This is a genomic window from Nocardia cyriacigeorgica (assembly GCF_010858045.1).
GTDB classification, from domain to species: Bacteria; Actinomycetota; Actinomycetes; order Mycobacteriales; family Mycobacteriaceae; genus Nocardia; species Nocardia cyriacigeorgica_E.
The window spans coordinates 1-57671 of sequence record NZ_JAAGVC010000002.1 but is presented as its reverse complement, the minus strand read 5'-3'; the positions used below and the strand labels follow the sequence as shown (position 1 = coordinate 57671).

General features: G+C 69.2%; 41 protein-coding genes and 3 pseudogenes (1 of these 44 running past the window's edge). 26 read left to right on the top strand and 18 right to left on the bottom strand.

From position 1 onward, the window contains the following. Window positions 1–73 carry the end of an ArsR/SmtB family transcription factor gene (locus GV790_RS02515; protein WP_163810066.1) on the top strand. 281 nt of this gene lie to the left of the window's left edge, so 73 of the gene's 354 nt are visible here — the last part of the coding sequence; the start codon falls outside the window, past its left edge; it ends in the stop codon at window positions 71–73. Further along, entirely contained in the window at window positions 70–549 is a 480-nt protein-coding gene (locus GV790_RS02510; RefSeq protein ID WP_163810064.1) for an SRPBCC family protein, read from the top strand. The genes GV790_RS02515 and GV790_RS02510 overlap by 4 nt, the downstream gene beginning before the upstream one ends. Before the next feature lie 54 nt (window positions 550–603). Here the strand turns inward: GV790_RS02510 and GV790_RS02505 are convergent, their stop codons facing one another. The 6 genes from GV790_RS02505 to GV790_RS02480 form a co-directional block, all read right to left on the bottom strand. Further along, entirely contained in the window at window positions 604–1587 is a 984-nt protein-coding gene (locus GV790_RS02505) for a pirin family protein (RefSeq protein ID WP_163810062.1), read from the bottom strand. After that, window positions 1584–1895: a GNAT family N-acetyltransferase gene (locus GV790_RS02500; protein ID WP_163810060.1), complete on the bottom strand. Its 312-nt coding sequence runs from the start codon at window positions 1893–1895 to the stop codon at window positions 1584–1586. The genes GV790_RS02505 and GV790_RS02500 overlap by 4 nt, the downstream gene beginning before the upstream one ends. Further along, window positions 1892–2374 carry a carboxymuconolactone decarboxylase family protein gene (locus GV790_RS02495; RefSeq protein WP_163810058.1) on the bottom strand — a complete coding sequence of 161 codons (483 nt, stop codon included), beginning with the start codon at window positions 2372–2374 and terminating at the stop codon, window positions 1892–1894. Before GV790_RS02495 ends, GV790_RS02500 begins: the two co-directional genes overlap by 4 nt. 77 nt (window positions 2375–2451) lie before the next feature. Continuing rightward, on the bottom strand, window positions 2452–3525 hold the full coding sequence (locus GV790_RS02490) for an aldo/keto reductase (protein WP_163810055.1): 1074 nt from the start codon (window positions 3523–3525) through the stop codon (window positions 2452–2454). Further along, on the bottom strand, window positions 3518–3973 hold the full coding sequence (locus tag GV790_RS02485) for a MerR family transcriptional regulator (protein ID WP_163810054.1): 456 nt from the start codon (window positions 3971–3973) through the stop codon (window positions 3518–3520). Before GV790_RS02485 ends, GV790_RS02490 begins: the two co-directional genes overlap by 8 nt. A 93-nt stretch (window positions 3974–4066) precedes the next feature. Then, window positions 4067–4450: a VOC family protein gene (locus GV790_RS02480; protein WP_163810052.1), complete on the bottom strand. Its 384-nt coding sequence runs from the start codon at window positions 4448–4450 to the stop codon at window positions 4067–4069. Between the two features lie 58 nt (window positions 4451–4508). Here GV790_RS02480 and GV790_RS02475 point away from each other — a divergent pair, with 58 nt between their 5' ends. Beyond that, entirely contained in the window at window positions 4509–4712 is a 204-nt protein-coding gene (locus GV790_RS02475) for a hypothetical protein (RefSeq protein ID WP_036540424.1), read from the top strand. 31 nt (window positions 4713–4743) lie between these two features. On the opposite strand, the gene GV790_RS02470 is transcribed toward GV790_RS02475, so the two are convergent. Continuing rightward, a complete protein-coding gene (locus GV790_RS02470; protein ID WP_163810051.1) occupies window positions 4744–5235 on the bottom strand; it encodes a SixA phosphatase family protein in 492 nt (163 codons plus the stop codon). A 174-nt stretch (window positions 5236–5409) separates the two neighbouring features. Here GV790_RS02470 and GV790_RS02465 point away from each other — a divergent pair, with 174 nt between their 5' ends. Next, a complete protein-coding gene (locus tag GV790_RS02465; RefSeq protein ID WP_163810048.1) occupies window positions 5410–7080 on the top strand; it encodes an FAD-dependent oxidoreductase in 1671 nt (556 codons plus the stop codon). A 59-nt stretch (window positions 7081–7139) separates the two neighbouring features. Here the strand turns inward: GV790_RS02465 and GV790_RS02460 are convergent, their stop codons facing one another. The 3 genes from GV790_RS02460 to GV790_RS02450 all read right to left on the bottom strand — a co-directional run bounded on the left by GV790_RS02460 (window position 7140) and on the right by GV790_RS02450 (window position 9566). Continuing rightward, a complete protein-coding gene (locus GV790_RS02460) occupies window positions 7140–7913 on the bottom strand; it encodes an acyl-[acyl-carrier-protein] thioesterase (protein ID WP_194989247.1) in 774 nt (257 codons plus the stop codon). Window positions 7914–8091: 178 nt separating this feature from the next. Continuing rightward, complete coding sequence (locus tag GV790_RS02455) at window positions 8092–9243, bottom strand: transglycosylase SLT domain-containing protein (protein ID WP_309138972.1); 1152 nt, start codon at window positions 9241–9243, stop codon at window positions 8092–8094. Beyond that, the gene (locus GV790_RS02450; protein ID WP_163810046.1) at window positions 9240–9566 is read right to left on the bottom strand and encodes a type VII secretion target; all 327 of its coding nucleotides are present in this window, start codon (window positions 9564–9566) and stop codon (window positions 9240–9242) included. The genes GV790_RS02455 and GV790_RS02450 overlap by 4 nt, the downstream gene beginning before the upstream one ends. Window positions 9567–9785: 219 nt before the next feature. Between GV790_RS02450 and GV790_RS02445 the strand changes: the two genes are divergently transcribed. Together GV790_RS02445 and GV790_RS02440 are read left to right on the top strand one after the other, a co-directional pair. Continuing rightward, entirely contained in the window at window positions 9786–10760 is a 975-nt protein-coding gene (locus GV790_RS02445; RefSeq protein WP_163810044.1) for an NADPH:quinone oxidoreductase family protein, read from the top strand. 56 nt (window positions 10761–10816) lie between these two features. Next, a complete protein-coding gene (locus tag GV790_RS02440) occupies window positions 10817–11920 on the top strand; it encodes a winged helix DNA-binding domain-containing protein (protein WP_163810042.1) in 1104 nt (367 codons plus the stop codon). A gap of 156 nt (window positions 11921–12076) precedes the next feature. Here the strand turns inward: GV790_RS02440 and GV790_RS02435 are convergent, their stop codons facing one another. Continuing rightward, on the bottom strand, window positions 12077–12595 hold the full coding sequence (locus GV790_RS02435; protein WP_163810040.1) for an Lrp/AsnC family transcriptional regulator: 519 nt from the start codon (window positions 12593–12595) through the stop codon (window positions 12077–12079). Window positions 12596–12742: 147 nt separating this feature from the next. Between GV790_RS02435 and hppD the strand changes: the two genes are divergently transcribed. The 7 genes and pseudogenes from hppD to tuf form a co-directional block, all read left to right on the top strand. Next, window positions 12743–13945, top strand: coding sequence for a 4-hydroxyphenylpyruvate dioxygenase (gene hppD / locus GV790_RS02430; protein WP_163810038.1), 1203 nt, complete (start codon window positions 12743–12745; stop codon window positions 13943–13945). Between the two features lie 38 nt (window positions 13946–13983). Continuing rightward, window positions 13984–14514 (top strand): DUF3558 domain-containing protein, encoded by a 531-nt coding sequence (locus tag GV790_RS02425; protein ID WP_163810036.1) that lies wholly within the window; start codon window positions 13984–13986, stop codon window positions 14512–14514. A gap of 11 nt (window positions 14515–14525) precedes the next feature. Continuing rightward, window positions 14526–15089 (top strand): DUF3558 domain-containing protein, encoded by a 564-nt coding sequence (locus GV790_RS02420; protein ID WP_256672973.1) that lies wholly within the window; start codon window positions 14526–14528, stop codon window positions 15087–15089. Window positions 15090–15364: 275 nt separating this feature from the next. Beyond that, window positions 15365–15739 (top strand): 30S ribosomal protein S12, encoded by a 375-nt coding sequence (gene rpsL, locus GV790_RS02415; protein ID WP_014353064.1) that lies wholly within the window; start codon window positions 15365–15367, stop codon window positions 15737–15739. 1 nt (window position 15740) lies between these two features. Then, the gene (gene rpsG / locus GV790_RS02410; RefSeq protein WP_014353063.1) at window positions 15741–16211 is read left to right on the top strand and encodes a 30S ribosomal protein S7; all 471 of its coding nucleotides are present in this window, start codon (window positions 15741–15743) and stop codon (window positions 16209–16211) included. Window positions 16212–16368: 157 nt separating this feature from the next. Then, entirely contained in the window at window positions 16369–18471 is a 2103-nt protein-coding gene (gene fusA / locus GV790_RS02405; protein WP_036540397.1) for an elongation factor G, read from the top strand. Window positions 18472–18586: 115 nt separating this feature from the next. Next, window positions 18587–19750, top strand: a pseudogene (tuf, locus tag GV790_RS02400) (elongation factor Tu); the annotation flags it as partial. Between the two features lie 913 nt (window positions 19751–20663). Here the strand turns inward: tuf and GV790_RS02395 are convergent. Next, entirely contained in the window at window positions 20664–21473 is an 810-nt protein-coding gene (locus tag GV790_RS02395) for an SDR family NAD(P)-dependent oxidoreductase (protein WP_163810032.1), read from the bottom strand. Window positions 21474–21556: 83 nt separating this feature from the next. Between GV790_RS02395 and GV790_RS02390 the strand changes: the two genes are divergently transcribed. After that, a complete protein-coding gene (locus GV790_RS02390) occupies window positions 21557–22117 on the top strand; it encodes a TetR/AcrR family transcriptional regulator (RefSeq protein WP_163810030.1) in 561 nt (186 codons plus the stop codon). Window positions 22118–22123: 6 nt separating this feature from the next. Here the strand turns inward: GV790_RS02390 and GV790_RS02385 are convergent, their stop codons facing one another. After that, window positions 22124–23332 carry a lipase family protein gene (locus tag GV790_RS02385; RefSeq protein ID WP_163810028.1) on the bottom strand — a complete coding sequence of 403 codons (1209 nt, stop codon included), beginning with the start codon at window positions 23330–23332 and terminating at the stop codon, window positions 22124–22126. A gap of 86 nt (window positions 23333–23418) precedes the next feature. Here GV790_RS02385 and GV790_RS02380 point away from each other — a divergent pair, with 86 nt between their 5' ends. Further along, a complete protein-coding gene (locus GV790_RS02380; RefSeq protein WP_218586368.1) occupies window positions 23419–23649 on the top strand; it encodes a DUF433 domain-containing protein in 231 nt (76 codons plus the stop codon). After that, entirely contained in the window at window positions 23646–23981 is a 336-nt protein-coding gene (locus GV790_RS02375) for a DUF5615 family PIN-like protein (RefSeq protein ID WP_163810026.1), read from the top strand. The genes GV790_RS02380 and GV790_RS02375 overlap by 4 nt, the downstream gene beginning before the upstream one ends. A 46-nt stretch (window positions 23982–24027) precedes the next feature. On the opposite strand, the gene GV790_RS02370 is transcribed toward GV790_RS02375, so the two are convergent. Both GV790_RS02370 and GV790_RS02365 read right to left on the bottom strand, forming a co-directional pair. Further along, window positions 24028–24651 (bottom strand): TetR/AcrR family transcriptional regulator, encoded by a 624-nt coding sequence (locus GV790_RS02370; RefSeq protein WP_163810024.1) that lies wholly within the window; start codon window positions 24649–24651, stop codon window positions 24028–24030. 7 nt (window positions 24652–24658) lie between these two features. Then, the gene (locus GV790_RS02365) at window positions 24659–25015 is read right to left on the bottom strand and encodes an SPW repeat domain-containing protein (protein WP_163810022.1); all 357 of its coding nucleotides are present in this window, start codon (window positions 25013–25015) and stop codon (window positions 24659–24661) included. A 226-nt stretch (window positions 25016–25241) separates the two neighbouring features. Between GV790_RS02365 and GV790_RS02360 the strand changes: the two genes are divergently transcribed. Genes GV790_RS02360 through GV790_RS02350 form a run of 3 tightly spaced genes read left to right on the top strand, consistent with a single transcriptional unit; the run spans window position 25242 to window position 27989 of the window. Next, entirely contained in the window at window positions 25242–26441 is a 1200-nt protein-coding gene (locus tag GV790_RS02360) for an NAD(P)/FAD-dependent oxidoreductase (RefSeq protein ID WP_163810019.1), read from the top strand. A gap of 13 nt (window positions 26442–26454) precedes the next feature. Continuing rightward, entirely contained in the window at window positions 26455–27216 is a 762-nt protein-coding gene (locus tag GV790_RS02355; protein ID WP_163810017.1) for a glutamate racemase, read from the top strand. Window positions 27217–27248: 32 nt separating this feature from the next. Further along, the gene (locus GV790_RS02350; protein WP_163810015.1) at window positions 27249–27989 is read left to right on the top strand and encodes a DNA alkylation repair protein; all 741 of its coding nucleotides are present in this window, start codon (window positions 27249–27251) and stop codon (window positions 27987–27989) included. A gap of 72 nt (window positions 27990–28061) precedes the next feature. On the opposite strand, the gene GV790_RS02345 is transcribed toward GV790_RS02350, so the two are convergent. Together GV790_RS02345 and mftR2 are read right to left on the bottom strand one after the other, a co-directional pair. Beyond that, on the bottom strand, window positions 28062–29117 hold the full coding sequence (locus GV790_RS02345) for a ferredoxin--NADP reductase (RefSeq protein WP_163810013.1): 1056 nt from the start codon (window positions 29115–29117) through the stop codon (window positions 28062–28064). Window positions 29118–29184: 67 nt separating this feature from the next. Beyond that, complete coding sequence (mftR2, locus tag GV790_RS02340) at window positions 29185–29823, bottom strand: mycofactocin system transcriptional regulator MftR2 (protein WP_138450426.1); 639 nt, start codon at window positions 29821–29823, stop codon at window positions 29185–29187. Window positions 29824–30074: 251 nt separating this feature from the next. Here mftR2 and mftA point away from each other — a divergent pair, with 251 nt between their 5' ends. The 7 genes and pseudogenes from mftA to GV790_RS02300 form a co-directional block, all read left to right on the top strand. Beyond that, the gene (gene mftA / locus GV790_RS31720; RefSeq protein WP_197731646.1) at window positions 30075–30173 is read left to right on the top strand and encodes a mycofactocin precursor MftA; all 99 of its coding nucleotides are present in this window, start codon (window positions 30075–30077) and stop codon (window positions 30171–30173) included. Window positions 30174–30192: 19 nt separating this feature from the next. Next, on the top strand, window positions 30193–31707 hold the full coding sequence (gene mftC, locus GV790_RS02330) for a mycofactocin radical SAM maturase (protein ID WP_163810009.1): 1515 nt from the start codon (window positions 30193–30195) through the stop codon (window positions 31705–31707). Between the two features lie 229 nt (window positions 31708–31936). Next, entirely contained in the window at window positions 31937–33337 is a 1401-nt protein-coding gene (gene mftF, locus GV790_RS02325; protein WP_163810000.1) for a mycofactocin biosynthesis glycosyltransferase MftF, read from the top strand. 16 nt (window positions 33338–33353) lie between these two features. Then, window positions 33354–34805: a mycofactocin dehydrogenase MftG gene (mftG, locus tag GV790_RS02320; protein WP_163809998.1), complete on the top strand. Its 1452-nt coding sequence runs from the start codon at window positions 33354–33356 to the stop codon at window positions 34803–34805. A gap of 132 nt (window positions 34806–34937) precedes the next feature. Then, complete coding sequence (locus GV790_RS02315) at window positions 34938–36305, top strand: GAF domain-containing protein (protein WP_175585783.1); 1368 nt, start codon at window positions 34938–34940, stop codon at window positions 36303–36305. A gap of 508 nt (window positions 36306–36813) precedes the next feature. Then, window positions 36814–55257 carry a non-ribosomal peptide synthase/polyketide synthase gene (locus GV790_RS02310; protein WP_309138971.1) on the top strand — a complete coding sequence of 6148 codons (18444 nt, stop codon included), beginning with the start codon at window positions 36814–36816 and terminating at the stop codon, window positions 55255–55257. Continuing rightward, window positions 55257–57296 (top strand): annotated as a pseudogene (locus tag GV790_RS02300) (amino acid adenylation domain-containing protein); the annotation flags it as partial. The gene GV790_RS02310 and the pseudogene GV790_RS02300, both read left to right, overlap by 1 nt. A gap of 93 nt (window positions 57297–57389) precedes the next feature. On the opposite strand, the pseudogene GV790_RS30910 reads toward GV790_RS02300, so the two are convergent. After that, window positions 57390–57581, bottom strand: a pseudogene (locus GV790_RS30910) (hypothetical protein); the annotation flags it as partial. Window positions 57582–57671 lie beyond the last annotated feature (90 nt).

Below are 57671 nucleotides of genomic sequence, written 5' to 3'. Positions count from 1 at the left end.
CCGGATGGACCGTCTCGGTGAATTCCTCGAAACAACCGGAATCGAAACTACGGAAACGGAGCACAACCGATGAACACGACCACGAACGACGCCGTCATCTCCACGACCTCGGACACCGAGATCCATGTCGAGCGGGTGTTCAACGCCCCGGTGGATCGCGTCTGGGACGCCTACAGCCGGATTGAGCAGCTGTCGCGCTGGTGGGGTCGCGGCAATCAGCTCGATGTCGAACGCTGGGAGTTCCGCAAGGGCGGGCACTGGCGCTTCGTCGAACACGCCGATGGTGAATCGCACGGCTTCGAGGGGCGTTTCCGGGAGATCACCCCGAAGGAGAGCATCGTGCAGTCCTTCGAATGGGACGGCATGCCCGCGCACGTCGCCATCGACGCCACGACGTTCGTCGATCTCGGCGACGGCCGCACCAAGGTGGTCACCGACAGCCAGTTCCACACCAAGGCCGAGCGGGACGGCATGCTCCAGTCGGGCATGGAGTCCGGACTCAACGACAGCTACCGTGCTCTCGATGCCCTGCTGGCCGAATCGGCCTGAACACCAGCAGTACCGGCGACCCGGCCCGCGACGGCGGTGCCGGGTCGTCTGCTGTCAATGGCCGCCGAAGCGCCGCTTGCGTGGTCTGAGCCGGAGGCCGGGCAGCGGCGGAGCCGGAATCCGTTGCTGCGGTGGATGTCCCGCGATATCGCCGAACCGCTCGACGTTGTGGTTCTCCCAATCCTCGCGGGCGGCGATGATCTCCTCATGGCTGCGGCCGACGAAGTTCCACCACATCACCAGATCTTCGCCGAAGGGTTCACCGCCGATCAGCGCGAAATGTGCGCCGCCGTTGCTGGTCAAGGTGAGTTCTTCGCGCTCGGTACCCAGGTACAGCAGTGGGCCGGGGCCGATTTCGGTGCCCGCGACGGTCAACTCGCCCTCGAGCACCAGCACGGCGTACTCGAAACTCGGCTCGACCGGCAGCGTGACCCGTGCCCCCGCATCGAGGCGGGCATCGGCACCGACCAGCGGTGTGTAGATGATCGCGGGCGACGTAACTCCGGCCAGTGTGCCGAGCAGGACCGTCGCGCGCAGGCCCGCGACCTCGTAGACCGGCAGCTCACGGTGCTGCTCGAAATGCGGTTCGATCCCGGCGGCCGCGCTGGGCAGCGCGATCCACAATTGCAGGCCGTGTCCGGCGGGCGCGCCCGCGACGCCGTACTCCGAATGCGCGATGCCGCGGCCGGAGGTCATCAGATTCAGCTGTCCCGGCTCGATCCGCACATCCGAGCCGACCGAATCGCGATGGCGGATCTCGCCTTCGAACGGCCACGTCACCGTCTGCAACCCGATATGCGGATGCGGATCGATATCCGGCGGCGCCCCGGTCTTGGTGACGGTGGGCGAGCCGAAATGATCCAGGAAGCACCAGGCGCCGACGGTGGGCAGATCACGCTGCGGCAGCACCCGCTTGACGAACACCCCACGCACACCACCGAGCGGCACCTCACGCGCGGGATACTCCTCGACCACCGGACCCGGCCCGGGCGAGGGCTCGCACAGCGCCTCGTCCGGATGCGGGTCCAGGTCGCTCATCGGCTGATGCCCTTGCCGATCACGTGCGCGTCGTACTCGGAATGTTTATCGAGGTAGGCCTTGATGAACGGGCACACCGGGCGGATCACGCGTCCGCGCACGATCACGTCCTCGACCGCCTCATGCGCGAGCACCGTGCCGAGGCCCTTGCCACCGAACGCCTCGTCGATCTCGGTGTGGATGAACACGATCTGATCGCCGCGTTCCTCGTACTCGGTGAAGCCTGCGAGTTCGCCGCCGTACCAGATCTCGTAGCGGTTCTTGTCCTTGTTGTGGACGACCTCGGTCGCCACCGTCGAATCGGTCATGCTCCGTATCTCCTCTCGCGCACCGGGTGTTTGCTCAGGATCGACACGCGGTTGAACGCGCTGATCGTGGTTGCGGCCCAGATGATGACCGCGAGCTGGTCTTCCGAGAATTGCCGACGAGCGCCAGCGTACTCACGATCGATGCTCGACTCATCGGCAAGCGTCGCCGTGGCTTCGGCCAGTCCGAGGGCCGCGCGTTCGGCGGGGCCGAAGAAGTCGCCGCGCCGCCAGGACGGCAGCATGGCCAGTTCCTGCGCGGTCGCGCCGGCGGAGAGCGCGGCCCGATGATGCAGATCCAGGCAGCTCGCACAGCCGTTGATCTGGGATATCCGCACGTTCACCAGTTCGAGCAGGCGGCGGTCGAGTCCGGCGTCGGCGCCCGCGGCGCGCACTGTTGTCGCGAGCTGGACCAGCGCGCGGTACGCGCTGGGCGTCTGCCGGTCGATCCACACGCGTTCCGGGGCGGCGTCGGGCTCCATGGTCGGATGCTAGCCTTCGCCGCCGCGGTGCGCGCGTGGACCCGAGGACAAACGGACCACGGTCCGAGCGGAGACGGCTACTCGCGACCGGCGGAGGTGAACGACATGTCCGCGTACCTGTCACCGGCCACCTGGCCGGCGATCGGTTCCAGGGCCGCCAGCTCGTCGGCGGACAACACCAGCCCGGCGGCCGCGACGTTCTCTTCCAGCCGGGAGCGCTTGCGGGTGCCCGGAATCGGCACCACCGCGAGCCCGTGGGCTCGGGCCCTGGAATGCACCCAGGCCAGCGCCACCTGGGCGGCGCTCACCCCGCGAGCCTCGGCGATGGCACGCACCGGTGCCAGCAGTGCCGCGTTGCGCGCGGCGTTGTCGCCGGTGAAGCGGGGCATCCTGGTGCGGAAATCGCCGGCGCCGAGTTCGTTCGCGGTGCTGAACGATCCGGTCAGGAAACCGCGGCCGAGCGGGGAGTACGGCACGAACGCGACCCCGAGTTCGGCGGCGGCGGGCACGGCGGTCTTCTCCACGTCACGGGAGAACAGCGACCACTCCGATTGCACGGCGGCGATCGGATGCACCGCGGTGGCGGCCTTCAATTCCGCCCCGGTGACCTCCGAGAGCCCCAGCGCCCGCACCTTGCCCGCCCGGACCAATTCGGCCATGGCGCCCACTGTGTCGTCGATCGGGACCTCGGGATCGCGCCGGTGCATGTAGTACAGGTCGATCACCTCGATGCCGAGCCGGCGCAGGCTGGCATCGACCGAGGCGCGAATGTATTCGGGGGAGTTGTCGAAACCTCGGTAGGCGGGGTCGTCGGCCTTGCGGACAATGCCGAATTTGGTGGCGAGCACCACCTGCTCGCGGTTGGCCCGGAGGAAATCGCTCAGGAACTCCTCGTTGTGGCCGGCGCCGTAGACGTCGGCGGTGTCGAACAGGGTAACGCCCAGTTCCAGCGCGCGGTCCAGCGTCGCGCGGGCCTCGGCGAGATCGGTGGCGCCATAGAACTCGCTCATCCCCATGCAGCCGAGGCCCTGGACGCCGACCTCGATGCCACTGGTACCGAGAGCCGTCGTCGCCATCGTGCCGGTGCCGCTCGGCTCGCCCGCCGCCTCGCCGCCGACCCGCACGGACTCGCTGCGCGATGCGTCATTCATCGGTTGTCCCTTCGCAATGGATTGACCTGATCGGGCGGACCGTCGTCGACTTTCCCTCGTAGAGCTCGATCTTGTAGTCGAGTACGGCGACGGTCCGTTGCAGTTCGGCGATCTTGACCAAGGTGTCCGCGCGGGTGGCCCGGAACATCTCCAGGCGCTGGGGCAGCGTGGCATCGCCGGCACGCACGAGTTCCGCGTACCGGACCATGTCCGCCACCGACATGCCGGTGGTGCGCAGACGGCCGATCAGCTCCAGCCAGTCCAGGTCACGGTCGCTGAAACGACGCTTGCCGGTGTGATCGCGGCCGATGTAATCCATCAGCCCGATGCGCTCGTACCAGCGCAGCGTGTCCCGGCTCAAGCCGCATCGCTCGGCCACTTCGCCGATCGAATAGCGCGGCCGCTCCCTCTCGCTGCTGTCGACACCCTGACGTGCGGTTTCGCTCACCTGACTGCCCCTCTCGCCGAACGCCGACGACGTTAGTCACCTGGAGTGCACTCCAAGCAAACACGAAATGCGAGGGACCCGGCGGCTATCCGCTCAGCTGGGCGAACCGGCCGCGTAATCCGGCAGTTCCTGCACGGCCCACTTGTTGCCGTCCGGGTCGGCGAAGAAGGTGAACAGGCCCCAGCCGAGATCCTGCACCGGCGTGGCCTCCACACCGGCCGCGCGCAGCTGCTGATACGCCTTCTCGGCGCTGTCCACCACCATCTGCATGCCCTCGACACTGCCGGGCGCCGCCTCGGTGATGCCGCGTCCGATGCAGATCGAACAGCCGGAACCGGGCGGGGTGAGCTGCACGAAACGGATGTCGTCGCTGGGCGAGTGATCGTGATCGGCGTTGAAACCGATCTTGGTGTAGAAATCCTTGGCGCGGTCGACGTCGGTCACCGGGATGGCCACGAGTTCGATTTTCCAATCCATGTGACGAGCATCGCATCGAGCACCGACAGGTTTGCCGGTTCCGGCCTACCCTGGAGCCATGCCAGGTAAGGAAATCGACCGCGTCCGGGCTCGTTCGGCCTGGGCCACGGTCAAGGAAAGCCCGGTGATCACCGCCATCGCCGTCGCGCCGTTCGCGCTCGCGCTCGGTGTGGTGTGGTGGTTGTTCGGCGGGTTCGCGGCCTTCGTGCTGCTGGTGCTGCTCGGGGCCGGTGTGGTCTTCGGCGGCAAGCTACTGCGCTGACGGCCGGGTTCGGCAAGGGGCCTCTACGTATTCAGCGCGCCACGTGGAAGCTCACCAGTTCACCGGTCCCCGGATCCACCTGTGACCACGGCCGGTCGAACTGGAGTACAGCCAGTGCCGAGGTGGGGAACTTGCGGCTGAGTTCGATCGCCGGCTCGCTGTCGCGGTTGCCCGCCAGCTCCCACGCCGTCCACGGCATGCCGGGTGCGTGGCCGATCACCAGCAGGGTGGCGACGTCGTCATCGCTGAGCTGGACCAGCTCGATCAGGGTCTGCGGCGAGGCCTCGTAGATGCCGCGCTCGTAGACCACCGGCGCCGTGACGCCGGTCGCGGCGAGTGTTTCGCGGGTGCGGGTGGCGGTCGAACAGCGCACGGCGTCGATGGGCGGCTGGGTCTCACGCAGCCACTGCCCGGCCAGTCCCGCCTCCCGCTGCCCACGGGGTGCGAGCGGGCGTTCGTGGTCCTCGACGCCGTCCGGATAAGCCGATTTACCGTGCCGCATGAGGATCAGAGTCCGCACCATGGCACTACCGTAAGCCCTCCGGTGCGGAGACCCCTGCCACACTCGAGGCAAACTGAAAGCGGCGTCACAGCACGACGGCCCTCCGGTCACCCCGTGATCCGCACACCGTGACGCTGCGCCACCCACACCCGGGGTGGTCATAGCCCACGCCCAGTTTTCGAGGATCTGCACAATATGGCCTACGTAATCACGCAGCGTTGTTGCAATGACGCCAGCTGCGTTTCCGAGTGCCCGGTCGACTGCATCCGACCCACCCCGGACCAGCCGGAGTTCGCGACGACCGAGATGCTCTACATCGACCCCGACACCTGCATCGACTGCGGAGCCTGTGTCGACGCGTGCCCGGTGGAGGCCATCTTCTCCGAAGACGACCTGACCGCATCGCTGGCCCGATTCCGCGATATCAATGCCGCCTACTTCCAACGGCATCCGCTGGAGACGAACTTCGATCCGATCGCCGCACCCATCAGACCACCGAAGGAACTCGGCACGCTACGGGTCGCCGTCGTCGGTGCCGGCCCCGCCGCCTGCTACGCCGCCGACGAACTCCTGCGCCGCTCCGACGTCGAGGTGGAGATGTTCGACCGGCTGCCCACACCGTGGGGCCTGGTGCGCGCGGGCGTTGCGCCGGACCACCCGGGCACCAAGGGCGTGTCGAATATGTTCCAGTCCGCGTTCCGCCGCGACACGCTGCAGTTCTATCTGAACGTCGAGGTCGGCGAGCACATCACCCACGAGGAGCTGCTCGAACATCACCATGCCGTGGTGTACGCCGTCGGCGCGTCCTCGGACCGGCACATGGACGTCCCCGGTGAGGACCTGCCCGGCAGCCACTCCGCGACCGAGTTCGTGGCCTGGTACAACGGCCATCCCGACTATGCCGACCGGGAGTTCGATCTGTCCGGCGAGCGGGCGATCATCGTCGGCAACGGCAATGTCGCCCTCGATGTGGCCAGAGTGCTCACCGTCGACCCGGACGAGCTCGCCAAGACCGATATCGCCGATCACGCCCTCGACGCGCTGCGCCGCAGCAATATCCGTGAGGTCGTCGTGCTCGGCAGGCGCGGCCCGCTGCAGGCCGCCTACTCCTCGCCGGAGTTCATGGCGCTGGCGCACCTGAAGGGCGTCGACGTCGTCATCGATCCGGCCGAGCTGGAGCTGGATCCGGCCAGCCAGGCCATCCTCGACGATCCCGACGTAGAGCCGTCGCTGGCGCTGAAATACACCCTTGCCAAGGAGTACGCAGCCGCTTCCAGCGATCCGGCCAACAAACGGATCGTCTTCCGCTACCTGGCCTCGCCCACCGGGCTGACCGGCACCGACCGGGTGGAATCGCTGGAGTACGTGCACAACGAATTGCTCAGTGAGGGTGAGCAGTTGGTGGCCCGACCGACCGAGCGCACCGGCAGCCTGCCTGCCTCGCTGGTGCTGCGGTCCATCGGATACCGCGGCGAACCCGTCGCCGGCCTGCCGTTCGACGAGCGGCGCGCGGTGGTGCCCAATGAGCACGGCCGGGTCATCGGCGAGGACGGCACACCGGTGCCTGGGGTGTACGTCAGCGGCTGGATCAAGCGCGGGCCGCGCGGTGTGATCGGCTCCAACCGGGTCGACGCCGAGGAGACCGTCGAGGGCCTGATCGCCGATTTCATCGCGGGCAAGCTCGCCACCCCGCGCGCCGACCGGGCCGCGCTGCGGGCCCTGGTCCAGCAGCGTCAGCCGGATCTGGTCGACCGCGACGGCTGGCGGGCCATCGACCAGGCCGAGCGCACCGCGGGCAAATCCGCCGGGCGTCCGCGGGTCAAATTCACCAGCCGCCCCGACCTGCTCAAGGCCGCCAACAGCTGAGCGAATCCGGGCCCGGCCGCGGTGAACGCCGAGCGGCGCCCGCGGCCGGTGCCGTTCGATCAGCCGGGCAGCGGCATGACACGCACGATCGTCGTCGTGGTGCCGCCGACGACGAACCACAGTCGCAGCGTGGGCGCCCCCGCGCCGTCACCGGGCTCGTAGCGGCTGCGGACGGTGATGTGCTCGCGCGCGAGCACCGGCGCGACGTATTCGATGACGGCGCGGTGCGGGCCCGCCACCAGCTTCGGATAGTCGACCAGGAACTGCTCGACCGCCTGCCAGTAGCAGGCGTTGTTGACGTGGTTGTACTGGTCGATATCGGTGGCGCGGACCGGGAACGGCTGGTCGGTGTCCGATTCGGGAGGGGTGGCGTCGGTGAGCCAGGGCCGCCAGCGCAGCCGGTGTTCCTGCGCGGTCTGCGCCAGGTAGGCCAGGCCCTCATCGCTGATCCGGGCCGGGCGGTTGTTGGACTCGCTGATATTGATCCAGAATCCCTCGGTCTCGATGAGACCGCCGTTATCGCTGGTGATCCGGACCCGCATATTCGTCCAGCGGGTCGACATGGCCGAGCACCAGCGCTCCAGCCGGACCTGATCCGGCCACATGATCGGCCGGACGACGTCGATGACGGTGCGCCGGACGATCCAGTTCGGATCGGTTCGCTCCAGCAGCGTCTGCTGCAGCTGCTCCCAGGCGATGTCCTGGAGATAGCGGGCGACGCCGTCGAATCGCAGACGGTTGTAGGGATCCACATCGCCGGCTCGGACGGGCCACGCCGAGGCAAAGCCCATGCCCTCCTGGGGAAGCGGGGCGAGTGGCTGATCGAGTGACACTTGTGCTCCTCGCGCTGCACGGTGTGCCGCGTTCTCATGCGGTGCTTCTTGTGAGAAGACTTTACGGGGCGTGCGTCACACCCTCGCGTCGAGCCGCCGGGTCGGGGCGCACCGCCTGCCCGCGAACCGGGGTTCCAGCAACCTTGCCGCTTCCTCCTGCACGATCGGCGCCGGGCTTCTAGTAGCCGACGTAACTCTGGTTCTGCCCCATGGCCACGATGCCCGGCACATTGCTCAGTGAGCCGTAGCGTTCGATGGCATACCTGGATCCGGCGATGATGTTGTCGACCGGGTTCCAGATGTCGTCGTGCCCGGCCAGCTTGTAGGAGTTGAAGGTGGGGTCGATGGTCTGCATCAGGCCCTTCGACGGAATGCCCGCGGCGGCATTGCTGTCCCAGAGGTTGATCGCGTTCGGGTCGCCGCCGGATTCCTTCTCGATGATGGCGGCGATGATCGCGGCATCGGAATCGGAGACGTCGTAACCGTTTTCGCGCAGCACCCGGATGGCTTCCTGGATCCATTGGGCCTGCTCGCCGGTGGGCATCTTGCTCGGCGGGCCGCCGGAGGCAAGGGCGCTCTCCGACCAGCTGCCGCCGCCCGAGGACGAACCGCCGCCGCTGCCCGCTCCGCTGCCGCCACCGGATCCGGAGCCCGACCCCGACATCAGCGGGCTGCTGTTGCTCGGCTTATCGCTCTGCGGCGCCGAGGTCGACGCCGGCGCGGTACTCGCCGGAACCGCGGGCGGGGCGACGTTGAGCTTCGGATCGCCCAGCGTCTCGAAGGCCTGATCCAGCTTCACGGCCGCGTTCTCGACCGCGACCCGTGCCCGCTCGGCGGCATCGGAGGCGGCCTTGAGGGCATTGGCGATATGCCACTGATGCACCGCGGCCAGATACATCTCGGCCAGGCATTCACCCTCCACATTCGCCTTGCCGTCGGCGTGTTTGCGCAGGTAGTCCATGCGCGCCTGGGCGCTGACGGTGCCGTCGGCGGCGACCTGGAAGCCGGGCATCTCGCCATTGGGTGTCTGCGCGGTATCCCGCAGTTGCAGCACCTTGTTCTTGGTTTCGGTGAGGTTGCCGACCTCGACGTTCAACGCTGTCTGCAGCTCCAGCAGCGCCGCGCTCACCGCACCGGTCCTGGTTTTCTCGGTATCCATCCTGGTCTTGGCGGCGGTGCCGGCCGGACCGCTCCACGGCAAGGTCTCGGCGCTGGTGCGCCCGGAGGTGGCCAGGCCGTCGAGGCGGGTGGCGAGGTTGGCGGCGTTGGTGGCGGCGGTGCCGAGCTGATCGGGCTTCCACTGCTCGACGTCGGGGATGGTGAGCGTCACTGCGACAGTCCGATCGTGCGCAGCTTCTGCTCGAAATCGGCTTCGGTGAGTTCGTAGGCGCCCGCGGTATTGCGCAGACTGTCGGCCACGGTGGTGAGCCGCTCGCTGATGCGCTGTAGGCATTTGCCGCTGGCGTCGACGGCGTGCTGGGCGGCGGCACCGAACGCGGTGCCCGGTAGCGCCGCGACCGCCCCGCTGATGTTCGCGTCCTCGGCCGTGCCGAGCCCGGTGACGTTGCCTGCTTCATCGCCGAGTTGCCCGGCGAAACTGCGCAGCACCTCCGGATCGACGCGGATGGTCGTGCTGCCCTCGTTCTCGCTCACGGACGTCCCCCTTCCCTCCCGATGCACTGTGGGTGAGCTTAACAAAGGTCCCGGCGCTGAACAGGGGCTCGGCACAAGCGGATCGGGCCTGCCGAGGTGCCGGCGGGGCGGGCCGGGCACCGCGGTGTCCGGGTTGGGCACGCGCGGTGCGGCCGCGCCGATTATGTTGGGATCCGGCGTCGCCGATGACGACGGCGCGGAGACGAAAGAGGTCGGCACATGCGCGCAGCCCAGGTCAGCACACTGGAAGGACCCGAGTCCATCGAGGTCGTCGACATCGCCGAGCCCACGCCGTATCCGGGCAGTGTGGTGATCGATGTGCACGCCGCGGGGGTCGCGTTCCCCGATGTGCTGATGACGCGCGGGCTGTACCAGATGAAGCCGCAGCTGCCGTTCGTCGTCGGTGGCGAGATCGCCGGTGTGGTGCGTGAGGCGCCCGAGGGCGCGCATGTGCGCGCGGGCGACCGCGTGATCGCGTTGACGCTGCTCGGCAACGCCATGGCCGAGGTGGCCGTGGTGCCTGCCGAGATGGTGTTCCGGCTGCCCGACAACGTATCGCTGGAAGCCGGTGCCGGCATCCTGTTCAACGATCTGACCGTGCACTTCTGCCTGCGCAACCGGGGCAGGCTGGCACCGGGGGAGACGGTGCTGGTGCACGGCGCGGCCGGCGGCATCGGCACCTCGACGCTGCGGATGGCGGCCGCGCTCGGCGCAGGCCGGACCATCGCGGTGGTGAGCACCGAGGAGAAGGCCGAGGTCGCGCGGGCCAACGGGGCCACCGATGTGGTGCTCACCGACGGCTGGCTGGATGCGGTGAAGGAGCTGACCGGCGGGCGCGGGGTGGATATCGTGCTCGACCCGGTGGGCGGCGACCGCTTCACCGACAGCATCCGTTCGCTGGCCTCCGCGGGCCGGCTGCTGGTGGTCGGTTTCACCGCCGGCGAGATTCCCACTGTGAAGGTGAACCGGCTGCTGCTCAAGAACGTCGAGGTGGTCGGCGCCGCATGGGGCGAATGGGTGATGACGCATCCTGGCTACCTGGCCGAGCAGTGGGCCGAGGTGGAGCCGCTGCTGGCCTCGGGCGCGATCACCGCGCCGCAGCCGGTGCTGTTCCCGCTGGAGCGAGCCGCCGATGCGGTCGCCTCGCTGGACAACCGCACGGCCACCGGCAAGGTCGTCGTCACCGTCCGCTGAGAGGCCGGGTGGTTCGCTTGGCGCCTGTCGGTGGCTCGCTCTACCGTGAGCGGACCATGGAACTGACCGCCCGGACCCTGAACCGGACCCTGCTCGCCCGCCAGCATCTGCTCGAACGCACCGAGCTGTCGGTGCCCGACATGTGCGACCACCTGGTGGGTTTGCAGGCCCAGGACACCATGCCGCCGTTCATCGGATTGTGGAGCCGGATTGCCGATTTCGATCCGGCGGCGGTATCGGCCGGGCTGCTTGATCGTTCCTTGGTCCGGATCACCTTGATGCGCGGCACGATTCACCTGGTCACCCCGCCCGACGCCCTGCGGATCGCCCCGTTGATCCAGCCGGAACTGGAGAAGATTCCGTTCCGCAAAGGGTTCAATTACGGCGCCATGGTCGGATTGGACCCGGACGAGGTGCGCGAGCGCGGGGAAGAGGTGCTCGGCGAGGAGCCCATGTCCACCGCCGAGCTGCGCAGCAGAGCCGCCGAACTGTTCCCGGATCGCGATCCGGGCGCGGTGGTGCAGACCTGGCTGTATCAGCTGCCGGTATTGCAGACACCGCCGCGAGGCATGTGGCGTGACAACAGCAGACCGGTGTGGTCGCGCGTTCAGCCCTGGCTCGGCGCACCACTGGATCCGGCCTATCCGGTCGCGGAATTGGTGCTGCGCTACCTGCGCGCCTTCGGCCCGGCCAGCACCATGGATATGCAGACCTGGTCGAAACTGACCGGAATGAAATCGGCCGTCGCGCACTTGGGCGACCGGCTACGCACCTATACCGACGAACGTGGCCGCACCCTCTACGACCTGGCCGAAGCCGAACTCGCCGACCCCGATCTGCCTGCCCCGGTCCGACTGCTCGGCTGGTACGACAACGCCTTGCTCTCCCACCAGGATCGCTCCCGCATCGCACCGGACGGCCTGCCGAACACCGCGCGGATCCAGGCCTCGCCGATCCTGGTCGATGGCTTCCTGGCCGGTATGTACAAGGTGTTCCCGGACAAGAGCACCGCCCGGATGCGGATCAGCCCCAACCGCGCCTGGACAGCGCGAGAGAAGGCCGAGGTGGAGGCCGAGGCGTCGGCCCTGCTGGCCTTCCTCGAACCGGATCTCGCCCCGCACCTCGAGTTTCTCGACGTAGGCGCCGATCTGCGCCCATAGGCCGGCGCTGAACACCTGTGAGTCGGGATCGAAGTCGGCGACAGGTGTCCGGCGTTCGTGCGACGGTGTTCGGTGCGGATGGGCTGGTGCTCGATGCGAACCTGCCGGAACCACCTGCTCGAGCCGGTGCCCGGTGCCCGCGGACCGAGGACCTCGTCAGCGGTTGCCGCGATAGGCAGGCGCCTTACTCGTCCCGGTCGGCGTCAGCGTGCGCAGCAACGGCAGCGTGCGCCGCTCGACCACCGTCGACAGCACGATGACGCTGTGCGAACGCACCACCGGCGGCGTCCGGTCGATGCTGAGCAGCACCTCTTGCAGCCCGGTGTGCGAATCCGCGCCGATCCGGCACAGCACATCACCGGACCCGGTGGTCGCGTAGGCCTCGAGCACACCGGGGATGGCCGCGAGTTCGGCGGCGACGGCGTCGAGCGCGCCTTGGGCGATTTCCAGGGTGACGAAGGCCTGCACCTGGAAACCCGCGGCGGTGACGTCGATCTGCGGATCGTAGGACGCGATCACCCCGGCCTCCTCCATCCGCGCGATCCGCGACTGCACCGTGGCCCGCGCGACCCGGGTGCGCCGGGACAGCTCCAGGATCCCCGCCTTCTGGTACTCGTGCATCGCGGTGAGGATCGCGAGATCGAGTTCGTCGAGTTTCGCTGGCGTGCGCGACATGGGCGGCCTCCGTTCGGACACTGCGGTATGCCTCAATGCTAGTCATTCTGCTCAGCATCCGGGGCGGCTTACTAGACCGATCTGCCAGTGTGGATACTCGAAAACCTGCTGGTTGCCTACCGCCGCGCACGGCGATTTCCTAGGTGCATGACTCTCGAGCAGTTGCCGGACGCCCGGCGCGCCGGTGCACCGGCCGACGATGAGCTGCGCACGCTGGTCGGCCTGGTGGACCACGATGTGACTATCGATCCGTTCCCGGTGATCGGCTGGGACGCGCTGGTGTGGGTGGTCGGCAACGCCACCCAGACCGCGCATTTCCTGGAGTCGGCGTTCGGCATGCGGCTGGAGGCCTACTCGGGCCCGGAGACCGGCAACCGCGACCACAAGGCGTTCGTGTTGCGCAGCGGTGGTGCGCGATTCGTCGTCAAGGGCGCCGTCGATCCGGACAGCCCGCTGATCGCCCATCACGACCGCCACGGCGACGGCGTCGTCGATATCGCCCTCGAGGTGCCCGATGTGGACCGGTGCATCGACTGGGCGCGCCGCCACGGCGCCACCGTGCTGGTCGAACCACACGACGAGAGCGACGAATTCGGCACCGTCCGCTCGGCCGCGCTGGCCACCTATGGCGAGACCAGGCACACCTTGGTCGACCGGTCCGGCTACCTCGGCCCCTACCTGCCCGGCTATGTCGCCCGGCGCTCGACCTACCAGCCGCGCCCCGGCGCACCGGCCCGGCTGTTCCAGGCGATCGACCACGTCGTCGGCAATGTGGAACTGGGCCGGATGGACGAGTGGGTCGAGTTCTACCACCGGGTCATGGGTTTCACGAACATGGCCGAATTCGTCGGCGACGATATCGCCACCGAGTACTCGGCGCTGATGAGCAAGGTCGTGGCCAACGGCAACCACCGGGTGAAGTTCCCGCTCAACGAACCCGCCGTCGGCAAGAAGCGCTCGCAGATCGATGAGTACCTGGAGTTCTACCGCGGACCGGGCGTGCAGCACATCGCGCTGGCCACCTCCGACATCCTCACCTGCGTGGACAACCTGCGCAGGGAAGGCATCGAGTTCCTGCCGACCCCGGACGCCTACTACGAGGACCCGGAGCTGCGGGCGCGGATCGGCCGGGTCCGAGTTCCGGTGCGGGAGTTGCAATCTCGCGGCATCCTGGTCGACCGCGACGAGGACGGCTATCTGCTGCAGATCTTCTGCCGCCCGCTCACCGACCGGCCGACGGTGTTCTTCGAGCTCATCGAACGGCACGGCTCGCTCGGTTTCGGCAAGGGCAATTTCAAGGCCCTGTTCCAGGCCATCGAGCGCGAACAGGACGCCCGCGGCAATTTGTAGCGCGGCCGGACTCGCGACCGGTCGGTAGAGTTCATCGCATGCGTATCCCGTCGGTCCTCGTCTCGGTGGCGGCCCTGACGTTGTTGCTGTCGGCGTGCGGCTCCAGCGAGGGGGACGAATCTCCGCAGGCCCCGCACCGGCCGCCGCCGAAGGTCGCCACGCTCGGTCCGTTCGTCGGCGAATGCGGCCACGTCACCGATGACGAAGTGCGCCAGATCGCCGGGATGGCCCAGGTCTCGCAGGTGTTCAAGAACTCCACCGGCTGCAATTGGCAGGCCGCGGGCAGCGGATCCACCAGCGTCACCTTCGCCTCCTTCCGCGGCAGCCCGATCGAACGCGAGCGCGCCTGGGTCACCACCCAGGGCCGCAATCCGCAGTCGATCGAGGTGGCGGGCAAGACCGGCTTCCAGGCGCTGGAGCCGAGCGGTTCGGTCTGCGACCTCGCGGTGCAGATCGGCGACGACTTCTTCGAATGGTCGATGTCCTACGGGTTGTTCGAGGCCAACGGCGGCAATCCGTGCGACAAGATGCGCAAGCTGGCCGAGCTGACCGTGCAGAGGCTGCAATGAGGGGAGCGGTGATGAGCGGCACGGGTGGGCGCGTGCGCACGACGCTGGCGGTGACGGCGGCCGTCGGCCTGACCCTGGTGCTCGGCGGTTGCGGACGCACCGTCGAAGGTTCGGCCCAACCGGCGGGCGCCGCCGAGGCGAGCACGGTCGATACCGATTTCGACAAGTTGCTGCGCGAATGCGATGTGGTCTCCCAGGATCAGATCGCGAAGGTCGTCGACGAGACCGGCTTCGTGCAGCCCTCGTTCTACGGCGCGGTCTGCATGTGGGATCTGGAGGGCGGCGCGACCGGCGGCGGCATGGTCACGCTGAACTGGTACGAGATCGGCTCGCTCAACAACGAGCGCACCAATAACGACAAGCTCGGCTACACCACCACCACGATCACCGTGCAGGGCCGCAGCGCGCTGGAGACACGGCGGCCCGGCGATCCGGACTCCTGTGGCGTGAGCGCGAGTGCCGCGGATACCGGCATCGTGGGATGGTGGGTGAACTACCGCCCCGGCTCGGCACATCCCGATCCGTGCGCCGCCGCCAAGAAACTCGTGGAGCTGACCTTGAATCTGGCCAGGTGAGCGCCGCGCGGCCGGCCGCGTGAGCGACCCCGCTTTGACCCATGCTCCGGCTGCCGAGTATCGTGGATCGCTGTGCCCGGAAGCATGCGGGCAAGTTCGAGCGCAGAACGTAGGCCAGCGAGAGCGGCTGACAGTTCCAGCGTGCCCTGAAATAGGGCCCCTGACCTGCGCGCGACACGCCCGACCTCGGGACGCGAGAAACGTGGCCGGACGTGCGAGTGAATGCTCGATGACACGTATACGACACCGCATTAACCAATAAGGAAAGCCGGTCTATGCCAACCATCAACCAGCTGGTCCGTAAGGGTCGCCGTGACAAGGTCGCCAAGACCAAGACCGCGGCCCTCAAGGGGAGCCCGCAGCGCCGTGGCGTGTGCACGCGTGTGTACACCACGACCCCGAAGAAGCCGAACTCCGCGCTGCGTAAGGTCGCGCGTGTTCGCCTGACCAGCGCGGTCGAGGTCACGGCGTACATCCCGGGTGAAGGCCACAACCTGCAGGAGCACTCGATGGTGCTCGTCCGTGGCGGTCGTGTGAAGGACCTCCCCGGTGTGCGCTACAAGATCATCCGCGGCTCCCTCGACACCCAGGGTGTGAAGAACCGCAAGCAGGCCCGCAGCCGCTACGGCGCCAAGAAGGAGAAGAGCTGATATGCCGCGCAAGGGCCCCGCTCCCAAGCGTCCGTTGATCAACGACCCGGTCTACGGGTCGCCGCTGGTCACCCAGCTGGTCAACAAGATCCTGCTCGACGGCAAGAAGTCGACCGCCGAGCGCATCGTCTACGGTGCACTCGAGCAGGCGCGCGAGAAGACCGGCACCGATCCGGTCGTCACCCTCAAGCGTGCCCTCGACAACGTCAAGCCGTCGCTCGAGGTCAAGCCGCGTCGCGTCGGTGGCGCCACCTACCAGGTGCCGGTCGAGGTCCGTCCGGGCCGCGCCAACACCCTGGCGCTGCGCTGGCTGGTCAACTTCTCGCGTGCGCGCCGGGAGAAGACCATGGTCGAGCGCCTGGCCAACGAGCTGCTCGACGCCAGCAACGGCCTCGGCGCCTCGGTGAAGCGCCGCGAGGACACCCACAAGATGGCCGAGTCCAACCGGGCGTTCGCGCACTACCGCTGGTGACGTCTGCCCGGCCCATCGCTGGTGGGGTCGGCAGGTATCGCGGCTGGGGGCGGCACTTCGGTGCCGCTTCCGGCGTTGACATAGTGGCGACCTCCCCGGTCGTCCCCGAGAATCCCAACTAGCTGATCGCTAACGAAGCAGAGCGGGGAAGATTTCCGTGGCACAGGACGTGCTCACCGACCTGAACAAGGTCCGCAACATCGGCATCATGGCCCACATCGATGCGGGCAAGACGACGACAACCGAACGAATCCTGTTCTACACCGGTGTGAACTACAAGATCGGTGAGACCCACGATGGTGCCTCGACCACCGACTGGATGGAACAGGAACAGGAACGCGGCATCACCATCACCTCCGCGGCGGTGACGTGTTTCTGGAACCAGAACCAGATCAACATCATCGACACCCCGGGCCACGTGGACTTCACCGTCGAGGTGGAGCGTTCGCTGCGCGTGCTCGACGGCGCCGTCGCCGTCTTCGACGGCAAGGAAGGTGTCGAGCCGCAGTCCGAGCAGGTGTGGCGTCAGGCCGACAAGTACGACGTGCCGCGCATCTGCTTCGTCAACAAGATGGACAAGCTCGGTGCGGACTTCTACTTCACCGTGCAGACCATCAAGGACCGCCTCGGCGCCAAGCCGCTGGTCATCCAGCTGCCGATCGGCGCGGAGGACACCTTCGAGGGCATCGTCGACCTGGTCGAGATGAACGCCAAGGTGTGGACCGGCGAGACCAAGCTCGGTGAGAAGTACGAGGTCCAGGAAATCCCGGCCGATCTCAAGGAGAAGGCCGAGCAGTACCGTCAGGAACTGCTCGAGACCGTCGCCGAGTCGGACGAGGCGCTGCTGGAGAAGTTCTTCGGTGGCGAAGAGCTCACGATCGACGAGATCAAGGGCGCCATCCGCAAGATGACCGTGTCCTCCGAGCTCTACCCCGTGCTGTGTGGTTCGGCGTTCAAGAACAAGGGCGTGCAGCCCATGCTCGACGCCGTCGTCGACTACCTGCCCTCGCCGCTGGACGTCGAGTCCGTGCAGGGTCACGTCCCCGGCAACGAGGAAGAGGTCATCTCCCGCAAGCCGAGCGCCGACGAGCCGTTCGCGGCCCTGGCGTTCAAGATCGCGGTGCACCCGTTCTTCGGCAAGCTGACCTACATCCGCGTGTACTCCGGCAAGGTCGACTCCGGCGCCCAGGTCATCAACGCGACCAAGGGCAAGAAGGAGCGTCTGGGCAAGCTGTTCCAGATGCACTCCAACAAGGAGAACCCGGTTCCCGTGGTCTCCGCCGGCCACATCTACGCGGTCATCGGCCTCAAGGACACCACCACCGGTGACACCCTGTGCGATCCGAACAACCAGATCGTGCTCGAGTCCATGACCTTCCCGGACCCGGTCATCGAGGTCTCTATCGAGCCCAAGACCAAGTCCGACCAGGAGAAGCTCGGCACCGCGATCCAGAAGCTGTCGGAAGAAGACCCGACCTTCTCGGTGAAGCTGGATCAGGAGACCGGCCAGACCGTCATCGGCGGCATGGGCGAGCTGCACCTGGACATCCTCGTCGACCGGATGAAGCGCGAGTTCAAGGTCGAGGCGAACGTCGGTAAGCCGCAGGTGGCCTACCGTGAGACGATCACCCGTCCGGTCGAGAAGCTCGAATTCACGCACAAGAAGCAGACCGGTGGTTCCGGTCAGTTCGCGAAGGTCATCATCGCGGTCGAGCCGTTCGTCGGCGAGGACGGCGCGACCTACGAGTTCGAGAACAAGGTCACCGGCGGCCGCGTGCCGCGCGAGTACATCCCATCGGTCGACGCCGGTGCGCAGGACGCCATGCAGTACGGTGTGCTCGCCGGTTACCCGCTGGTCAACCTGAAGGTGACCCTGCTCGACGGCGCGTACCATGACGTCGACTCCTCGGAGATGGCGTTCAAGATCGCCGGCTCGCAGGCCCTGAAGGAAGCGGCCAAGAAGGCCGGTCCGGTGATCCTCGAACCGCTCATGGCGGTCGAGGTCATCACGCCCGAGGACTACATGGGCGATGTGATCGGCGACCTGAACTCCCGCCGTGGCCAGATCCAGGCCATGGAGGAACGCAGTGGTGCCCGTGTCGTCAAGGCGCTGGTTCCGCTCTCGGAGATGTTCGGCTACATCGGTGACCTGCGGTCGAAGACCCAGGGCCGGGCGAACTACTCCATGGTGTTCGATTCGTACGCGGAGGTTCCGGCCAACGTGTCGAAGGAGATCATCGCCAAGGCGACCGGCGAGTAGTACGACGGGGCAGGACTCGTGTCCTGCCCCATCGGCCGGGCGTCTGCACGACCCCTGTAAGTAAAAACCGCACTGCTGCAACTGCACGCACCAACAAGTCCAGGAGGACACCACAGTGGCGAAGGCGAAGTTCGAGCGGACGAAGCCGCACGTCAACATCGGCACCATCGGTCACGTCGACCACGGCAAGACCACGCTGACCGCAGCGATCACCAAGGTGCTGGCTGACAAGTACCCGGATCTGAACGAGAGCTTCGCTTTCGACCAGATCGACAAGGCGCCTGAGGAGAAGGCTCGTGGTATCACGATCAACATCTCCCACGTCGAGTACCAGACCGAGAAGCGCCACTACGCGCACGTCGACGCCCCGGGTCACGCCGACTACATCAAGAACATGATCACCGGTGCGGCGCAGATGGACGGCGCCATCCTCGTGGTCGCCGCCACCGACGGCCCAATGCCGCAGACCCGCGAGCACGTGCTGCTCGCCCGTCAGGTCGGCGTGCCCTACATCCTGGTCGCGCTGAACAAGTCGGACATGGTCGACGACGAGGAGATCCTCGAGCTCGTCGAGATGGAGGTCCGCGAGCTGCTGGCCTCGCAGGAGTTCGACGAGGACGCCCCCGTCGTCCGCGTCTCCGGCCTGAAGGCGCTCGAGGGCGACCAGAAGTGGGTCGACTCGGTCGTCGAGCTCATGAACGCTGTCGACGAGTCCATCCCGGACCCGGTGCGTGAGACCGACAAGCCGTTCCTGATGCCCGTCGAGGACGTCTTCACCATCACCGGTCGTGGCACCGTCGTCACCGGTCGCGTCGAGCGTGGCGTGATCAACGTGAACGAGGAAGTCGAGATCGTCGGCATCCGCCCGGACAAGACCAAGACCACGGTCACCGGTATCGAGATGTTCCGCAAGCTGCTCGACCAGGGCCAGGCGGGCGACAACGTCGGTCTGCTGGTTCGTGGCATCAAGCGCGAGGACGTGGAGCGCGGCCAGGTCGTCGTGAAGCCGGGCACCACCACCCCGCACACCGAGTTCGAGGGCCAGGCCTACATCCTGTCCAAGGACGAGGGTGGCCGCCACACCCCGTTCTTCAACAACTACCGTCCGCAGTTCTACTTCCGTACCACTGACGTGACGGGCGTTGTGACCCTGCCCGAGGGCACCGAGATGGTCATGCCCGGTGACAACACCGAGATGTCCGTCAAGCTGATCCAGCCGGTCGCCATGGACGAGGGCCTGCGCTTCGCGATCCGCGAAGGTGGCCGTACCGTCGGCGCCGTTTTGTTTTTCGCGAGTGGTGTACGGCCGGCCGGTGCGGCCAGGACTTCTCAGTCCGATTCGCCGGCGGCCTGTAACAGTGCCTGGGCGAACTTCACCATCTGGGTGGAGCCGCCGTACCACGCGGAGACCACCTCGACCGCTGCGGCGCGGGTGCGGCGGGCGGTTCGCACGACCTCGTCGGGGGAGAGGGTGCCCGCTTCGGCCTTGGTGGCCAGGGCGTTGAGTTCGTCGCTGGCCAGCAGCAGCCGCATGATGCGGTGTAGGTCGACGCCGCCATCGGCGTTCGGTAGTGGGAGTGGGGGTTCGGCGGGGGCGTCGGCGGCGGCTTCGGCGGCGGCACGGGCCGCGCGGCGCGACGGGATCGCGGGGCGCGGGCTGGGCGCGGGAGCCGGTGCGGGCGAAGGTGTTTCGGCTTCCGCGGTCGCGGGCCGTTCGGTCGGCGTCGGCGCCGGCGCGGCTTGTGCGTTTGCCGTGTTGTCCACGCCGGTCAGGCCGATGCCGTGCGCGGGCTCGGGTTCCGGTGCCGGGGCCGATCGCCGCGGCTCGGGCATGGGCGGAAGCTGAGCCGGGGACCAGTCGAATGCGGAGGGCTGCGCGGCCGTGCGGGTGGGCAGCGACCCATTGGTGATCGCCCCGTTGGTGTTCGTGTCCGCTCCCGTCAACCCGGCAGCCATGGCGACGGCCGGTTCGGACTGCTCCCGTTCGGTGCGGTGAAAACCCTCCTGGCGAGCGCGAAGTCCATCTCCGAGACCGTTGTAATCGGCATCCATGAGGTCATTCTTACCCGAGGGCGGTGTATTGCGGCGTGTCGGCGTCTGCGGTTCGGCCGCACCGCCGGGCTCCCGCCGCGGCCTGCGTCCGAACGGTTTCGGCGGTCCATTACCTCTGCGGTGGTGGGAGCTCCTGTGGGTCAGTGCAAGTCGGCCTCGATCATCGTCGCAAGACGCGCGGCGTCGTGAGTCTCGCGGTCGCCGTCGGCGAGGGCGATGTCGCGGGTGCCGCGGTAGGCGAAGCGTCCGGGGCGGGGATCGTCGATGAGTCGAATGATAGGGCGGACCGCGGATTCCGGGCGCTGGCCGAGTAGCCGTCCGAGCACGGCGGCCGACAGCCGCATACCCATCCCGACCTCGCCGGCAAAGCTGGTGCGGACCAGGCGGCTCGGCCCCCACGTCACGTACATGAGGTGCGGATTCGCCTCCGTCGCGAGGATGCCGAGCAATTCGTTCGCGCGTCGTTGCTGGGCATTGGACCGCCGGAAGGTGAATTCCTCGGTCATCTCCGGATCATCGAAATCGATGGCGTCGGCGCGTGCGCCAGGGACGGCGGTGTTGACCACGACCGGCCGCGGCGATGCGCGCAGCAGTTCGGTGAGGCCGGAAACGACGACGTATTTGCTGAGAAAGAACAGCGCCCAGGACGCTTCGTGCCCCTCGGGCGTCTGCCGGCGGCGTTGCCGGATGAACGATGCCGCGAGCACAAGTGCGTCGACGCGCTCGTACGTCGTCCGCAGTCGATCGACCACACGACGGCTCTCGGCGACCGATGAGAGATCGGCCTCGAGGAATTCCGCTGCCGCGGGCGTCGAGACGGCGGAGACCAAGGCCTCGAACTTGGCGCGGCTGCGCCCGATCACCACCACATGGTCTCCCGCTTCCAGGAAGTGGTGCGCCAGTGCGGCGCCCATCCCGTCGGTGCCGCCGGTGATCACGATCGTCCGCATCGCATTCTCCTGTTCCGGAACATGTGTTCCGGAACAGCCTAGCATCAACCGGAACCGAGGTTCCACATAGCTATAGTGTTCGCATGGCAGACGACCGCAGGCAACGCCGTGACGCCGCCGAGAACAAGGAGCGGATCCTGGCCGCCGCGAGCGAGGCCTTCCGCAACAACGGCATGGCCGTGGACATGCGTGCCGTCGCCGCGGCCGCCGGAGTCGGCATCGGCACCCTCTACCGGCATTTCCCCACCCGCGAACACCTCGTCCAGGCGGTGACCGGCACCGATTTCGCCGCACTGGCCGAGGCCGCCCTCCCCGCGCAGGCCTCCGCGATCGAGGCACTGCGCGAGTTCTTCACCACCGCACTCACCGGCCTCGCCGCCAACCAGGCAATGATCGACGTACTCGCAGGCGGCCAACCCTCGGACGCCGATCTCGACCGATGCCTCGCGCACCTCACCGAAATCGGCCGCGCCGCCCTCGCGCGCTCCCACACCGACCACACCCTGGCCGCCGACGTGACCGCCCGCGATATCGCCTACCAGTTCCTGGCGCTCATCCGTGTCGTGCAGTTGCTGCCCGACCGCACGCCGCCCGCCATCGAGCACCAGGTGGAGGTGGCGTTACGGGGGCTGGGCGCCGGATAGCGCGACTCAGCAGTTGCTCGGTGCGGGCTCGCCGCGGAAGCGCGCATCCAGCCACGCCACCATCAGCGGCATCCCGAGTACCGCGGCCGACAGATGCTCCGGTGTCGGAATGGTTTCCGCCTGCACCGGCACGCCCGCCGCGCAGTAGCGGCGGTTGATCGAGACGAGCGAGTCGACCGGGATGAGTGGGTCGGTGGGTGAATGCCATTCGAAGATGGGCATGTTCGGCACACCATCGAAGAGCTCGATGCTGTTCTCCTCCAGCACCGCCCTGGCGTCGGCATCGTGCATGAGCGAGGTATTGCTGGCGTAATCGCGGACGCTGCGGCCTGCGCCGGTGGCGAGGATGTCGTTGGTGCAGCCGTTGGCCATGGCGTCACGTGCCGCGATCCCGGCGGCATTGAGGTTGTCGCTGATCGGGAAGCGGTGCGGGTACTCGCGTTCCAGCCCGATCGCCGCCGCCAGCACCAGCCCGAACGCCGGATGCGGATCGAATTGCAGCGCTTCGATCATGCGCATCAGGTTCGCGGGCACGCCGCCGGCCGCGGCACCGGCGAGTTTCAGCTCCGGCGCGTAGCTCGGCGCCAGCGCGGCCGCCCACGCCGTGGCCATGCCGCCACCGGAGTACCCGGCCATCGCGACGGGGCTGTGCTGCACCGCCAGCTCCGGAACGCGCTGCACGGCACGGATTCCATCGAGCGTGATCTGCCCGCCGAGCTTGGCGGCGCCGTAGGCGAAGGTGGGGCCCAGATGATCCGGCAGTGCGATGCTCCAGCCGCGCAGCAGCAAGGCATTGAGCGCGACGGCCTCGCGGACCTGGAGGTTCGGATCGCTGGTGTAGAGCACCCGCGACACCGCGCAGTTCGGGCCCAACCCGTTGATGATGTGCTGATACGACAGCAACGGCCCGTCCGGGCGGTGCCCCGGCGGCGTCACCACGGTGGTGGTGGCCGCGATGGGCAGCCCGCGCGAATTGGTCGACCGGAACTTCACCAGCGTCAGCGTGGATCCGGGAAAGGTCAGCAGCGGCGGCAACCGCCGCACCGCCAGCACATCACCGGGCTGGTACGCCGCGAGATCGGCGGGCTGCGCGTAGAACGGGTCGGGATCGGCCACGGGGTAGCGAGGTAACGCCGGGGCAGGAACCGTCCCGGCCAGCAGAACCGCAGAGGCGCCGAGGAGCGCGCCGGTTATCAAACGCTGGATAACCTGCATGGCAGCTATTGCTACCACGGTTCGGCGCGACGATCGCGCAGGTGAGCCGGGGTGTCGTGGCTGGAGACCGGCGGCCCGACGCCGCTATGCTGGATCAGGTGTCGAGGATTACGTTCGATCCGAATCAGTGCGGGGGCCGCCCCTGCATTCGCGGTATGCGCATCCGGGTGAGCGATGTACTCGAACTACTCGCAGCAGGCGAGACGGAGGACTCCATCCTCGAGGATTATCCCTACTTGGAGTTGGCGGACATCCGCGCCTGCCTCGCGTTCGCAGCGGCCGAGGCAGACCATCCGATTCTGCGGACCGCCTCTTGAGGTTCGTCGTCGACGCACAACTGCCACCAGCACTGGCACGCGCGTTGACGGAGGAGGGCCATGACGCTGTGCACGTCTGCGACATCGGCTTGTTATCCGCCCCGGATGTCGATGTCTGGGCAGAAGCGCTCGAGCGGGGTGCCGCCATTGTCACCAAGGACGAGGATTTCATCCTCATGGGCCGGAGCCGACCGGATGCTCCATCACCGGCCGTGATCTGGATCAGAATCGGTAATTGCTCGAGGAAGGAACTCCTCGGGAGGTTCCTGCCGATCCTGCCCACTGTCGTACAGATGCTCGGAGCCGGGGAGAAGATCATCGAGGTCAGGTAGCGGGCTGATCGAGTGCAACCGTTCTCCGGCCGGATGCTCGACGGGTTCAGCCCAGTTGCGTCATGCCAGCGGCGACCACCTGGGCGACGTTGAGGATTTCGTCGGTCGTCGGCAGGGGGACGCCGTCGAGGGCGTGCAGGCGGTCGGTGCTGGCGATGGCGAACATGGCCGAGACCCAGGCGGCGGCGCAGGCGCGCAGGGTGCCGGGGCGGACCGGGGCGGGGGCGCTGGCCTGGAGGACGCGGGCGGTGACGTCGAGGAGTTGATCGCGCAGCTTGCGCACCTGGCGGCGGACGTCGGGGTGGGTGTCGGCCTCGCGCCACATGATGACGCGCAACACCGAGGAATGATGGTCGCGAAGGTTCAGCGCCGCATCGAGATTGACCAGACTGGCCACCGGATCACCCGGCTCGACCACGGTGTCGATGTCGCTGATCGGTTGTTGCGGTACCCGTTCGGCCATCAGGGCCGACAGAATCGAGTTCTTGGTGGGGAAATAGTAGAAAACCAGGCCCTTGGGCACGGCCGCGGCCTCGGCGATCGCCGCCGTCGGGGTGCCGTCGAATCCCTGTGCGGCGAACAGCTTTTCGGCCGCGTCCAAGATGAGTTGACGGGCGTCGCCGTCGGTTTTCGCGCTGCGGCGACGCCCGGCTCGACGGGGTCTGGTCATGGCCGTCTCAGTGGTGCGGAGCCATATCGTGCAACCGTCCCGAGACCGCGGGCAGCGCCGCCACCGCGACCACGACCGTCACGACGCCGACCACCCATGCGGTCCAGGATGCGCCACTGAAGCCGCTGAAGTCCATGACCCACGGGGACAGGAACATCAGCACGCCGAACAGGCCCATCGCGTAATCGGCGGAGGCCATCTCAGCTCGGTACATCTGCGCCAGACCGGTCAGTGCGATGAGCACACCGAGCACGATCAACGACCACATGGCCCGATCGTTCGTCTCCACCCAGAGCGGTGAGAGTGCGGCGAAGACGCCCAGCACTACGGCCAGGAAATCTTGCGCACGGCTTTCGGTGAACATAAATGCCTCCTTGCATCTACTGGTGCGGACAGACCCGAAAATCCGTCCTGACCTCGGTATAGACCTGATTGACCGCCCGGTCGATAGCGGAACGGACACGATTGCGTGGCAATCGATGGCACGGTGAAGGTGATGGTCCTCACTACAGCACCGACCAAGCGGACGTTAGGGTGGACTGTCGTCAGCGAGGTGGCCGAACGGACGGCCCGAAGGAAGGGATGCCGGCATGACTGCAGCGCCGATCGTGATCGTGGGGGCCGGTCTGGCCGGCTTGCGCACCGCGGAGGAGTTGCGCCGCGCGGGCTACGAGGGTGAGTTGATCCTGCTCGGCGACGAATCGCGGCCGCCGTACGACCGCCCCCCGCTGTCGAAGCAATTCGTGCGCGGCGAGACCGACGACACCACGCTGCGGCCCGCGGAGTTCTTCACCGAGAAGAAGATCGATCTGCGGCTGAACCAGGAGGCGGTCGGCGTCGACACCGCCGCCCGGCGCTTGCGGCTGGCCGACGGCTCGGTGCTCGACTACAGCGAACTGATCATCGCCACCGGGCTGCGCCCGCGCAGGCTGCCCAGCCTGCCCGAGCTCGACGGCGTGCATGTACTGCGCGATCACGCCGACGCCAGCGCACTGCGCGCCGAACTCGGCGACGCCACGACCGCCCTGGTCATCGGCGCCGGATTCATCGGCTGCGAGGTGGCCGCCAGCTTCCGCGCGCGCGATGTCCGAGTGGTGCTGGTCGAGCCGCAGCCGACGCCGCTGGCCTCGGTGCTCGGCGAGCAGGTCGGTGCGCTGGTGGCGCGCATGCACCGGGACGAGGGCGTCGACCTGCGCTGCGGCATCGGCGTCGATTCGCTGCTCGCCGCCGACGACGGCCGAGTGCGCGGCGCGCTGCTGACCGACGGGACCGAGGTCGCGGCCGAGCTGGTGGTGATCGGCGTCGGGTCACGTCCGGTGACCGAATGGCTGGCCGATTCCGGCATCGAACTGGCCGAACCGTCGGCAGGCGGCGGCGTGCTCGCCGACGAGGTCGGTCGGACGTCGGCGCCGGGTGTGTGGGCTGTCGGCGACGTCGCCGCCTGGCTGCACGATGACGGCGCACGCACCCGCGTCGAGCACTGGACCAATGCGGGCGAGCAGGCGAAGCTGCTGGCCTGCGCGCTGCTGGGCGCCGAGCCGCCCACCGCCGCCCGGGTGCCCTACTTCTGGAGCGATCAGTACGACGTGAAGATCCAGGCGCTCGGCACGCCACGGCCCACCGACGAGATCCACATCGTCTCCGATGACGGGCGCAAGTTCCTGGCCTACTACACCCAGGACGGCAAGCTCACCGGCGTGGTCGGCGCCGGGATGACCGCACAGGTGATGAAGACCAGGGCGAAGATCGCGGCGGGTGCCCCGGTGGCGGAGCTGCTCGGCGCGGGCTAATACCTTTGTCTGTGTGATCGTCGCGCTCATCGATTCCGGTCTCGGCTCGCTGCCGACAGCGGCATGGCTGCGCAAGCTGCGCCCGGATGTGGATCTGGTGCTGCAACTGGATCCCGACGGAGCCCCCTGGGGGCCGAAACCCGAGGAATGGGTGATCGAGCGGGTGGTCGCGACCGCACGCGCCTCGCTGACGATGGGCGCCGAGGTGATCGTGCTGCCGTGCAATACCGCGAGCGTGACCGCGCTCGACCAGGTGCGCGCGGACGTCGGCCCGGACATTCCGGTGATCGGCACCGTGCCGGCGATCAAACCGGCCGCGGCCGCCTGCCGCTCGGTGGCGGTATGGGCCACCGCGGCCACCACCGCGAGCCGCTACCAGGCCGATCTCATCGCCCGCTTCGGCGGTGACGCGACGGTGACCGGCGTGGCCTGCCACGGTCTGGCCGATGCGATCGACGCCGGCGATCTGGTGGCTGCCCGTGCCGCGATCGCGGCGGCGGCCGAGCGGACTCCCGACGACGTGGAGGGTGTGGTGCTCGGCTGCACCCACTATCCGCTGGTCGTCGACAGCATCGTGGCCGCGCTGCCGGACGGGGTGCGATTGTTCGACAGCGCCCAGGCCGTTGCCGCGCAGACGATCCGGCGCATGGACGCGCTGGGCCGGCCGAGCACCGGCAACGGTACGGTGCGGGTGCTCAACAGCGGCCGCCCCGGCGAACTGCCCGCCGCCGCTGCCGCTTTCGAACCCGGGCGGGCGCTCGGCGCGACCGGCTGACCGCCCGGCACACCGCGATCGGAGGCCACACGTTGACCGAGAACGCCACCGCCGAGCAGGTGCGGGCCGCCCTCGCCGAGCACGCCGATCCCGCCGACGCGGTGCACCTCCAGCGGTTCTTCAAGACCGGCCCCGGCGAATACGGCGAGGGCGACGTCTTCATCGGCGTCCGGGTGCCCGCCACCCGCACCGTCGCCAAACGGTTTGCGGCGCTTGCGCTCACCGAGATCGACGAACTGCTCGACAGCCCGGTGCACGAGGAACGGCTGGCGGGTCTGATCATCCTCAACACTCGTTTCGAGAGGGCCTCCAAGCCGCGCACCTTCGACGAGGCCGCCCGTGCCGAGATGGTGCGGTTCTACCTGGACGCGGTGCGGCGCGGCCGGGTGAACAACTGGGATCTGGTCGACGTCTCGGCCGAGCGCATCGTCGGCCCGTGGCTGCTGGACAAGCCGCGCGAGCTGCTGTTCGAGCTGGCCGACTCGGATTCGCTGTGGGAGCGCCGGGTCGCGCTGCTGTCCACCTTCGCCTTCATCAAGGCCGGTGACGCCTCCACCACGTTCGCGCTGAGCGAGCGACTGCTCACCGACCGGCACGATCTGATCCAGAAGGCGCTGGGCTGGATGTTGCGCGAGGTCGGCAAGCGCGTGGATCGTCAGCTGCTGATCGATTTCCTCGATCGGCACGCGGCCGAGATGGGACGTACCGCTTTGAGTTACGCCACCGAGCATCTGGATCCGGAAAGCCGCGCCCGCTACCGCGCGATGCGATAGCGGAGCGCGGGAATCCCGATATACCGCTTCGCCGACCGAACCGACCCGGCCGGAGTCAGGCGCCGAACCGGCTCAGAACTGGATCTTCAGGTGATCGGTGACCGGCCGCGCCTGGCAGCCGAGGATGTATCCGTTCTCGATGTCCTCGGGATCCAGGATTTCGGCGTTCTCCATCTCGACCTTGCCTTCGAGGACGGTGCAGGCGCAGGAGCCGCATTCGCCTTCCTGGCAGGAGTAGGGGACGTCGAGGCCCTTGGACAGCATGATGTCGACCAGGGTCTGCTTGCGCGGCCAGCGCAGTTCGTGCACCTCGCCGTCGAGTTCGACCTCGACGGTGGCGGCGTCGGCGGCCTCTTCGTCGCTGACCTCGACCGGCGCCTGATCGGCGAACGGGTCACCGGCCAGTGAGTTGAAGATCTCGGCGTGGGTGCGATTGCGCGGGACGTCGAGCTGGGCCAGCGCGTCGTGCACGCGGTCCATGAACGGGCGCGGACCGCACATGAAGGCGCGGTAGCCGGTGTATGGGCGCACCAGCCCGGCGAGCGCGTCGGCGGTGGGCAGGCCTTGCAGCGGTTCCAGCCAATGGATGACGGTGAGGCGCTGCGGATGCTTGTCGGCGAGTTCACGCAGTTCGTCGGCGAAGATCACCGATTCCGGGTCGCGGTTGGCGTAGACCAGCACGATCTTTCCGGTGCCGCGGGCCAGCGCCGATTTCAGGATCGACATGACCGGGGTGATACCGCTGCCCGCGCCGAACAGCAGCAGATCCTCGTCGAGATCCTTCGGGGTGAACACGCCCGACGGCGGCAGCACCTCGATCTCGGAACCGGCGGTGATGTTGTCGCAGAGCCAGTTGGAGCCGTAGCCGCCCTCGGTGCGCTTGACGGTGACCTTGGGCCGGTCGTCGGTGTAGGGCGAGCTGGCCAGCGAATAGCAGCGCGCGACCGAGCCGGTCAGGTCGCTGGGGATGCGCAGGGTCAGGAACTGGCCCGGCTGGTACTGGAAGCGTTCGCGCAACTCTTCGGGAACGTCGAAGACCAGTGAGCAGGTATCGGCGGTCTCGGCGATGACCGCGGCTACCCGCAGCACGACCGATCGTGAGCCGTGTGGAACTTCGACGGTGGTCATGGCGTCCTCTCGAACGTGTGCGCGGCCGATCCGGTGCCGGACGGCAAAACTAGAACGTGTTTCAGTTTTATCGTACGTCGGGATCGGGCTGCTGGACAAGCTGGGCTTCCAGCCCGGCGATCAGCACACCCATGCCGAAGTCGTACGAATACTTGCCGCGCAGGTCGGGCATGTATTTGGTGGCGCGGGCCACCGCATCGGGCAACGTGACGTCGGTCAGCACCGACCGGTCACGCGGGTTCACCCGGCTGCGACCGAACAGGAAGGTGTGGATGGTCGCGTAGGCGGCCAGCACGTTGCGATCGCTGAATCCCGCGTCGAACAGGATCTCCATCACCGCGGCGATGATGTCGAGCTGCTTACCGAGCATCTGCTCGATCAGCACATCGCCGAGGCCGGGGTGCTTGCGTAGTTTCTCATCGATCTGGTCGATGAGTTCACGCAGCCGCTGTTGCCACGGGCCCGACTCCGGCGGCGGTTTGCGCACACCGGCCAGTGCCGCGGTGGCCACCAGGTCGAGTAGCTCCCGTTTATCGGCCACGTAGTAGTACGGGGCCATCGGGGAAACGCCCAGTTCGCGCGATAGCCGGCGCATCGACAGCTTGTCCACACCGTCGGCGCGGACCACCCGCAGCGCGGCTTCCACGATCTCTGATTCGGAGAGGGTATTACCGCCCCCGCTGGCCTGCGTTCGCCCGACTCCCATGCCACCTCTACCACCGCGGGCGCGTGCGCCCGTCACGTCCTGTTCAGCTGCTTGCCACCGGAAAGTTTAGAGGGCTCGGTGCGGGCGCTGTCGGTTCGTCGGCCGAAACGGCTTCTTTTTGTCAGTTCATGACGTTATGGTGTGTGAGCGCGGCTACACCTGTGGCCGCGACCACAGTGCCCAACAGAGTGGAGGTAGCCATGCCGGACAAGGGGCTCAACGGACCCGCCGACACCGACAACCACGGCCCGATCGCCGCGGTCGCGCAGCGCTCGGCCGAGGACACACCGCTGGTGGAGGAATCGCTCATCGAAGAGGTCTCCATCGACGGTATGTGCGGCGTCTACTGAGCTGAGAGGAGCGGTGACCATGCTCGATCTCGATACGCGCTGGCAACTGCATCCGCGGGTTGCCCTGCGGCCGGAACCGTTCGGCGCGTTGCTGTATCACTTCGGCACGCGGAAGCTGTCGTTTCTGAAGAACCCGAGGATCGTCGAGATCGTGCGGTCACTGCCCGCACAGCCGTCGGTGCGCACCGCCATGCGGGCCGCCGGCATCGATGACGCCGCGGCCGCGCCGTATGTGAAAGCGCTGGCGCAGCTGGCCGATTCGCAGATGATCGTCGGCGCCCCCGAGGCGGCGCCGCTGGCCGCGGCCCCGGAGCCGATGACCTTCGCGGCCGACGACGACCGCGCCGTGCGGCTGGTGGATCGCTTCGAATCCGGCCTGGCCGCGCCGATCTGCCTGACCTGGGAACTCACCTACGCGTGCAATCTGTCCTGTGTGCACTGCCTGTCGTCGTCGGGCCGGCGCGATCCGCGCGAGCTGAGCACCGAGCAGTGCAAGGCGCTCATCGACGAGTTCCAGCGCATGCAGATCTTCTACGTCAATATCGGCGGCGGCGAACCGACTGTGCGCCCGGACTTCTGGGAACTGGTCGATTACGCCACCGCGCACCAGGTGGGAGTCAAGTTCTCCACCAACGGCGTCCGGATCACGCCGGAGGTCGCCGCGCGGCTGGCCGCCAGCGACTATGTGGATGTGCAGATCTCGCTCGACGGCGCCGATGCCGCCGTCAACGACGCGGTGCGCGGTCCCGGTTCGTACGACATGGCCATCCGAGCGCTGGAAAACCTTGCCGCGGCGGGTTTCCAGGATGCCAAGCTGTCGGTGGTGGCGACCAGGCACAATATCGCCCAGCTCGACCAGTTCAAGGAGATCGCCGACCGCTACGGCGCCACTTTGCGGTTGACGCGGCTGCGCCCGTCCGGGCGCGGCGCCGATGTGTGGGACGAGCTGCATCCGCTGCCCGAACAGCAGCGCGAACTCTACGAATGGCTGCTGCGCAACGGTGACGGTGTGCTCACCGGCGACTCGTTCTTCCACCTGTCGGCCTTCGGTGAGGCGCTGCCCGGGTTGAACATGTGCGGCGCGGGCCGGGTGGTGTGCCTGGTCGATCCGGTGGGCGACGTCTACGCCTGCCCGTTCGCCATCCACGACCGCTTCCACGCCGGAAACGTCGTCGCCGACGGCGGTTTCGCGACGGTGTGGAAGGAATCGGCGTTGTTCGGGCAGCTGCGCGAACCTACCGGCGGCGGCGCCTGCTCGTCGTGTGCGCATTACGATGCGTGCCGCGGCGGCTGCATGGCGGCGAAGTTCTTCACCGGTCTGCCTGCCGACGGGCCGGACCCGGAGTGCGTGCAGGGCTACGGCGCGGCGGCCCTCGCCGACGCGGGCCGGGTGGTGCCGCGTTCGTCGGTCGACCACTCGCGGCGCAGCACCCCGCGGCGTTCTGGTGGCCGCAAATCCGGGCCGGTGCCGCTCACCCTGAGCACGCCGCCGCGGCGGCCGTCACGGGCCTGTGACGAAAGCCCGCTGGGCTAGGCGCGCGGCGTTAGCCGGAACCGGTGCGCGGGCCGCGAGCGGCTCGCGCACCGACCGCGCGGTACGCGATTGCCGCTCGGTTGCCGTCGGAGCGAGGACTCGCTCAGTAATCCTTCAGCAACGCAGATCCTGTCGGTTACCGGGCCTACCACGCGAAATACTCCGGAACTGGTTGCGTGTTTCGCGACTGTTGATGTCAGCCGAGCGAACTCCGTCTAACATGCCAGGAATGCGCCATGATCGCCTTCCCGACGGATTCGGGGTGCGGATCGATCCACGGGTACGCGCATACTCCGGGGGACGCATCCTGATCGGAGGAACACCCGCGAGGTTGCTGCGCCTTGCCCCGGAAGCCGCCGAAATGATCGGCGACGGGTACCTCGAGGTCAACGGCCCGAAGTCCGCCGTCGTTGCCAGGCGGCTGCTCGATTCCGGGGTGGCCAACCCCCGGCCGCGACTGCTGCCCTCGCCCGAGGACGTCACCATCATCGTGCCGCTGCACAACAATGCCGAGGGTCTGGCGCGGCTGTTGGCGGCCCTGCGCGGGCACAATGTGATCGTCGTCGACGACGGCTCCGACCTGCCCGTGCGGGTACCGCCGGTGGCCGGTGGCCGCTGCCAGGTCAGCGTGCTGCGGCATGAGCGCGCGCTCGGCCCGGCCGCCGCGCGCAATGCCGGATTGCGGGCGGCGACAACCGAGTTCGTGGCGTTCCTGGATTCCGATGTGGTGCCACGCAGCGGCTGGCTCGAGGTCATGCTCGGGCATTTCAGCGATCCGGAGGTCGCGCTGGTCGCGCCGAGGATCGTCGCGCTGGATCCCGAATCCAACGCGCTGGCCCGCTACGAGCACACCCGATCCTCGCTGGATCTGGGCAGGCGCGAATCGGCCGTGCAATCGCGCGGGATGGTGTCCTACGTGCCGAGTGCGGCGTTGCTGGTGCGGCGGGGCGCGCTGCTGGCCGAGGGCGGGTTCGACGAGTCGATGCACGTCGCCGAGGACGTCGACCTGTGCTGGCGGCTGGAGCGGGCGGGCTGGCGGTTGCGCTACGAACCCGCCGCGCACGTCGCCCACGATCACCGGGTGTCCTTCCGGGCCTGGTTCAACCGGAAGATGTTCTACGGCACCGGCGCCGCGCCGCTGGGCGCACGGCATGCGGGCATGGTGTCGCCGCTGTCGGTGCCGTCGTGGACCATGCTGGCCGCGGTGCTGTTCGGCACGCTGACCCGCTGGGGATTCGTCGGCGGCGTGCTCACCCTGGTGGCCGCGCTGGGCCGGTTGCGCCGCGTCTTCGGCGAACTCGACAATCCCACCCGGATCGCGTCGATCTATCTGGCCCGCGGCTTCTTCGCCGGACTGTGGCGCCTCGCCTCGGCCATGTGCAGGCACTATTGGCCGGTCACCGTGCTGGCGATGGTGGCCTCCCGGCGGATCCGGCGCATCGCGGTGACGATGGCGCTGGCCGACGGCCTGGCCGACTGGTTCACCCACCGCGACGCGGGCGGGCTCGACCCGTTGCGCTACATCGCCTTCCGCCGCATCGACGACATCGCCTACGGCACCGGCCTGTGGCTCGGCGCGTGGCGGGCCCGCAGTATCGAAGCGCTCAAGCCCACCGCCCCGCCGCGCTGAGCGCCGATGGGTCCGGATGGCTGACACGCTGATCGTCGGCGGAGGCAGCGCGGGCTGCGTGCTCGCCGCGCGCCTGAGCGCCGACCCGGATCACCGAGTGCGACTGCTGGAAGCCGGGCCGATCTGGACCTCGCCCGACGGCTTCCCGCCCGGCCTGCGTGACGGCACCGAACTGCCGCTCGACGACGAGGCGCTGCTGTGGCGCTATCCGATCCAGCTGACGGCGACCACCACGTCCACCACGGTGCGCGGACGGGTGATCGGCGGGTCGGGGTCGATCAACGGGTGCTATTTCGTGCGCGCGCCCGCCGCCGATTTCGCCGCGTGGAGCCGCGAGATCGGCACCGGCGGCTGGACTTACGACGAGCTGATCGAGCCGATGCGCCGCCTCGAACATGATCACGACTTCGGCGCGCAGCCCGGGCACGGCGCCGAAGGGCCCATCCCAGTGCGCCGCCCGGCCACCCGGAGCCCGCTGACCGAGGCGTTCGTGCGGGCGGCCGCGGCGACCGGATTCGACGAGATACCGGACCTGAACGCGCCCGACGCGGCGGACAAGGGTTTCGGCGCGGTGCCGGCCAATATCGATCGGCGTGCCGGCACGAGCCTGCGCGTCGGCAGTGCACAGGCCTACCTGCTGCCGGCGCTCACCCGGCCGAACCTCACCGTGTCGGCCGGCACCAGCGCGCTCGGGATCCGGTTCAGAGGGACCAGGGCGATCGGGGTGGAATGCCTGCGTGCGGGCATCGTGGAATTCATCGCGGCGGATCGGATCGTGCTGTGCGCGGGCGCGATCGAATCGGCCGCACTGCTGCTGCGTTCGGGCATCGGTGATCCGGCGCGGTTGCGCGCGCTGGGCATCCCGGTCGTGCAGGCGCTGCCGGTGGGCGAATGGTGCACCGACCATCCCGAGATCGGCATCGACTACCGGCACGACGCGCCACACCGGCGCAGCCAGGTACTCGAATACGTGCTCGAGCTCGGCGATATCGAAATCCGGCCGTACACGATGGCTTTCACGCCGGGAATCCGGCAGTTCGCGCTCGCATTGATGCGCCCGCACGGGTCGGGCGAGCTGCGGCTGCGTTCGGCCGATCCGGCGGACCGGCCGTGGATCGACCAGCGCTACCTGGAACAGCGGCTGGATCGGGACCGGCTGCGCGCGGCCGTGCGGTTGTCGGCGGAGATCATGGACGCGATGGGGGCGGTCCCCGGGGAGCCGGTTCCCGGGGTGGTCTCCGACGACTGGCTGACCGCGCATCTGGCCACCTCACAACATCTGTCCGGCACCTGCCGCATGGGCTCTGCCTGCGACACCCGCGCCGTGGTGGACGCGCGCTGCCGGGTGCACGGCGTCGACGGTCTCGCGGTGGCCGACCTGTCCATCGTGCCGGTGCCGCTGGGCCGTGGCCCGCAGGCGACGGCGGTGCTGATCGGCGAGCGCGCCGCCGAACTGTTGTCCGGCTGACCCACGCCCCGCGATGCCAGGTGGCTCACACTCACGGGACGGGCGTGACGTGTGTGACCTGGCGGACAAACCTGATCATCCGCCGGTCGTTGCCGGTACCCGCCGGTACAGTTTGTCGTAGGTGAAAGGCAAATGGTCAGCAATCTTGCGGGTGGTCGCCCCTCGCGGCATGGAGTAGAACCTGGCACGCAGCTCGGTGCACTGGAAGCCTATGCCGCTCAAGCGCATGGATATCTCGGTGCCGGTGGTGAGCGGCTGTCCCGGCTCGCCGGTCTGTTGCGCCCCGCGGTGCTCGAATCGTGGTTGCGCAGTGTTCGCGGTGGCATCGATCCGATGGACGTCGTCGACGGTCGCGGGCTGCGCGGCGCGGACCTCCAGCGCTACCGCGACGCCCATCCGATCGCCGCGCTGATGCCGTTGATCGACAAGCTGCTCGTCGAGGACGCCGCCCGGACCGGTTTGATCGTCGTGGTGGCCGACCAGTTCGGGCGGGTGCTGTCGGTGCACGGCGACGCCGAGCGGATCAGCGCCGCCGCCGAGATCGGGCTGCGCGCGGGCGACGACCTGAGCGAACGCCGTATCGGCACCAATGCCGTCGGCATGGTGGTGCGCACCGGACGCGCCGCCTGGATCCACGGCCCGGAACACTTCCTGCACCGGATGCATCAGCTCACCGGTGCCGCCGCCCCCGTGCACGATCCGGATGGCCGGCTGGTCGGCGTGCTGATGATCGCCGGCGGAGTACGAGTGGCCAGGCCCGAGATCCTGGCTCTGGTGAAAGCCGCCGCCACGGCAGCGGAAATGGATCTGCTGCTCACGGCCATGCGGGCCGATCGGCACGCACCGGCCGGTGCCCGCGATCGACACCAGGCGGCGCCGGATCGGGGCAGGCTCGGGCTCGATGTGCTCGGTCTCGGCCAGCCGCAGCTGAGCATCGCCGGGAAGCGGGTGCCGCTGTCGCAACGTCACGCCGAGATCCTGCTGCTGCTCACCGAGCACCCCGAAGGGCTCGGCGCCGACCATCTGGCCTTGCTGCTCGACGACACCGACCTGGACAACGGCACCATCCGCGCCGCCATGTCCCGGCTGCGCACGGTGGTCGGGCCCGAGGTGTTCGGTTCCCGGCCGTACCGGCTGAAGGTGCCGGTGGCCACCGATATCGACTTCCTGCGCGCCGCCCTGGACTCCGGTGACGTCGATGCGGCATTGCGGTTGTACGCGGGCCCGGTGCTGCCGCGTTCGAACGCGCCCGGCATCGTCGATCTGCGCGATGAGCTGCGGGTTCGGCTGCGGACCTCGGTGCTGGATTCGCGTGATCCCGCGGCGCTGCGGCGCTGGACCGCCACTGCCGAGGGACGCGACGACGCCGCCGCGTGGGTCGCCTACCGCTCGACCGTTGATCGCGATTCGCCGCTGTTCGCCCAGATCGAGGCCAAGATCCGGGTGCTCGATCGGCGCCTGGGCGCGGATGCAACGCAGATGCAACGTTTCGGCTCATAGTCTGCCCATCTGAAAGTGCGATAGCTCACATGCGGGGGCCCGAGCTGCTCGCGGGTAGAAAGCCGCCCGCGGCCGGTCGCACCGGTCCCTATCTGGACGCTTGTCCGATTTTTTTAGAGCATTTAGTTCCTTTTTATTTCGACCTGGCCTAGTGTTCGCAATACGTGGATGACATCCATGTGACGTAGCTGACATACCGCCGTTATCGAATCCGTGGCGGCAGTGAAGTTGGAGGAAAGATCACTAGCTAGGCACTTCGTCTCCGTTCCGGACACCGTCCCATCAGGCGCCGGCTCCGGACGGCACGGCGGCGACCACACGGTCGCCGATTCCAGTTCACGCACATCTGACGAATACGCGCGAGCGCCCAGACGAGCGTCGCGTGTCATTCGCCCACACCTCATGCGGTAGCCGCCCGCGCCCGGGACTCCGACCCGCCGCGCAGGCTTATTCGTGCTGCCCAAAAGCATTCGGCCAGCCGTTAATTCGCCATTTCGAGGAGGCTCTGGTGCACGGTACGGAGTTGGGTGGACCCAGCGCGCGGAAGCAGGAGACGCTGCATACCGAGGCGCGAACATCCGCGCCGGCCCGCTTCCCGCTCGCACCCGCGCAGCTGGGAGTCTGGTACGCCCAGCTCCTCGATCCGCAGGTGCCGATCAATGTGGCGCAATACGTGGACGTGCGCGGTGCGGTGGACGCCGAACTGCTGCAAGAGGTTTCGATCGAGGCGGCGCGTGAGTACGAATCGGTGCTGGTCCGCATCGGGGAAGCCGACGGGGTGCCGTACCAATGGGTCGACGCGCAGGCCTCGGTCCACATTCCGTTGATCGATGTCCGTTCGTATCCCGATCCGATTGCCGCAGCGAAAGAATGGATGCGGGCCGAATCCAGTACGCCGGTCGATCTACTCCACGATCAGCTTTTCGCGGGCGCGCTGCTGCGGGTCGAGGCCGACCGCTATTTCTGGTATCTGCGCGCGCACCACATCATCCTCGACGGGTTCGGCGCACTCACCAACACCATGCGGGTGGCCGAGCGTTACACCGCGCGGGTGCTCGGACGCGAGCCAGAGCCGGTCTCACCCGCCTCCCTTGCGACGCTGGTCGAGGGCGAGCACGCCTATCGCGACAGCTCCCGTTTCAGCGCCGACCGCACGCACTGGGCCGAACGGGTGGCCGGGCTGGACGCACCGACCAGCCTCGACGGCCGCACCGCGCCGCGCGCCGCGGCCAACCTCATCGCCGGACGGCCGCTGCCCGAGGCGCTCACCCAACGGATGAACACCCTGGCCGCGAGCCAGGATTCGACCCCTGCGGTGGTGCTGCTCGCCGCCTTCGCCGCCTATCTCGGCCGGCTCACCGACCGCAATGACGCCGTGCTCAGCCTGCCGGTGACCGCTCGCACCACCGCGGTGATGCGCCGCTCGGCGGGCATGCTGTCCAACATCGTGCCCTTGCGGCTGTCGACCGGCGGCAGCTGGGGCGAGCTGCTGCACGCCACCCGGGTGGAGGTCGCGGGCGCGCTGCGGCACCAGCGCTACCGGGCCGAGGACATCCGCCGCGACGCCGAGCACGACGGGCGCCCGGCCCGGCGCGCCCTGTTCGGTCCGCTGGCCAACATCATGCTGTTCCGCAGCGACCTCACCCTCGGCACGGCGACCGGCCAGTACCACGTGCTGTCCACCGGGCCGGTGGAGGATCTGAGCCTCAACGTCTACTACGGCGAACGCGACCGGGTGCACGTCGACTTCGAGGCCAATCCCAACCTCTACGACGCCGACGACATCGCCCGGCACCACGCCCGCTTCATCGGGTACCTGGACCGGCTGCTCGCGACCGACCTGGACGCGCCCCTGGCCGGTGTCGAGGTCGCCACCGAGCTGGAGCTGGAGGTCAGCACCAAGATCTGGAACGCCACCGGCCATCCGGTGGACCCGCGCGCGACGCTGGTGTCGATGTTCGAGGCGCAGGTGGCGCGCACCCCGGACGCGGTCGCGCTGCGCTTCGCCGGCAGCCCCGACCTGACCTACGCCGAGCTCGCGGCCCGAGCGAATCGGCTGGCCAGGGCGTTGATCGCGCGCGGGGTCGGCCCGGAGTCGCTGGTGGGGCTGCATATCCGGCGCTCACCGGAGCTGGTGATCGCCATGTACGCGGTGCTCGCCGCGGGGGCCGCCTATGTGCCGCTGGACCCCGACCATCCGGCCGACCGCACCGCGCACATCATCGCGACCGCGCGTCCGGCCTGTGTGCTCACCGCGGGTGACCGGCCGGATCTGGCCGACGGCGTGGTGCCGGTGCTCGACCTCGACGAACTGCCCGCCGACGGCCCCACCGGCCCTATCTGGGACCGGGAACGCGGCACCGCACTGCGCCCGGCCCATCCGGCCTACGTGATCTTCACCTCCGGCTCCACCGGCAAACCCAAGGGCGTTGTGGTCTCGCATGCCGCGATCGTGAACCGGCTGGTGTGGATGCAGCGCGCCTATCGGCTCACCCCGGCCGATGTGGTGTTGCAGAAGACGCCTGCCACCTTCGACGTGTCGGTGTGGGAATTCTTCTGGCCGCTGCAGATCGGCGCGACGCTGGTGCTGGCTCAGCCCGACGGCCACCGCGACCCCGCCCACCTGCGCGCGGTGATCGCCGAGTACGGCATCACCACCGCACATTTCGTGCCGTCGATGCTCGAGGCGTTTCTGGCGCACCAGGACATGGCCGCCGAGACCTCGCTGCGCACGGTGTTCGCTTCCGGCGAGGCGCTACCCGCCTCGCTCGCCCAGCGGCTACGGGTGCTGACCGGCGCCCGGCTGCACAACCTGTACGGTCCGACCGAAGCGGCGGTGGACGTCACCTTCCACGAGGTGACCGACGCCGATACCGTTTCGGTGCCGATCGGCGCCCCGGTGTTCAACACTCGGGTCTACGCGCTGGATTCGCGGTTGCGTCCGGTACCGGTCGGGGCGCCGGGTGAGCTGTATCTGTCGGGGGTACAGCTCGCCCGGGGATATGCGGGTGCGCCCGGCCTGACGGCGGGCCGGTTCGTCGCCGATCCGTTCGGCGATCAGCCGGGGGAGCGGCTGTACCGCACCGGCGATGTGGTGCGCTGGACGACCAACGGTGAACTGGAATATCTCGGTCGCACCGATTTCCAGGTGAAGCTGCGCGGGCTGCGGATCGAACCGGGCGAGATCGAGGCCGTGCTGGCCGCCGTGGACTCGGTGGTGCGGGCGGTGGTCGTGGTGCGCGACGACCACGGCGTCGGCGAACAGCTGGTGGCCTATGTGGTGGAAGCCGAACCGGACACGGTGACCCCGGAGCGGTTGCGGGCCGCCGCGGCGCGGGCACTGCCCGGGTACATGGTGCCCGCCGCGTACGTGGTGCTGGACGCGCTGCCGGTCAATGCCTCCGGCAAGCTCGACCGGGCCGCGCTACCCGCACCGCAGCGCGGCACCGCGGAATACACCGCCCCCGCCACTCCCGTGGAGCAGGCGGTGGCCGCGGTGTTCACCGAACTGCTCGGACAGCAGCGGATCGGCCGCGACGACGACTTCTTCGCCCTCGGCGGCAACAGCCTGATCGCCACCCAGGTGGCGGCCCGGCTCGGCGCCGACCTCGGCTGCCGGCTCGGGGTGCGCGAACTGTTCGCCGCGTCCACGGTGGCGGGGCTGGCCGAGCTGATCGAGCAGCGCGCCGATTCCGGTGCGCTCGCGCCGCTGTACGCCCGGCCGCGTCCGGAGTATGTGCCGCTCTCGCCCGCGCAGCAGCGGATCTGGTTCCTCAACCGGTTCGAGGACACGAGCGCGAGCTACAACATGCCGTTCGTGGTGCGGCTGCGCGGCGCGGTGGATCTGCCCGCTCTCGGCGCCGCCCTCGGCGACCTGGTGCAACGCCACGAGGTGCTGCGCACGGTCTTCCCGGCGACCCCGCCCGGGGTGGACGCCGCCGGATCGGCCGCCCATCAGGTGGTGCACGAGCCGGCGCAGTTCGTGGTGACGCCCGAAGCGATCGGCGCGGATGCGCTGGACGGCGAACTCGCGGCGTTCGCGTCGGCCGGTTTCGATCTCGAACGCGAGATACCGTTCCGTGCGCGTGTTTTCGTGGTGGACGACGGCAGCGTCGCCCTGGCCGTCGTCGTGCACCACATCGCCGCGGACGGACTCTCGCTGCGGGTCCTGGCGCGCGACGTCATGGGCGCCTACACCGCCCGCCGCGACGGCGCCGTACCCGCACCGACGCCGCTGCCGGTGCAGTACGCGGACTACAGCATGTGGCAGCGCGAGCTGCTCGGCTCGGCCGCCGACCCGGCCGCACCGCTGGGACGGCAGCTGGATTTCTGGACCACCACGCTCGCCGGCGCCCCCGATCTGCTCGAACTTCCCGCCGACCGCCCGCGCCCGGCCGTCGCCTCCGCCCGTGGCGCCATCCATCGATTCGAGATCCCGGCCGAGCTGTACACCGCGCTCACCGAAACCGCGCGCACGCACCAGCTGTCGACGTTCATGGTGTTGCACGCCGGATTCGCGGCACTGCTGTCGCGCCTGGCCTGCGCCGACGACATCGTGATCGGCACACCCGTCGCGGGCCGCGGTGATCGCGCCCTCGACGACCTGATCGGCATGTTCGTCAACACCCTGCCGCTGCGCACCGTCATCGACCCCGACGGCACCGTCGAACACCTGCTCACCGAGGTCAAGGCGGCCGATCTGGCGGCCTTCGCCCATGCCGACCTGCCGTTCGAGCAACTGGTCGACGCCATCAACCCGCCACGGTCGCAGGCCAGGCACCCCCTGTTCCAAGTGTTGTTCTCGTTCGACAACACGGGCGACATCAGCTTCGAACTCCCCGGTATCGCGGCGCGGACCAGTACCCTGGACACCGGCGTGACCAAGTTCGATCTTCAACTCACGGTCACCGATCACCTCGGCGGGGCCGGACACAGGGAAGGTCCGGCGCCGACCGGGGTGCCCGCCGAATTCACCTACGCCACAGATCTTTTCGATGCGGAAACCATCGAAGAATACGCGCGTCTGCTGCTGCGGGTGCTGCGGGCGATCGTCGAGGAGACCGAGCGCGTAGTCGCCGATCTACCGCTGCTCGACGCCGCCGAACAACGGCGGGTGCTCGCCTCCGGGGACGCGACGGCGGTGCGGCCGAAGCGGCGCGCGATCGCGGTCGATGTGGCCACCGCCGTCTCTCCCGGCGCAGGCAACCTGCCAGACCTGCCCCCGCACAGGCGGATTCCCGCGCCCGGCGAACCGACCCTGTTGGACGCCTTCACCTACCAAGTCGAGCGTCGGCCGGCCGCCATCGCCCTCGTCGACGGCGACCAGCAGCTCACCTACGCCGAACTCGCCGGGCGCGTCAACCGGCTCGCGCGTCGCCTGATCGCCGCCGGTGTCGGGCCTGAAACGCTTGTCGCGCTGGGCATGCCCCGTTCGGCGGAATTCGTGATCGCCGCGTACGCCGTGCTCATCGCGGGCGGCGGGTACGTTCCGCTCGACCCCGAGCAGCCTGCCGCGCGCATCGGCCAGGTGCTGGAGACGGCGCGTCCGGTGTGCGTGCTCGTCCGCTCGTGCGATACCTGGACCGGCACAGATGTTGCCGTACTGACCGTCGACGACGAGCTCGCCGAGTACTCGACCGCGCCCGTCACCGATGCGGAGCGGCGCGCGCCACTCCGATCGGCGCACACCGCCTATGTCATCTTCACCTCCGGTTCCACCGGGCGCCCCAAGGGCGTCGCGGTGCAGCACGCCTCGGTCGTCAACCAGATCGATTGGATCACCACCGAATACGACATCACTCCCGACGATGTGGTCCTGTTCAAGACGCCCGCCACCTTCGATGTCTCGGTGTGGGAGCTGTTCGCCCCGACGGCGGTGGGCGCGCGGCTGGTCGTCGCCGCACCCGGCGGGCACCGCGATCCCGGCTACCTGGCCGCGACCATCGCGGCGCAGCGGGTGAGCATGACCTCGTTCGTGCCGTCCATGCTGACGGTCTTCGCCGAGACCGCGCCCGCCGCATCGCTGGCCTCGCTGCGCACGGTGCTGGTGGCCGGCGAGGCGATGACCGGTGCGGCAGCGGCCGCGTTCGCCGCGGTGAGTTCCGCGGCGTTGCACAACCTCTACGGCCCGACCGAATTCACCGTCCACGCCACCCATGCGCCGGTATCGCCGCAGGTCGATGGCTCGGTACCGATCGGCCGCCCGGTGCCGGGCAGTCAGGTGCTCGTGCTCGACGCCCGCCTGCGTCCGGTGCCCGACACCGTGGTGGGCGAACTGTACCTGTCCGGTGTGCAGGTGGCGCGCGGCTACCACGGACGCGCTGATCTGAGCGCGGCCCGTTTCGTCGCCAATCCCTACGGCCCGGCCGGTGCCCGGATGTACCGCACGGGCGACCTGGTGCGGCGCAACCGGGCGGGCGAACTGGAATACCTGGGCCGCAGCGATTTCCAGGTCAAACTGCGCGGCCAGCGCATCGAGCTCGGTGAGATCGAGGCGGCGCTGAGCGCATGCCCCGAGGTGCGCTCGGCCGCCGCGCGGGTGTACCGGCACACCGCCGGTGAGCTGCTGGTGGCATATGTGGTAACCGGCGATTCCGATACCGACCCGACGGCAGTACTCGATTCCCGGCTGCGTGCGGTGCTGCCCTCGTACATGGTGCCCGGCGCCTACGTCCGGCTGGACGCGATGCCGCTGACCAGCTCGGGCAAACTCGATCGCAAGGCGCTGCCCGATCCCGAGCTGGCCACCGCGACCTTCCGTGCACCCGTCACCCGGGCCGAGCGCACGGTGGCGGAGATCTTCGCGCAGACCCTCGGCGCCGACCGGGTCGGCCTCGACGACGATTTCTTCGCCCTCGGCGGGAACTCGCTGGTCGCCACCCAGATCGCGGCCCGCATCGCCGCCCTGCTCGATACCGATGTGCCGGTACGGATGCTGTTCGAATCCCCGACGGTCGGCGCGCTCGCCGCCCGGCTGGGCGAGGGCGATGGTGGCCGAGCGCGGCCCGCCCTGGTCGCGCGGGAGCGGCCCGAGCTGGTGCCGCTGTCGTACGCACAGCAACGCATGTGGTTCCTCAACCAGTTCGACGCCGAGTCGGTCGCCGACAATCTGACCGCCGCCGTCCGGTTGACGGGGACGCTCGATCGGGAAGCCCTGCGTGCGGCGGTGGCCGACGTCATCGAACGGCACGAAACGCTGCGCACGGTGTACCCGGCGGTGCACGGGGTTGCGTGCCAGCGCGTCCTGCCCGCAGGCACGCCCATGCGGTTCGACGACATCGCGCCCGACCGGCTCGACCACCGGATCCGAGCCGAAGCCGCCACCCCGTTCCGCGTCGACCGGGAACCACCGGTGCGCCTGACCCTGCTGCGCCTGGCCGCCGACGACCACGTCCTGGTCGTATCGATGCATCACATCAGCGCCGACGGCTGGTCGATCGCGCCGCTCACCCGCGACCTCATGCGCGCCTACGCCTCCCGCTGTGCCGCGACCGCGCCGGACTGGGCGCCGCTGCCGGTGCAGTACGCCGATTACACGCTGTGGCAGCGCGAGGTACTCGGCGCCGAGGACGACCCGGATTCACTACTCGCCGAACAGATCCGGTTCTGGTCGGCGGAGCTGGCGCAGCTACCCGATGTGCTGGATCTCCCCGCCGACCGTCCCCGTCCGGCCGTCGCGACCGGCCGCGGCGCGCGGTACGCCTTCACCATCGACGCCGCCACCCATCGCGGCATCCGCGCTGTGGCGCGCCGCTCGAACGCCTCGCTGTTCATGGTCGTGCACGCCGCCTTCGCAGCGCTGCTGTCGCGCCTGACCGGGCACACCGATATCGCCCTCGGCACCCCGGTCGCCGGTCGCGGCGATCAGGCGCTGGACGAGCTGGTCGGCATGTTCGTCAACACGCTGGTGCTCCGTTCGCAGGTGCCTCCCGATCGCAGCTTCACCGAGCTGCTCGAGGCGGTCCGCGACGGCGATCTGCGGGCCTTCGCGCACGCCGACGTCCCGTTCGAGCGGCTGGTCGAGGTGGTGAACCCGCCGCGTTCGGCGGCACGGCATCCGCTGTTCCAGGTGATGCTCGATGTGCAGAACACCGCGACGACACGTCTGGAATTGGCCGGTGTCACGGCCACCCGGCTCGATCTCGATACCGGCACCGCGAAATTCGACCTGCACCTGACGATCACCGAAACCGTCGACGGCGACGGGCCGGCCGGGCTCGACGCGGTCTTCGAATACGCGACCGATCTGTTCGACGCGGGCACCGTCGCCACCTTCGCCGACCGGCTGCGGCTGCTGCTGGCCGCGGCGCTCGCCGATCCGCAGCGTCCGGTGGGCGATCTGGAGGTGATGAGCCCGGCCGAGCGCGCGCTGGTGCTCGATACCTGGAACGCCACCGCGGCCGAGGTGCCCGCGGGGCAGACGCTGGTGTCGCTGTTCGAGGCGCAGGCCGCCCGCACCCCGGACACGGTCGCGCTGGTGTATCCCGGTGTGCCGCAGCGCGCGGCGACCATGAATTACGCGGATTTCGCCGGTCGAGTGAATCGGCTGGCCAGGCTGCTGGTCTCCATCGGTGTGCGCCCCGACAGCCGGGTCGCGGTGGCGATGCCGCGGTCGCTGGATCAGGTGGTCGCGATGTACGCGGTGATCACCGCCGGTGGCGCATATGTGCCGGTGGATCCCGAGCATCCGGCCGAACGGATCGGTCATGTGCTGCGGACAGCGCGGCCGGTGTGCGTGCTCACCCGCTCCACCGACGGCTTGGACCTGGCCGACGGCGACGAGGCGCGGCGGTGGGCGGTGCTCGACGTCGACCAGTTCGACACCTCCGACTATTCGGACGCGCCGTTGACCGACGCCGACCGCCTCGGCACGCTGACCGCCGCGCACACGGCGTACGTGCTCTTCACCTCGGGGTCGACGGGCAGGCCCAAGGGCGTCGCGGTCACGCATGCGGCGATCGTGAACCGTCTGGTGTGGATGCAGTCGGCGTACGGGCTCGACGCCTCGGATGTGGTGTTGCAGAAGACGCCGTCCACTTTCGATGTGTCGGTGTGGGAGTTCTTCTGGCCCTTGCAGATCGGTGCGCGACTGGTGCTTGCCGAGCCGGAGGGGCACCGCGACCCCGCGTATCTGGCCGAGGTCATCGATGCCGAGGGCGTCACGGTGGCGCACTTCGTGCCGTCCATGCTTGCCGCGTTCGTTGGCTCACCCGCGATGGCCGAACCCGGCCGCTGCACGTCGCTGCGGATGGTGTTCGCCTCCGGTGAGGCGCTGCCCGCCGGTCCCGCGCACCGGCTGCGCGAACTGACCGGCGCGCGGCTGCACAATCTGTACGGCCCGACCGAGGCCGCGGTCGACGTCACCTGCCACGAGGTCACCGAGGCCGACACGGTGTCGGTGCCGATCGGCGCGCCGGTGTTCAACACCCAGGTGTACGTGCTGGACTCGCGGCTGCACCCGGTGCCGCCGGGTGTCGCGGGCGAGCTGTACCTGGCGGGGGCGCAACTGGCGCGCGGCTACATCGGCCGCTCGGATCTGACGGCGGATCGGTTCGTGGCCAACCCCTTCGGCCCCGGCGAGCGCATGTACCGCACCGGCGACGTGGTGGCCTGGAACCGCGACGGCGAGCTGGAGTACCTGGGCCGCAGCGATTTCCAGGTGAAACTGCGTGGTCAGCGGATCGAACTCGGGGAGATCGAGGCGGCACTCGACGAGCTCGCCGGTGTCGCCCGTTCGGTCGTCCTGCTGCGCGCGGCTGCCGCCACGGGCGAGCAGCTGGTGGGGTATCTGCTGGCCGAGCGGGACGCCGAGATCGACCTGGCGGCGGTGCGGGCCGCGCTGGCCGAGCGACTCCCGTCGTATATGCGTCCGTCCGCGTTCGTGGTGCTCGACGAGTTCCCGGTCAATGCCTCCGGCAAGCTGGACCGCACAGCCCTGCCCGCCCCCGTGCACGAGGCGGCCGTTTTCCGGGCGCCGAGCACCGACGCCGAGCAGCTCGTGGCCGAGGCGTTCGCCGCGGTACTCGGCCTCGAGCGGGCCGGCCTGGATGACGATTTCTTCGCCCTCGGCGGCAACTCACTGAACGCGACGCAGGTCGTCGCCCGGGTGGCGACCGCATTGGACGCCGAGCTCGGTGTGCGGGAGTTGTTCGACGCGCCGACCGTCGCCGCGTTCGCCGTCCGTGCGCTGGCTCGGCGCGGCACCAGGGCCGGGCGCCCGCTGGTGCGGCGGGAGCGACCGGCCCGGATTCCCTTGTCGCCGGCGCAGCAGCGGATGTGGTTCCTCAACCGTTTCCTCAGCGAGGACACCGGCGTTGGCGATGCCGTCGACAACATCCCGGTGGCGTTGCGGTTGACCGGCGAGCTGGATCGCGAAGCCCTCGCCGCCGCCCTGACGGACATCGTCGGACGTCACGAAACGCTGCGCACCGTCTACCCGGACGGTCCGGAGGGGCCCGAGCAGCGCATCCTGCCGGCCGCAGGTGGCCACGCCGCCGGGCCCGCGGTCGTCCTGCGCGCCGAGACCGCTACCGCTACCGAGCTATCGCAGCGGCTCACCGCTCTGGCCGCCGAACCGTTCGACCTGACCACGGAAACTCCGTTGCGGGCGGCGCTGTTCACCCTCGCCCCCACCGATCATGTGCTGGCCCTGGTCCTGCACCACATCAGTGCCGACGGCTTCTCGCTCGGCCCGCTGGCCCGCGACCTGATGACGGCCTACTCCGCCCGCCGCGGCGGCTGCGCCCCCGCATGGGAGGCGCTGCCCGTGCAGTACGCCGACTACACGCTCTGGCAGCACGACCGCGCCGACTCCGACGAGCATCGGCGCGCGCTCGAGCACTGGCGCCGCACCCTCGACGGCCTGCCCGAGCAGCTCGAACTGCCCACCGACCGGCCGCGGCCCGCCGTCACCAGTCATCGCGGCGCCACCTTCCGGCTGCGCATCGACGCCGAACTGCACAGCGAACTACGCGAACTCGCCCGCAAACGGGAGACCACGTTGTTCGGCACCGTGCACGCCGCGCTGGCGGTGCTGCTGTCGCGGCTGTCCGGCAGCGCCGATATCGCCATCGGTACTCCCGTGGCCGGACGGGGTGCACCCGAGCTGGACGGGCTGGTCGGCATGTTCGTCAACACGCTCGTCCTGCGCACCCACATCGACACCAGGCTGCGCTTCGAGACCCTGCTCGACCAGGTGCGGGCCGTCGATCTGGACGCGCTTTCGCACGCCGAGGTGCCCTTCGACCAGTTGGTCGACCTGGTCGCGCCGACCCGCGCACGTAACCGTCATCCGCTGTTCCAGGTGGCGTTGACCTTCCAGAACTTCGCCCTGCCCGCCTTGGAATTGCCCGAGCTGACCGTCCGGCCGCTCGAATTCGACGCCGGTGCGGCGAAATTCGATCTCCAGTTCACCGTCCGCGAATCCGATCCGGACGGCCGCGCCGACGGCATGGACATCGACATCACCTACGCCACCGATCTGTTCGACGCGGACACCGTCGCCGTGCTCGGCCGCCGCTTCACCCAGGTGCTCGCGGCGGTCGCGGCCGATGCGACCGTGGTGGTGGGCGATATCCAGATGCTCTCCGCCGAGGAGCAGCATCGCGCGCTCTACGAATGGCCGGTCACCGGCGACGACCGCGCGGCCGACGGCACACTCGCCGAGCGGTTCGCCCGCGCCGCCGCACTCGACCCGGCGGCGGTCGCGGTGCGTGCCGACCACCGCACACTGACCTACGCCGAACTCGATGACTGGTCGAATCGACTGGCGCGGCGGCTCATCGCCGCCGGAGTGGGCCCGGAAACCCTGGTAGCGGTGGCAGTGCCGCGCTCGGCGGAACTGGTGGTCGCGCTGCTGGCGGTGGTCAAGGCAGGCGGCGGCTATCTGCCGATCGATCCCGCCTACCCGGCCGACCGGATCGAATACGTCCTCGACGACGCCCGCCCGGTGTGCGCCATCACCAGTGCGACGACCGAACTCGCGCGCGGATGGTTCGGCGGGCCCGTCATCGACATCGCCGTCACCGATCCCGCCGACCCGGAGAACGCCGGCCAGGGTCGCTGCGCGCCGATCGGTGACGCCGACCGTCGCGCACCACTCGATCCGGCCGCGACCGCCTACGTCATCTACACCTCCGGCTCCACCGGACGGCCCAAGGGCGTCGTCGTCCCGCACCGCAATGTGCTGCGACTGCTCGACAACACCCAGCGCCACTTCGAGTTCGGGCCCTCGGATGTATGGACGCTGTTCCACTCCTATGCCTTCGACTTCTCGGTGTGGGAGCTATGGGGTGCGCTGCTGCACGGCGGGACGCTGGTCGTCGTCGACTACTACACCTCGCGCTCGCCGCAGCAGTTCCGCGAACTGCTCGCCGCCGAAGGCGTGACCGTGCTCAATCAGACCCCGTCGGCGTTCTATCAGCTCGCGGCCGCCGATCTGGCCGAACCCGCCCGCGACGACCTCGCGCTGCGCTACGTGATCTTCGGTGGTGAAGCACTCGAGCCGCAGCGGTTGACCGGCTGGTTCGCGCGCTACCACCGCACGCCGCGACTGGTGAACATGTACGGCATCACCGAGACCACGGTGCACGTGTCCTACCGGCCGATCGAGGCGGGCACCGGCTCGGCCAGCGTCATCGGCGGTGCGCTGCCGGGGCTGGCGGTGCGGCTGCTCGATGACCGGCTGCGTCCGGTGCCGGTGGGCGTGCCCGGCGAAATCTATGTCTCCGGTGGCCAGTTGGCCCGCGGCTACCTCGGCAGGCCCGCCCTGACCGCCGCCCGCTTCGTCGCCGACCCCTACGCTGCCGACGGTTCCCTGGCCTACCGCTCCGGCGACCTCGCCCGCTGGACCGCCGACGGCGAACTGGAATACCTGGGCCGCGCCGATCAGCAGGTGAATCTGCGCGGGTTCCGGATCGAGCTGGGTGAGATCGAGGCGGCGCTGCTGGACGAGGCCGCGCTGCAGGATCTGTCGGCGCCGGCCGATCAGGCAGCGCGGCCGGGTACTGCGATGCCGCTGGACCGATCGGCTCTGTTCGATGGGGCGGCGCCCGGCCGAGCGGTGCTGGACGACGGGACGACGGGACCAGCCGAGGCGTGGCGGCCCGATGAGGCGTCGCTGGACGGTGGGCCGGGGGATTCGAGCCGGACGGCGTCGGGCGCGGCCCTGCCCGGCGGTGCTGACAGCGGGCGCGCCGGTGCCGTGCCGAACGCTGGCGCGAACGGCTCCGCCGCGTCCGCGGGCGGCCGGGCTGTAGTCCGGGAGGCCGCCGTCGTGGTGCGCACCGATCTCGCCGACGAGGCGCGGATCGTCGCCTACCTGGTCGCGCCGGGTGCGGTCGATCTCGCCGCGCTGCGGCAGGGGCTGGCGCGCAGGCTGCCCGAGCACATGGTGCCCGCGGCGATCGTGCGGGTCGAGCGGATTCCGTTGACGGTCAACGGGAAGCTGGATCGGGCCGCCCTGCCCGCGCCGGTGTTCGAGGGCACCGCCTATCGCAAGCCCGCCACACCGGCCGAGGAGATCGTGGCGGGGGTGTTCGCGGAGGTGCTCGGGCTCGGCACCGGCGCCGGGCACCGGGTCGGCGCCGACGACGATTTCTTCGATCTCGGCGGCAGTTCGCTGCTCGCGGCGAAGGCGGCCGCGCGGATCGGGGCGGCGTTCGGCCGCACGGTCGGGGTGCGCGCGCTGTTCGAGCATTCGCGAGTCGCCGAACTGGCCGCGCTGGCCGGCGCCGACGACGCCGAGCCGAGCCGTCCGCCGCTGATCGCTGGGGCACGTCCGGCGCGGCTGCCGCTGTCGCCGGCGCAGCAGCGCATGTGGTTCCTCAACCGCTTCGACCGCGCGTCGACCGCCTACAACATCCCGCTGGCGCTCCGGTTGACCGGCGCCCTCGATGTCGCCGCGCTGCGGGCCGCGGTCGCCGATGTGATCGCCAGGCACGAATCGCTGCGTACCCGGTACCCGGAGGTCGACGGCACCGCCGAACAGCTGATCGTGCCGACGGCCGAGGCGATCCCGGCCGTCGAGCCGGAGCCGGTGACCGAGGCCGAGCTGCCCGCGCGGATCCGCGAGCTGGCCGAGACCACCTTCGACGTCGCCGCCGAGATCCCGGTGCGGATGCGGCTGCTGCGGCTGAGCGACACCGAGTTCGTCTTCGCCGCGGTGCTGCATCACATCGCTGCCGACGGCTCCTCCATCGCCCCCTTCGTCCGGGACCTGATGGCGGCGTACTCGGCGCGGCTCGACCAGTGCGCTCCGTGCTGGAACCCGCTCGCGGTGCAGTACGTCGATTACGCGCTGTGGCAGCACCGGCTGCTCGGAGCCGAGGACGACCCGGAGTCGCTCGCGGCCCGGCAGCTCGCCTTCTGGAAGGACGCCCTCGCCGGGCTGCCCGATCAGCTGACCCTGCCCACCGACCGTCCGCGCCCGGCCAAGCAGAGCCTGCGTGGTGCGAAGATCGCCCGCACCGTCGATGCGGAACTGCACGCGGCACTGACCGCACTCGGCCGCCGCAACGGCGCCACGCTGTTCATGGTGGTGCACGCGGCCTTCGCCGCCCTGCTGGCGCGGCTGTCGGGCACCGGCGATATCGCTGTCGGTACCCCGGTGGCCGGACGCGGCGCGGCCGAACTCGACGACGTCATCGGCATGTTCGTCAATACGCTGGTGCTGCGCACCGCGGTCGACGGCGCCGAACCGTTCGATGCGCTGCTCACCCGCGCACGGGAAACCGATCTGGCCGCCCTCTCACACGCGGATGTGCCGTTCGAGCGGCTGGTCGAGGTGCTGAACCCGCGCCGTTCCACCGCGCGGCATCCGCTGTTCCAGGTGGGCTATTCGTTCCAGAATCACGAACGCGGCGAACTGCGGTTGCCTGGCCTCGACATCGACGAGATCGAGTTCGACAGTGCGACAGCACAATTCGATCTGCATCTGTTCGCGGTAGATCAGTACGCCGCCGATGGCGCCGCAGCCGGCATCGAGCTGGCCCTCGGCTACGCCACCGATCTGTTCGACTCCGGCACCGCCGAACGCATCCTCGATCACCTGCATCGCGTCCTGGCCGCCGTCGCGGCGCACCCGGAACTGCCGGTCGGCGAGATCGATCTCCTCGGCGAGAACGATCACGCGCAGCTCGCGCGCTGGAACGAGACCGCGTACCCGGTTCCCGCGGTCACGCTGGCCGATCTGGCGGTCTTCGCGGCCACCGATGCCGATCGAACGGCGCTCATCGACACTGTCAGCGGCGCGCACCTGCGTTACGGCGAGGTCGACGCCCGGGTGAATCGTCTTGCGCGCACCCTCATCGCGCACGGCGTCGGCCCGGAGACCACGGTCGTGCTCGCCCTGCGCCGCTCGGTGGAATTGGTGCTCGCCATGTACGCGGTGGTGCGGGCGGGCGGGGCGTATGTGCCGATCGACCCCGATCATCCGGTCGACCGCATCCGCCATATCGTCACCACCGCCGCGCCGGTGTGCGTGCTCACCACGGCCGCCGACGGCATGCCGATCGAGACCGATGTCCCGGTGCTGGTCCTGGACCGGCTCGAACTCGGCGGCGATGCCACACCCCTGCGGGACGCCGACCGGATCCGGCCGCTGCGGCCCGAACATCCGGCGTACCTCATCTTCACCTCCGGCTCGACCGGCCTGCCGAAGGGCGTGACCGTCCCGCACGCCGCCGTGGTGAACCAGTTGATCTGGCTGCGCCGGTATTTCGGCCTCGGCCGGGACAACCGCGCCCTGCTCAAGACCCCGGCGACCTTCGATCTGTCGGTGTGGGAGCTGTGGTCGCCGTTGACGACCGGCGGCACGCTCGTCATCACCGCACCCGGCAGCGAACGCGATCCGGACCGGCTGCGTGCGCTCATCACCGAACACGAGGTCACGGTGCTGCACGCGGTGCCGTCGCTGATCGGCATGCTGGTGGCCGCCGGTCGGCCGCTGCCTGCGTCCCTGCGCCATGTGCTCGCGATCGGCGAGGCGCTGCCCGCGGCCACTGCCGCCGAATTCGCGGCATGCGCACGGGAGGCCGGGGATCACGTCGCCGAGGCGGATGCGCCGTCGCCTGCTCCCGCGCGTCCTGGCGCATCCGAATCGGGCGCACGCCTGTACAACCTCTACGGGCCGACCGAGGCCGCGGTGTCGATCACGGCCTACCCGGTGGCCGGCGAGCTGGCACACACCGTGCCGATCGGGCGTCCAGTGTGGAACAGCGGCGTCCATGTGCTCGACGCCCGGCTGCGTCCCGTGCCGATCGGGGTGGCCGGTGAGCTGTACCTGTCCGGTGCGCAACTGGCCCGCGGCTACCACGGACGCCCCGGCCTGACCGCGGATCGGTTCGTCGCCGACCCGCACGGCACCGGCGCCAGGATGTACCGCACCGGCGATATCGTGCGCAGACTGCCCGACGGGAATCTGGAATACCTCGAGCGCGCGGATTTCCAGGTGCAGATCGGCGGCTTCCGGATCGAGCTCGGCGAGATCGAAGCGGCGTTGCGGCGCGATCCGCGGGTGCGGGCGGCGGTGGCCGTCGCCCGGCGTGCTTCCCTATCGGGCGACCGGCTGATCGCCTATGTGGCGGCACCGCAGGCGGATTCCGATCTCGACGACCAGCTGCGGGCGGCGTTGACGGCCGGGCTACCGGCCTACATGGTGCCCTCGGCGATCATGGTGCTCGACGCGCTGCCGTTGAACGCCAACGGCAAGGTCGACCGGGCTCGACTGCCCGAACCGGTCTTCACCGAGGCCGAATTCCGGGCGCCGACCGGCGAGCTCGAACGGCTGGTCGCGGAGACCTTCGCCGAGATCATCGGCGCCCGGACCATCGGAGCGGACGACGACTTCTTCGCCCTCGGCGGCAATTCGCTGATGGCGACGAGGCTGACCGCACGTCTCGGTGCCGCGCTCGGCAGGCAGGTACCGGTCGCGGCCGTCTTCGAGGCGCCGACGGTCGCGGGGCTGGCCGCGGCACTGGAATCGTCGGAGGGCACCGCACGCCCGCCGTTGCTGCCTCGCACCGATGCCGGCCCCGCCCGGCTCTCACCCGCGCAGCAGCGCATGTGGGTGGTCAGCCGGCTCACGCCGGACTCCTCGGCCTACCACGTGCCCGCCGCGTTGCGGCTGACCGGCGCACTCGATGTCGCTGCGCTCACCGCCGCGATCACCGACGTGCTCGACCGGCACGAAGTGCTGCGCACCCGTTACCCGGATACCGACGGCGGACCGATTCAGGAGGTGCTCGCCGCCGATGCGGTCGCGTTCGACCTGACGCCGACGCCGGTGTCCGAGCCCGCCCTCGCGGCCACCATCGACGAATTCGTCGCCACCGGCTTCGATATCACCGCCGCGCCGCCGGTGCGGGCCGCACTGTTCCGGCTCGCCCCCGACGACCACGTCCTGGTGGTGGTGCTACATCACATCAGCGCCGACGGTTACTCCATCGCGCCGATGACCCGCGATCTGGTCACCGCGTACCTGGCGCGCACCGCGGGGCGCGCTCCGGACTGGCAGCCGCCGGCCATCCAGTACAGCGACTTCAGCGAATGGCAGCACGAGCTGCTCGGTGCGAGCGACGACCCGGACAGCTCGGCGGCGCGCCAGCTCGCGTACTGGACCGGCGAACTGCGCGACGCACCCGAACTACTCGCCCTGCCCACCGACCGTCCTCGGCCCGCCAGGCGCGACATGCGCGGTGGCACCACCGAATTCACCATCGACGCGGAGCGGTTGGCCGCACTCGATGTGATCGCCCGCGCTCAGGGCACGACGGTCTTCTCGCTGATCCACTGCGCTCTGGCGGTGCTGCTGGCGAAACTGTCCGGCAGCACCGACATCGTCATCGGCGCGCCGGTGGCCGGACGCGGTGAACGCGCACTCGACGAGCTCATCGGCATGTTCGTCAACACCGTCGCACTGCGCACCGAGGTCGACCCGCGCACCCGCTTCGCCGACCTGCTGCGCGACACCGGCCGCCGGGACCTGCGCGCACTGGCGAACGCCGACATCCCCTTCGACCAGGTCGTCGACGCGCTGGGCCGCACCCGCTCCAGCAGCTACACCCCGCTGTTCCAGGTGATGTTCACCTACCAGAACATGCCGCACAGCGTGGTGAATCTGCCCGGACTGGAAGTGCGTGCCCTCGATCTCGGCCTCGCCGAAGCCAAGTTCGATCTGCACCTCACCGGTATCGAACGCCCCGGCCGCGCCGGGCTGGACTTCCAGTTCGGCTATCCCACCGACATTTTCGACGCCGACACCGTCCGCCGCTTCGCCGAGCGGTTGCTCCTGGTCATCGACGCCATCGCCGCCGACCCGGAGATAAGCGTGCGAGCGATCGATATCCGCACGGATGCCGAACGAGCAGGTCGATCCGCGACAGCCAGGACTTCCGCACGGGACGTGCCGGCTGCGGGAGTGCGCTCGGAGTCGATGGAGGGCTCGAGTGCTCCGGGCGATGCGGACGTGACCGTTCCAGCCGGGGTCTCAGGTTCGCCGGCGCACACACCTGCCGACCTCCCGGCACTGGTTGCCGCCGCGGCCGCCATCCGCCCGGACGGCATCGCCTTCACGCACGCCGACAGCACCGTCAGCTTCGGGCAGCTCGCCGCGAAGATCGCCGCGGTCGGCAAGGCGATGGGCGCGGCCGCGAAGCCGGAGACGCTCATCAACGTCGGTCTGGCCGGACTGGTCCCCGGTGTCCTGGCCGCGCTCGGCGCCGACGGCTTGGCGACCGCCACCGCGAACCTGCGGACGGCGGCCGCCGAAATCATCGCCACGCCGACATCCGGCGCGCCCGACCGCGCCGCGTCCGACATCGCTGTACCCGACAGCGCCGCGACCGATCCCGCCGTGTCGCGCGGCGACACGACCCCGCCCAGCGACACCACCCCACCCGGCGGGCGCGCGGCGAGCACCACCACCTCGAACGTCGATTCGGAAGGAAACTGCTGATGACTCACGCGGATTCGATCGCGGCCGGTTCGATCGGCATGGACGGCGCTGCGGGTGATCTGGTCGCTTTGCGGCGCGCCTACGGTATCGACGATCTGCCCGGGCTCGTTCGCACGGTGGCCGAGCTCGAACCCGACCGCGCCGCCATCGCGCACGAGGGGACCGCGATCGGGTACGCGGAGCTGGCCGCCGAGCTGACGGCACTGGACGAGGCCATGGGCGGTGCGCTCGGCGCGGGAGAACTGCTGCCGATCGTGGTGTCCGGGCGGTTCCCGGCGCTGCTGGAATCCGGCGACGGCGGGCTCGGCGAACTGCTGGAGCGGCTGCTGACCGACGCCGTCATCGCCGCCGCACCGGTGCTGACACCACTCGCCCCGGCCGAGACGCTGATCAGCCTGTTCGAGGAGCAGGTGCGCCGCACCCCGGACGCCGTCGCGCTGGAGTTCGCGGGCGCCACCCTCACCTACGCCGAGTTCAGCGCCCGCGTCGACGCCCTCGCCCGCCGCTTGCGTGACCTCGGCGTCGGCCCGGATGTGCTGGTCGGGCTCGCGCTGCGCCGTTCGCTGGAGCTGCTGGTCGGCATGTACGCGACGGTGAAGGCGGGCGGGGGATACGTCCCGATCGATCCGGATCACCCCGCCGACCGGATCGCCTACGTCCTCGATGTCGCGCGTCCGGCGGTCGTGCTCACCACCGCGGCAGACCGGTCGGCGTTCGAGACCACCGTGCCGACGTTGTGCGTCGAGGGTGGTGGGGCCGGGGATCGGCCGGGCGCAGGCTTCGAGGTGAACAGCACGGTCGATCAGGCTGTCGCGGCCCCTGACACGTGCTGGCCCACCGTTTCTCCGGACAATATCGCCTACGTCATCTTCACCTCCGGCTCCACCGGCCGGCCCAAGGGGGTCGCCGTTTCGCATCGCGCGATCGTGGCGAATCTGCGCTGGCGGCAACGGCTGTACCGGTTGGGCGCCGACGATGTGGTGTTGCAGAAGACCCCGTTCACCTTCGACGTGTCGGTGTGGGAGTTCTTCTGGCCGTTGCAGGTGGGGGCCCGGCTGGTGATCGCGCGCCCGGAGGGGCATCGGGATCCGGCCTACCTCGCGCGCACGATCCGCGAATCCGGGGTGACGGTGGCTCATTTCGTGCCGTCGATGCTGTCGGTGTTCGTGGCCGAGCCCGATGTCGCGGAATCCGTCGACAGTCTGCGGCTGGTCTTCGCCTCCGGTGAGGCGTTGCCCGCGGCGACCGCGGCGGCGTTCCGCGAGATCAGCGGCGCCACCCTGCACAACCTGTACGGGCCCACCGAGGCGGCGGTCGACGTCACCGCGCACGAGGTGACCGGCGCCGACCGTGACAGCGTGCCGATCGGCACCGCCGCCGACGACACCGACCTGCTGGTCCTCGACGACAACCTGCGTCCCGTCCCCGCCGGCGTGGTCGGTGAGCTGTACCTGGCGGGCGTGCAGCTGGCTCGCGGCTACCTCTGCAGGCCAGGGCTCACCGCTGACCGTTTCGTCGCCAACCCCGAGGGCGCCCCCGGCGACCGCATGTACCGCACCGGCGACCTGGTCCGGTGGGCACCGGGCAGCGACGGCGGCCCCGATGAACTGGAATACCTGGGCCGCATCGACTTCCAGGTCAAGGTGCGCGGGCTGCGGATCGAGCTGGGCGAAATCGAGGCGGCCCTGCTGGACCAGGACGAGGTCGCCCAAGCGGCTGCCGTCGTGCATCACTCGCCGGCAGGCGATCAGCTCGTCGCCTATGTGGTCGGCGCACGCCGAGGCACCCGTCCGGGCACATCGCCGGATACCGCCGCGCTCGATCCCGCTGCGCTGCTCGACGCGGTCCGCAAGCGGCTGCCCGACTACATGGTCCCGGCCAAGGTCATCGTGTTGGACGAGATGCCGCTGAACCCGAGCGGCAAACTCGATCGCCGTGCGCTGCCCGAACCCGATTTCGGCACCGCCACCACCGAATACCGCGAACCGGCGACCGAATCCGAGCGCGCCGTCGCCGCCATCTTCGCCGACCTGCTCGGCCACATCGAATCCGATGCCCGCGGTCTCCCGCACCGCGGCGGCGATATCCGCCACCGGCTCCGCGGCGAGCTCGACGACCGCGACCGGGCGCACCTTCTGGACCGGACCGTCCTCGTGCCGGGGATAGACCGTGCGCAAGACCTCATGGCGGCCGAGGAGATCGGTGACCCCCGCCGACATGGCGTCGAGGTCCAGTTCGCCGCGCAACCGCAGGGCCACCGGAATGTTGTCGACCGCGGCGGTGGCGCCGCCGGATTCGACGGCGAATTGGTTGAGGAACCACATCCGCCGCTGCGCCGGGGACAGCGGAACCCGGTCCGGTCGCGGGCCCGCCGCGGAGCCGGTGGCGGATATCGCCGCCGCGGTGCGGGAGAC

Coding starts and splice junctions, on each gene's coding strand:
- GV790_RS02465 (WP_163810048.1), top strand. CDS start 5,410: ATGGCCTACGTAATCACGCAGCGTTGTTGCAATGACGCCAGCTGCGTT.
- GV790_RS02395 (WP_163810032.1), bottom strand. CDS start 21,473: ATGCGGACGATCGTGATCACCGGCGGCACCGACGGGATGGGCGCCGCA.
- GV790_RS02315 (WP_175585783.1), top strand. CDS start 34,938: ATGGTCAGCAATCTTGCGGGTGGTCGCCCCTCGCGGCATGGAGTAGAA.
- GV790_RS02345 (WP_163810013.1), bottom strand. CDS start 29,117: ATGACCACCGTCGAAGTTCCACACGGCTCACGATCGGTCGTGCTGCGG.
- GV790_RS02495 (WP_163810058.1), bottom strand. CDS start 2,374: ATGGAGCCCGACGCCGCCCCGGAACGCGTGTGGATCGACCGGCAGACG.
- GV790_RS02420 (WP_256672973.1), top strand. CDS start 14,526: ATGAGCGGCACGGGTGGGCGCGTGCGCACGACGCTGGCGGTGACGGCG.
- GV790_RS02480 (WP_163810052.1), bottom strand. CDS start 4,450: ATGGATTGGAAAATCGAACTCGTGGCCATCCCGGTGACCGACGTCGAC.
- mftG (WP_163809998.1), top strand. CDS start 33,354: ATGGCTGACACGCTGATCGTCGGCGGAGGCAGCGCGGGCTGCGTGCTC.
- GV790_RS02425 (WP_163810036.1), top strand. CDS start 13,984: ATGCGTATCCCGTCGGTCCTCGTCTCGGTGGCGGCCCTGACGTTGTTG.
- GV790_RS02370 (WP_163810024.1), bottom strand. CDS start 24,651: ATGACCAGACCCCGTCGAGCCGGGCGTCGCCGCAGCGCGAAAACCGAC.
- GV790_RS02475 (WP_036540424.1), top strand. CDS start 4,509: ATGCCAGGTAAGGAAATCGACCGCGTCCGGGCTCGTTCGGCCTGGGCC.
- GV790_RS02470 (WP_163810051.1), bottom strand. CDS start 5,235: ATGGTGCGGACTCTGATCCTCATGCGGCACGGTAAATCGGCTTATCCG.
- GV790_RS02360 (WP_163810019.1), top strand. CDS start 25,242: ATGACTGCAGCGCCGATCGTGATCGTGGGGGCCGGTCTGGCCGGCTTG.
- mftR2 (WP_138450426.1), bottom strand. CDS start 29,823: ATGGGAGTCGGGCGAACGCAGGCCAGCGGGGGCGGTAATACCCTCTCC.
- GV790_RS02385 (WP_163810028.1), bottom strand. CDS start 23,332: ATGCAGGTTATCCAGCGTTTGATAACCGGCGCGCTCCTCGGCGCCTCT.
- mftF (WP_163810000.1), top strand. CDS start 31,937: ATGCGCCATGATCGCCTTCCCGACGGATTCGGGGTGCGGATCGATCCA.
- GV790_RS02490 (WP_163810055.1), bottom strand. CDS start 3,525: ATGAATGACGCATCGCGCAGCGAGTCCGTGCGGGTCGGCGGCGAGGCG.
- GV790_RS02380 (WP_218586368.1), top strand. CDS start 23,419: ATGCTGGATCAGGTGTCGAGGATTACGTTCGATCCGAATCAGTGCGGG.
- GV790_RS02445 (WP_163810044.1), top strand. CDS start 9,786: ATGCGCGCAGCCCAGGTCAGCACACTGGAAGGACCCGAGTCCATCGAG.
- GV790_RS02440 (WP_163810042.1), top strand. CDS start 10,817: ATGGAACTGACCGCCCGGACCCTGAACCGGACCCTGCTCGCCCGCCAG.
- GV790_RS02390 (WP_163810030.1), top strand. CDS start 21,557: ATGGCAGACGACCGCAGGCAACGCCGTGACGCCGCCGAGAACAAGGAG.
- GV790_RS02510 (WP_163810064.1), top strand. CDS start 70: ATGAACACGACCACGAACGACGCCGTCATCTCCACGACCTCGGACACC.
- GV790_RS02505 (WP_163810062.1), bottom strand. CDS start 1,587: ATGAGCGACCTGGACCCGCATCCGGACGAGGCGCTGTGCGAGCCCTCG.
- GV790_RS02500 (WP_163810060.1), bottom strand. CDS start 1,895: ATGACCGATTCGACGGTGGCGACCGAGGTCGTCCACAACAAGGACAAG.
- mftC (WP_163810009.1), top strand. CDS start 30,193: ATGCTCGATCTCGATACGCGCTGGCAACTGCATCCGCGGGTTGCCCTG.
- hppD (WP_163810038.1), top strand. CDS start 12,743: ATGACTCTCGAGCAGTTGCCGGACGCCCGGCGCGCCGGTGCACCGGCC.
- rpsG (WP_014353063.1), top strand. CDS start 15,741: ATGCCGCGCAAGGGCCCCGCTCCCAAGCGTCCGTTGATCAACGACCCG.
- rpsL (WP_014353064.1), top strand. CDS start 15,365: ATGCCAACCATCAACCAGCTGGTCCGTAAGGGTCGCCGTGACAAGGTC.
- GV790_RS02365 (WP_163810022.1), bottom strand. CDS start 25,015: ATGTTCACCGAAAGCCGTGCGCAAGATTTCCTGGCCGTAGTGCTGGGC.
- GV790_RS02435 (WP_163810040.1), bottom strand. CDS start 12,595: ATGTCGCGCACGCCAGCGAAACTCGACGAACTCGATCTCGCGATCCTC.